Below are 57,671 nucleotides of genomic sequence, written 5' to 3' on the forward strand. Positions count from 1 at the left end.
CAGAAAGACGTCAATCTAGTCATTTCCCATGTCAATTCCTTGAAACGAGAAGAGTTTCAAGGAAAATCTGCTTACGATGTCTTCACCTTCACATTCGGCGAGGACATCGCTGCTCTTCTGGGGTGCCAATTTGTCAAACCAGAAGACACACACTTATCACCTGATTTATTGAAATAAAGGGAATTTTCCCCTCTAAATACACATCTTATCACCATCGAAAAGTCTCACACTAAACGCTAGCAACTGGAATTTACTCTAAGACGACTCTGTTTTAGGGCTATTTGTCGTGCACTTTTTTCTGAGTCTTTTCGCTTTTGAACCCTTATATATCAAGAAAAAGAAAACCAGTGGACGTTAGTCTAAGAAGAATTTCTACTGATTTCACGCGTTTTTCTCATACTGAAGGCTAGGTTGGGGGAAACTGGAAGTTAGTTTTAGAAGTTACCATCTAACGATTTGACGATTTATGACTAGCCATAGCAATAAAGCCCAAGTTCTTTTTATTCTTATCAAACATTTTATACATAGTTAAAAACTGCTTTCTATTCTCCTTTTTACAAGCATTTACACAAATTTTCAAGGTTCCTAGCCAACCTTCGTCATAAATCATACCCGATAATTTCATTAATGTCATTTCACCAGTCAATACTTTCACATCACAATAACCTGATTCTATCATCAGCTCTTCCCAACCATCTTGAGTTAAAGGACCTACATTTACATGAATTGCTTGCGACAATTCCTGTCTGATAGACTCTTTAGCTTCCTTAAGAAGCACATCATGTGTCAGGAGAAGACCTTCAGGTTTTAAAACCCTTAGATATTCCATTACACATTTTTTCTTAGCTTGATCGGCTTGCATAGTCAGCATAGCTTCATTTATAACAATATCAAAACTAGCATCTTCATAAGGAAGTTTCATTGCATTAGCTCTTTCAAAACTGATTAAATGAGCAACACCTGCCGTTTCAGCAAATTTTTTAGCCACTTCTAAAGCTTGAGCATCCATATCAACAGCAGTTATCTTACAACCAAAACGCTGTGCCAACTCAATTGCTGTAGTTCCCCTATTGCACGCAACTTCTAGTATTCTCTTTTCTTTTGAAAATCCTCCTTCCGCAATTAACCAATCTGTAGCACGTTTTCCACCTGGACGTAAGCGTTTTTTCCCTAATTTTGCTAAAAACTTATGACCTGCTTCTGACATTTGAACACCTCTATTTTTTCTTCATTATAACACAAAACGATATTATCTGACAATTCTAATCTATTATTTGATAAACTAGAATCAAAAGCATACAAACCACCATAACTATAGCATAAATTTATTATTGCCTCTCTAGTTCGAATTCAATTGCTCACGTAGTTTACGCATATAGGTTACGACTATTTTTGTACTTTGGAATTACTCTCATCTTCATCAGCTCTACGAACCTCCACCTTTCTGTTCGTAGAGCCACGATTTCGCTATCCCTTCCTCTGACGGTTCTAATTTCCAACGTCAGACTTAAAACGGTCTATCCCCAGACCGTTTTAATCCGCTACCTCACAATAGTCAGGCTTGGGAATCGCTATTGGGTTCACCGGTAGCAGGTGCCCACCGAGGACTTACACCTCAGATGTACGACATGCCCGTCGTACGCCAAAAAAACGAGCACTTTCGTACTCGTCCTCTTTTATAAACTACTGATTAAAGTGAGTTTACGTCAACTTTGATACCAACACCTTGAGTAGTTGTGATAGTCAAGTTTGTTACGTAAGTTCCTTTAGCTGTAGCTGGTTTTGCTTTTTGGATTGTTTCGTTGAAAGCTTTGAAGTTTTCAACCAATTTTTCAGCTTCAAATGATACTTTACCGATGATTGCTTGAACGTTACCTGCACGGTCAGCACGGTAAGTGATTTTACCACCTTTAGACTCTTCAACTGCTTTAGCAACATCCATTGTTACAGTACCAGTTTTAGGGTTTGGCATCAAGTTACGTGGTCCAAGGACACGTCCAAGACGTCCAACAAGAGCCATCATGTCAGGTGTAGCGATAACTACGTCGAAGTCCAACCAACCGTCGTTGATTTTAGCAACAAGGTCATCTTCACCAACAAAGTCTGCACCAGCAGCTTTTGCTTCTTCAGCTTTTGCACCACGTGCAAAAACAAGAACGCGTGAAGTTTTACCAGTACCGTTTGGCAATACCATTGCTCCACGGATTTGTTGGTCAGCTTTTTTAACGTCGATGTTCAAGTTGTAAGCAACTTCTACAGTTGCGTCAAATTTTGCAAAGTTAGTTTCTTTTGCAAGTGCTACAGCTTCTTCTACGCTGTATGCTTTTGTGCTGTCGATTTTCTCAAGAGCAGCACGAAGTTGTTTGCTTTTTTTAGCCATTTTCTATTCTCCTTGTAAGTGGTTCAATCGATTTTCATCTCCCACGTCACTCCTCGAAATGATGAAGTCTTGCGGGTTATCAGTCTATTATTTTTCTTTTCCTACGTCGTTAAGTTCCCTTGCTGTACCCAAGTACAAGCATCAGTCACTTGCCTAGTATGAAAAGCAACTAATAGACTGCTGTGAGATTTTCTACTGTGTTATTGATTAGTCAACAACAGTGAATCCCATAGAACGAGCAGTACCTTCGATCATACGCATTGCAGACTCTACGTTTGCTGCGTTCAAATCTGGCATCTTAGTTTCTGCAATTTCTTGTACTTGTGCACGAGTAACTGTAGCAACTTTAGTTTTGTTAGGTGTACCTGATCCTTTTTCAACACCTGCAGCTTTTTTCAAAAGAACAGCAGCTGGTGGTGTTTTAGTGATGAAAGTAAATGATTTATCTTCGTAAACTGAGATAACAACTGGAATGATCATACCAGCTTGGTCAGCTGTACGAGCGTTGAACTCTTTTGTGAATCCCATGATGTTGATACCAGCTTGACCAAGAGCAGGTCCAACCGGTGGAGCTGGTGTAGCTTTACCAGCAGGGATTTGCAATTTTACAAGTTTTTCGACTTTTTTAGCCATTTTTAAATCCTCCTTTGTGGTTTTGGCGGTAATTAAAAATTTTTACCTCCCACAAGTATGCTTTTCACATACCCATCTATTATACACTATTTATCTGAAATTGCAAGAGAAAATTTTATTTTTTAATCGACGTAATCTCCGCCTTCAAAGCCGTAATACTCTTCCAAACTGAGACCACTTGCAGCTATTTCTTTTGCTTCTTTTCCGACATAACGAAGGTGCCATTCTTCAGCCATATAGCCTGTTTCCTTTTCCTTGCCTTTGAGATAACGAACAACAAAACCATAATCAGCCGCATGGTCCAAGAGCCATTGGGCCGCTTTTTCTTCTGTCACCAAATCACCATTTGTCCCAATCACATCAAAAGCCAAGCCTGTCTGGTGCTCGCTATAGCCAGGACGGGCAGAATAACGGTCGGCAGCTTCTTTCCCATCTTGATTGACATAATCTTGATAGAGCTTGGTCTGAGTTTCATAACTTCTAAAGCCACTATAATGGTCACTAATGGGGAAACCTGCCTCTTGCATCGCTTTGATGAGTTTGACCAACTCAGCCTTGGCTGTTGGATTTTCCCCTGGATTGTAGTCTTTTGACAACGGGTAGTGTTTATTGGCTACGATGATTTCATCGTATTTCCCTTGTATGCTATAGTAGTCTCCTTTATTAACCACTTCTGCTTTTTTCTGAGCAGCTCCTTGAGATTTACTGCCGGCTGTTCCATCAGCTTTGGCGGTTTGTTCTGTCTTAGCTGCGCCATCTTCAGTTTTTGCTTTTTCTTGTGAACAAGCTGCTAGACTTAAGGCTAGCAAGGCTGTCAAGACAAGGTATCTTTTTTTCATTTCTACTCCTTTATTTCTAATAGTTTATCTACCTCTGACGATAAACGTTTAACTAGTTTTTTAATCTCATCTGGTTTTGCTTGGCAGGTTTCTGAGGTCATTTCTTCAAAGGGAACCCACCAGACTGGCCCACGCCCCTTGAGACCGTGACCATTCATATCACCTGTTCGTCTAGGAAACAAATGCCAATGAAGATGAGCATCGCCATTCCCTAGCAGTTCGATATTCATTTTCTCAGCAGCAAAAGCCTTAGCAACTGCCTCTTGGACCACACTCATTTCCTCTAGAAAACGGAGTCTTGTTTCCTTTTCTAAATGGTGCAATTCGGTGACATGTTCCTTGGCTAGAAAGAGACTATAGCCTGCAAAATACTGGTGGTCTCCAATCACAAGATAGCCTGTTTCCAATTCTTTGACAAAATAGGGATTTTCTCCAGCTTTGATGAGGTTAATTCTCTGGCAAATAAGGCACATATTAGTCTACCAACCCGCTCTTAAGATAGGCATCAACCATACGCTCCGTTGCGACCACCGAGTCAATATGAGTGCGTTCATATGAGTGACTAGACTCAATACCAGCACCAAGAAGGGCGTGTTTAACCTCTGCCCCTGCAGACATGGCCGCTGAAGCATCCGATCCATAAAATGGATAGATATCCAACTTAAATGGAATATCTTGCTCTTTAGCCAAGGCAACCAAGTGCTGACGGAAGTCATAGTGATAAGGACCTGAAGTATCCTTGACGCAGATAGACACTGTATATTCATCTGTCTGCTGGTCATCACCCATAGCTCCCATATCCACAGCCAGATATTCGACTACTTGAGCAGGAATATTAGAATTAGCACCGTGTCCCACTTCTTCAAAAACTGAAAAGGCAAAATGGGTTGTTACGGGTAATTCAATCTTCTCTTCTTTATAAATACGAAGCAGGTTAAGCAAAATCGCTGCGCTGACCTTGTCATCCAAATGACGAGACTTGATAAAACCTGTCTCTGTCACGACAGTTCGTGGGTCAAAGCTGATAAAATCACCGACTTCAATTCCCAAGGCACGAGTTTCTTTTTCACTAGTTACTTTGGCATCCAAACGCACTTCCATATTGTCCTGCGTGCGTTCTGCAGTCCCAGCATCCTTATAAACATGGCAAGAAGTTTGGTGGATAAGGATGGTTCCTGATACTTTTTCACCTGTACTAGCCACATGAACAGTACAGTTTTCTCCCTCAATCATATTCCAAGGAAAACCACCAATACGGTCCAATTTAAGACGGCCGTCTGGTTTGACAGCACGGACAATAGCACCAAGCGTATCCACATGGGCAGTCACATAGCGATGCTCTTCATCATTTTGACCTTTGATGGTCACATTGACACCACCCTTGGCTGTACGAACTGGCTGGTAACCAAAACCTTCTAGGGTCTTGACTAAATAGTTCGAAATCTCACGAGTGAAGCCCGTTGGCGATGCAATAGCTGTCAGTTCTTTGATATATTCTACTGTTTGATTCATTTCTTCACCTCTTTTGCTACCTATTATAACACATTTATCATCGGATAAAAAAAGAAAATCACTCCTGTAGACTTGGCTACAAAAGTGATTTAAGTGATTATTCCATTTCAAAAACATCACTTTCTTGCTTGTTTGGTAAAACCAATGAGAGCAAGATTCCGACAACGGCTGGTACCAACCATGGGAGTGATGCCTTAGCAAAAGGAAGAGCGTTGACAAGATTTGCAAGCAACTCAACCTTAAATGAGCTTCCTAGTACGCTTGCAATGGCAATAGCTGTAACGACTGCAATTGTCAACTGCATACCTGGTTTTGAAAGAGCCACAAATTTGTTCACGATGACAATCATAACAATGGCAATTGTGATTGGGTACAAGATAACCAGTACAGGAATTGAATACTTGATAATCGCATCAAGACCCAAGTTGGCAATAGCAAATCCAATCAAGGTAAAGACTGTCGCATAAACCTTATAGCTGATTTGTGGGAAGCGCTCATTAAAGAACTCAGCTGTCGACACAATCAAACCAACTGTTGTTGTGAAGCAGGTTACGGTAACCATAGCTGCAAGGAAGAGTTGAGCAGTTGAACCAAAGATTTCTTGAGTCGCTTGTGACAAGATGTAAACACCTGGTGTTCCACCCTTCATCGCTTCAGCTGGTACTGGGAAATGATTTCCAAGGAAACCTAAACCGATGTAAAGAGCGCTGAAGGCAAGGGCAACAACGATACCAACCACCCAAATAGTTGAAATGTATTCTTTCTTACTTGAAAATCCAAGCTGTTTCAAGGTTTGAACTGCGATTACGCTAAAGGCAACTGAGGCAAGGGCATCCAAAGTATTGTAACCTTCTAGGAAACCTGTACCAAAGGCAGAAGCTTGATAAGCGGCTGAAGCAGCTTGAGGACTTGTTCCACCGTATTTGAAAGCTCCTAGTACAACCAAGATGACAATTAAAATCGCAAAAACTGGCGTTAAAATACGGCCGATACGATCCAAGATTTTTGATGGATTAAGCGAAATCAAATAGGCTGCTGCAAAATACAGAACAGTAAAGACAATCAAACCAAGACCTTTATTTGCATCCGACAAAAGTGGTTTAATCCCTACTTCGTAAGCCGTTGTAGCAGTACGCGGGATAGCAAAGAATGGACCGATTGACAAGTAAAGAACTGAGAGGTAGAGAGTCGCAAACCAAGGCGCTACCTTTGTTGAAATCTCATGAATATATCCTTTAGGATTTAGAGTTCCAATAATAAGGGTCAAGACGGCGATACCAACGCCTGAAAAGACAAAACCTGCGATGGCAGGAAGAAAATGTTCCCCAGATAGAGCACCTAGAGAAGGCGGAAAAATCAAGTTCCCCGCACCAAAAAATATTCCAAACAGGAGCAAACCTGTTAAGGCACCTTTTTTAGCCATGAAAATCTCCTTCATATTTATAAAATACTGACCTAGTATATCATGAATGGGAGTATGAAAAAAGTATCACGAAGTAAATATTGAATGTTTTCAAGATTCTCAAAAATGAGAATTGTCTAAAAATAAAACTCTCCTCCCCAGTCCATACCGAGTAGGAGAAAAATCTACTGTTTACAGTTCTTCAAAGGCTAACATGCCACCCTGAACATTGATAACTTCATAACCTTGTTCAGCTAGGAATTGACAAGCACGCGCCGATCTCATTCCAGATTTGCAAATAACATAATGCAACTGGTCCTTGTCCAACTGATCAAAGGTATCAGCCAATTGACTAAGCGGTAGGTTGTGGGCACCTTCTAAATGCAGTGTTTCAAACTCATCCACTTCTCGCACGTCCACTAGAGAAAGTTGGTCATTTTGATAAAGCTGGTAAAATGCGTCAAAGGTAATTTCTTTCATTCTTTTTCTCCTAATACTCTTCGAAAATCTCTTCAAACCACGTCAGCGTCGCCTTACCGTAGGTATGGTTACTGACTTCGTCAGTTCTATCCACAACCTCAAAACTGTGTTTTGATCTGACTTCGTCAGTTCCATCCACAACCTCAAAGCTGTACTTTGAGCAGCCTGTGGCTAGCTTCCTAGTTTGCTCTTTGATTTTCATTGACTATAAAATGGTTTTAATTCTTTTTTTCAAATCTGGCACTACCTCTGCCTCAAACCAAGGATTTTTAGCCATCCAGATTTGGTTTCGCGGTGAAGGGTGAACTAGAGGAAAATAGGTTGGCAAGTAGTTCTGGTAATGTTTTACCCGTTCTGTCACCTTGCCACTGACTTTCTCCTGTAAATAGTAGGCTTGGGCATATTGCCCAATCAAGAGGGTCAACTGGATATCTGGTAATTCTTGCAAGAGCTGTGGATGCCATTTTTCGGCAAATCCAGTTCTCGGTGGCAGGTCACCTGACTTACCATGCCCTGGAAAGTAGAAATCCATAGGCAAAACAGCAAAATAACCTGAATTGTAAAAGGTATCTTCATCCACACCTAGCCACTCCCGCAAGCGGTCACCACTCTTATCTTTCCAGTAAAGACCTGCTTCTTGAGTTTTAAGTCCCGGTGCCTGACCGATGATATTGATGCGAGCAGTCTTTGGCGCTGCAAAGAGAGGCTCGATGCCACGCTCTGTATAGCTGACATTCTGCGGATCCGCCATGATAGCCTGCTTGATTCTTTCAATTTGAGACATCTACTTTCCCTCCAAAAAGAAGTCTAAGCATACAATCTCAGACTTCTATCGTTTTATTTGATCAATTCATAAATAGCTTCGGCATAGATTGCTGCTGCTCGGAAGAGATCGTCCAAGGCGATAAATTCATTAGCTTGGTGCATAGTATCAATTGAATCTGGGAACATAGCACCGTAGGCAACACCTCGTTCTAGCAAGCGACCAAAGGTTCCACCACCGATGACTTGCTCGTGACCTTTAAGGCCTGTTTGTTTTTCATAAACATTCAACAAGGTTTGGACAAGTGGATCTTCCATTGGCACATAGTGAGGGGTATGTCCGTGTTCTGACAAGCTAACAGAAGCAACTGGCAAGTTTTCAAGGATTGACTTGATTTGTTTTGGACTTGTTCCTTTTGGATAGCGGATATTAAGGGCAATGGTATTATCAGCACTTGTTTCATCGAAGCGGAAGACGCCTGCATTCATAGAAAGAGCACCCATCTTTTCATCCACATGAGCAATCTTGAGATTTTCACCCTCATGGTCGTTCAAGAGAATTTTACCAGCAATGTCAAGGTAGTCTTTGGCTGGACCAGCAAAGTCAAACTGGCTAAGGAAGAGGGCTAGGTAAGTCGCACCATTGACACCTGAAGCAGGCATAGCACCATGGGCTGATTTACCAATAATCGTCACCTTGTATTGACCGTTTTCTTCTTGGAGTTCTCCTCTAAGTTTGTGTTCTACAACAAAAGTATCTAGTTTAGCTTTCAAATCAGCCAAATCTCCTGAAACAACAGCTGTTGCTGATTCAGGTACCATGTTTTCACGTAAACCACCTGTGAAGCTGTGAAGACGAGCCGCACCTGCATTTTCTCCTGCAAAGTGGAGGTATTCCGTGATATTGCCTTTTTCACCATTGATGATAGGGAATTCAGCGTCTGGAGAGAAACCGAAGTCTGGTTTCGCAAGTCCTACATGTTCAAAGTAGTAGTCCATGTCTGCCCAGCCTGATTCTTCGTCTGTTCCGACGATGAAACGAACCTTCTTAGAAGTTGGAAGGCCCAATTCTTTGATGATTTTCAAACCATAGTAACAAGCTGTTGTAGGCCCCTTGTCGTCCGAAGCCCCACGCGCATAAAGGCGACCGTCTTTGATAGTTGGGGTGTAAGGATCTGTGTCCCAACCGCTACCAGCTGGAACCACGTCCATGTGGGCAAAGATTCCGAGGACTTCTTCTCCATCACCAAACTCGAAATGTCCTGCGTAGTTATCGACATTCTTAGTTGGATAGCCATCACGGTCAGCGATTTCAAGGAATTTTTCCAAGGCTTTTACCGGCCCAGGTCCAAATGGATGCTCAGCATCAACCTTGCTATCATCACGTTCTGAGTTGATTTCCAAAAGGCTAAACAAGTCAGCCAAAAGGTCTTCTTTGCGTTTTTCTACTTCTGCTGTAAAATCAATTGCTGTCATTTTTTCTTCTTTCTATCTTTTCTCGATGATTTCATCTACTGGCAAGCGGTAGCTTGGTTCCAATTTTTCGTCTGTGTATCCCACTGTAATCAAGAGTTCTGGACGGAAACGGTCTTCGATTTCCAAAACTTCGTTGACTTTTGATTTGTCAAAACCAAGAATCAGATTTGATCCGATTCCTTGGTCTGTAAGAGCCAAAACCAAGTTCATAGCAACCAAACCTGCATTGAGGGCTAGGTAGTCACTAACCTGTTGTTCATTGTAACGGGCAAATTCAGCAGGCAAATTTTTCATGAAGTATTGTAGTTGCTCTTCAGAAAAGTTATTAGCACCACCAACTCGGGCAATCTTACGAGCACGTTTAGCCAGATCTGTATCTGTAAACAGAGCAATGGTTACAGGCGCTGATGATACCTGTTCAAAGTTCGAACCGTAAGCCAATTTTGCTAATTCGGCATTTTTCTCACGAACCACCACAAATTTCCAAGGCTGGCTGTTGTGGGCGCTTGGTGCCAAGGTTGCAATTTCGATAGCCGTACGCACATCTTTGGGATCCACTGGTTTGTCAGTGAAATGCTTGGTCGTATGACGTTTTTTGTTTAATTCAAGAAATTTCATAATCGATTTCCTTTTCTAATTCTACTGCTTCCATTCTACCATAATTTGAAAGAGCTTGCAGATATTTTCCATGATTAAGTTTTTTTATCACAGGCATAAAAAATATATATTGGTTCATCAAGAAAGTTTCTGATAAACTAGCAGATATCTTACATCTGAATGGAGACATTATGAAAAAATTTAGCCTATTACTAGCCATCCTACCATTTTTGGTTGCCTGTGGAAATCAAGCTACACCTAAAGAGACTAGTTCTCAAAAAACAATCGTTGTTGCTACAGCTGGTGATGTGCCACCATTTGACTACGAAGACAAGGGCAATCTGACAGGCTTCGATATCGAAGTTCTAAAAGCAGTGGATGAAAAGCTCAGCGACTATGAGATTCAATTCCAAAGAACTGCTTGGGAGAGTATCTTCCCAGGACTTGATTCTGGTCACTATCAAGCAGCAGCCAATAACTTGAGTTATACAAAAGAACGTGCTGAAAAATACCTTTACTCACTTCCAATTTCGAACAATCCCCTCGTCCTCGTCAGCAACAAGAAAAATCCTTTGACTTCTCTTGACCAAATTGCTGGCAAAACAACACAAGAGGATACTGGAACTTCAAACGCTCAATTTATCAATAACTGGAATCAGAAACACACTGACAATCCCGCTACTATCGATTTTTCTGGTGAGGATATCGGTAAACGAATTCTAGACCTCTCTAACGGAGAGTTTGATTTCCTAGTTTTTGACAAGGTATCAGTTCAAAAAATTATCAAGGACCGTGGCTTAGATCTCTCAGTCGTTGATTTGCCTTCTGCAGATAGCCCCAACAATTATATCGTTTTCTCAAGCGACCAAAAAGAGTTTAAAGAGAAATTTGATAAAGCGCTCAAAGAACTCTATCAAGACGGAACACTTGAAAAACTCAGCAATACTTATCTAGGTGGTTCTTATCTTCCAGATCAATCTCAATTACAATAAGATATACTAAAAGCGATTGGACCAGCCAATCGCTTTTTTAGTTTACATTGGTTATTTTAGGAAACTCTTACAAAAAATCAAAAAAATTCTTCACATCTTCTACATACCCATGCTTTTCTATTAAGCTGGCTAAAAGTTCCAGATTGTGTCCCTGATAGTTATCTTCACGACGTAGTTCTTCATACATTTCGATAAAGGGGAGCTCCTTGGACTTGGCCAATTCTAACTCAGCCTCATAATCATAAGCGACTTTACGAAATTGGATATTGACCATTTCCCCATCTTCAACTTCTATCACGGCATACTGGGCACGGTGATTTTTTAACGCCTCCCAATTAAAATAGGGCATGCCAATCGACCCTGGATTGATGATTTGTTGCCCTTGACTGCCATAACGAAGCAACTGCTTATGAACATGACCATAGACTGCCACGTCGGTTTCAGCATCTAGGAGTTGGTCAAATTTCTCCGTATCATTATCAACCAGTAAGTCACTCCCATAGTTTTTGTCAGGTAAATTATGAGAGAGAGAAAAGCGCAGTCCGTCAACTTCTTTCTTTTCTAGCAAAGGCAAGCTTCGTAGCCAGACAATCGTTGCAAGATCCATTCGCTCCATCAAAAACTGGGTCAATCGCATGAGCTGGATTTCTTGTGGATGTTCCAAACCATATTCGCCATCCAAGGCCTCAAGGACACAATCATCCCAATTACCTCGAACACTTGCCGTTATAGGAAGTCCCTTCAGCAGAGCGACCAGATCATTTGCGCCTGGACCAGGAAGAAAAATATCTCCCAGAAGCCAGTATTCACTGACTCCTTGATTTTTAGCATCTGCAACAACTGCTTCTAACGCCGTTATATTGCCATGAATATCTGATAAAATTGCGATTTTATGATTCATAATGGTCTCCTTCTGTTTGGTAATTTACACTCTTTTCCGCTACTTGAGACAACTCCATTTCTTCCTGCGGCTTCAACTTCCTCTGCACAGCTTCTGCGACTGCCCTTGGCACACCGACTTCAACGATTTCATCCACACTGGCTTCCTTGATTTTGGTTAGAGACTTGAAATGCTTCATGAGATTTTGCTTGCGTTTAGGTCCCAGCCCTTCAATTCCATCCAGTTGTGAAGAAAAAGAATTTTTGGAGCGCAGTTGGCGGTGGAAAGTAATGGCAAAGCGGTGGACCTCATCTTGAATGCGTTGGAGGAGGAAAAATTCCTGAGAATTGCGAGATAACTCCACCACCTCAAGCGGATCTCCAAAGAGCAATTCATGGGTTTGGTGCTTGTCATTCTTTTGCAGACCTGCAATTGGGATATCCAAGCCCAGTTCATCTTGGATGACCTGCTTGGCAATATTGACTTGACCTTGTCCCCCATCAATGACAATCAAATCTGGAGGAGTCAAACCGTCACGCTGTACTCGACCATAGCGCCTGCGAATGACTTCTCTCATACTGGCATAGTCGTCTGGCCCGACTACGGTCTTGATTTTATACTTACGGTAATCCTTCTTACTAGGTTTTCCGTTGACAAAGACCACCATAGCCGAAACAGGACTGGTCCCCATGATATTGGAGTTATCGAAGGATTCGATGCGAACTGGAGTCGGAATTTGGAGCAAGCGTCCTAGATTTTCAATAGCTCCTTGTGTCTTTTCGACTGATTTTTCTAGCAGGTTAAATTTCTGCTCTAGGCTGACTCGGGCATTCTTTATAGCTAGATTGACCAGCTGTTTTTTCTCTCCACGTTGGGGTTTGAGAATCTTGGTATCCACCAAGGCCTTGACTGCTTCTTCATCGATATCCTGCGGAATCAGCACCTCATTGGGAACCAGGTGAGATTTTTCTTGATAGAATTGTCCCACATAGGTCAAGAAATCCTCATCTGGATCATTGTAGTAGGGGAAGAGATTGACATCTCGCTCAATGAGCTTGCCCTGACGAACAAAGAAAACCTGAACACACATCCAGCCCTTGTCCACATAGTAACCAAAGACATCCCGATTTTGGAGATCCTTGGCCATAACCCTTTGCTTGGTCCGAAGCGTTCCAATGGCCTGAATCAAGTCACGGTATTCCGCAGCACGCTCAAACTCCATACTTTGAGCTGCCTTCGCCATCTTTCCCTTGAGGTCATCGATGATTTTGTCATCCTGTCCTTTTAGGAAATCAGAAACCTCCTGAGCCATGGACTTGAAATAAGCCTCATCCTTCTTACAGATAGTATGGGCCGTACATTGGCCGATATGGTAGTAAAAACAGACCTTAGAAGGAGGATTAGTACACTTACGAAAAGGGAAAATTCGATCCAAAAGTCGCTTGATTTCATTGGCTGCCCCCACATCTGGATAAGGACCAAAATAAAGACCACCATCCTTCTTGACCTGACGGGTGATAATCAAACGAGGATAGCGCTCATTGGTGATTTTGATGAAGGGATAAGACTTGTCATCCTTGAGCATGATATTGTATTTAGGCTTATTTTCCTTGATCAGGTTGATTTCTAGGAGAAGGGCCTCAATATTGGACTCCGTAACGATAAATTCAAAATCCACAATTTCAGATACCAGAGCCTCTGTCTTGGTATCGTGACTTCCACGGAAATAGGACCGCACACGGTTGCGCAGATTTTTAGCCTTTCCTACATAGATAATGGTGCCATTTTTATCCTTGTGAATGTAGCAACCAGGGCTGGTCGGCAAGAGCTCTAGTTTTGATTTAATCAAGTTATTCATAGTTCCATTATAGCAAAAAAGTAGGGAAAGATAGTCCCCTACTCATTGCTCTCATATAATTTTCGAAGGTTTGCAACATCCTCTTCCTGAATACCATAAAAGGAACCTGCAGGTTGCATCACAGACTTCTCATCTGTATGGTCCAAGCCAATCGCATGCCCCAACTCATGTTCTGCCGTATGGACAACACGCTCATAGGAATAGTCATAGTCAGGATTGGACAGATAATAATGATTCAGACGCACCGTTACAGACAAGAATTGCCCCGTCAAGAGATTAGTCTGACTTTCCGCCTCTCCTGCCACAGGAGTGTTTCCGTCGTTCATCTCAGTAGCCAAGATATCCGCCTTGCTGGACTCAGTCACAAGTTCAAAGTTAAAAGCACCAGTTTGATTCCAATTCTGAATCGCTTCTATATAAGCCTCTTGGAAGCGTGAATCCATCTGGGGATCCAAGTAAATACGAGCAGAGGCTTGCGGCCACCTTCCTTCAGAATGCTGGTGGCTATCTGTCTGGTTTAACTTAGGCAGTTGCCCTGTTTTTTCCCATTGGTCAATGCTTTGTTGACCAATCTTTACCGACCGCTCTGCCTGCTTCAGCGCTCCTTGGAAATCCCCGTTCAGATACCAGAGAAATCCAAAAGCAAGAGTGCATAAAAACAAAACAATCCAAACCAAGCGCCAAAACAAACGCCAAACAAAAGAAAAGAAAACCCCTATCAAACGAAAAAGCCAGCGCATGTCTCTCCACCTTTCTAGCAAATAAAGACTATTTTACTAAAACAAGCTGAAAGAAAGCTAAATACTGGCTTGTTCATCTTAACGTCCTAATATTTTTTTGACTAACTGAATAGCTTTGTATTTTAAAGGCGATGGATGATAACGGAAAGTACCTGCTTTTCGTACAATATAGCCATTAAAATTTTGTTTAAAACGCAAAACGCCATCACTACCATCAAAAATCCCTTGAATCCCTAGGAAGTTGTATTTAGGTATTCCACGTTTTATACTTTCCAACATAATATATTTTTGAAGTAGCGCAGGGGCATAGAACTTATTAAATTCAGTGTAGGAACCACTAAAGAGGTAAGTCGTTTCCTGAGGCATATAAACAAATAAACTCCCGGCTAAAACAATATCTTCTTCTCCATATTTTTCAATCAAGTCTCTCGCTTCTGCTTTTCGAACTTCAAAAGTTTCAAATTGACTAGAATATTCTCTCAGTTGATTTTGTTTTTTCTCAGAATTAGGATTTTTACTCAAATCAAGTCGCAACTTGTCTAAGATTTCTTCTAGTTTACTTTGTTCACCTTGCAATTTGCTCATATACTCCGAAAAATTTAAGCTTGCTATGAGAAACTCCGCTTGTTCTCCAAATGAATCATAAAAGTGCTCATAATATTCTAAACTTTTATCACTATATTCTCTACGTTCAGAAGTTTCTTTTGTTATATTCTTAAAAATCGATAGTTCTTCACGTTTTAACTTTTTCAACCGAATGCCAAACGTTTCAGCCTTTTTCACCAAGGGTTTACCCTTTTTGCTAAAACTTTTAAGCAAATTCTTTTCAGTTAATTCAGTCAAATCTTTATAGTATAACCAATCTGGTTCTCCACCTGGATAACCTGTTGTCAATCCATCAAATTGATAACCTAAATTAGTCAAATCTTGAATAATACTTTTTTTCTCAGCATCTATTGGATCACCTTCACTATCAAAAGTTTGATAAGTTTCATAAGGTTTTACAAGCAACTCTAATACACCATTCTGCTTAGCATATGCTTTTAACTCCGCATAAAAAATAGGAAGGGCTTCTTTTTTCGTATAAATAGGCCCCGAATTGAGCTCCATATGCAGACCACCTAGCATGGGCAAGCTATAAACCAGAGCTGCAACTTGAATTTCTCCTTCTTGTTTCAAAGCAAGGTAAACAATTCGAGCCCCTCTTTTTTCTAATAAGTCCCCCATCTGGACAGATTGCATAAAGGAACGAGAAGAAACCTGATCAGAATAAGTACGAAACTCTTCTTTCGTGAGTGTAGTTAGTGCCATATACTTACTTTCTATGTTTTTTTCTTAATGTTTTACGGAAATCAAGAGCAAGTCTTAACAGAGAATAGAGAGGATGAGTGGGCATTGTAAATTCACCCAAATATTCTTCAATCGTTGGATTAAATTTTTCCTTAAAATGATAAAGTCCACCATTGAGAGAGTTTTCAACACCACCTAAATTTTGCCACACCATACCTCGCTCAAAGGCATAGCGAGCCGTTTCATACCAAGTTAAAATTGGTGCATTGTAACGTTTAAAATCATCATCCATACCAGCATATAGATTGACAGAGGTAGTACCAAATTCCAAACTCAAAGTAGCCGCTAAAGGAATGTTTGATTTTCCCATATTCATATATCCCTGCAAGAAATCTATTTCCTCTTCTAAACGTTCTTTTTCCTTCTTCTGTGCTTCTACTTTTGAAGTTCGAGTCGACTCAGTAAACGCCTCTTCCAACGCTTTGTTTTTAGCTAACTGTTCTTCTAATTCTCTTAAACGCTTAGAAACATCCAAATTCGTTAGCGTGATATAGGAATCTTCTTTGAAGTTATCTAATAATTTTCTATAATAAGCTTCGTTTCTTAAATGAATCTCTTTTCGCTTCTCAGTTTTTTTCATCAAAAAGGAAAAGGACTCCAGTAATTCAGTTCCACCAAATTGAATCTCTACACCCTTATTCCGTGCTGTTCGGATAGCCTGTTTTGTGGACTTGGAAAGTTTATCTTCTTCAAAATTTTCCTTGTATATTTTCGCCTGAATACGAGGCTGAATGGTGTCATCCATCTCGGTTGTCTGCCCAGACCATTTCACTCCTAATTGCCCTAAAATCTCAACAATAGCAAGATTTTCAGGATATTCTCTTTTATCTTGATTGACCAAATATTGAGATAGACAAATACTTGGATCGAAAGTCACAAAAACCGCTCTCTTACTACGAGCATAAGACTTAATAGACTGCAAAACAAACTTTAAAAGTTCTGTATCCATGTAATCCAATATGGGACCTCTTGGAATATAAAACATTTTATACCCCAAAGGTAGAGACTTTATGAGAATACTAGCCACAGCCAGTAAGTTCTCCCCTTCATAGACACCAAGTCTCTCATGATTCCAATCAGATTTCACTTTTTCCCAAGCACTGCTTTGTAATACATTAGCTAATTCATGTTCTTTGACAAACTGATCATATTCTAATGTGGGAATGCCAATTTGATAACGGTACATTTCCTACTCTCTTTCCTCCAGTATCTTATTACTATTCTACTACTTTCGTTTGAAAAGTCTAGTGAAAACAGACTTCCATCATTGTTTTAAAGTCAAGAATAACTATAAATAGTGGTTCATTTATAAAAAACTAACTCAATCTCTCTTCTAATTTGAAATCAATTGGTAGGGTTGCTAAGAACCGTTCCAGTTGTTTTTCCCAGTAGTACCACTCGTGAGTTCCAGCGCTATGGCTATAGGTCACATCAAAGCCCAGTCCTTTAAGATTTTTCACTGCGAGATTATTGGCTTCATACAAGAAATCCTGCTCGCCACACCAAGCCCAAAGTTTGGTCTTTTTATCCGATTTTTTAGCCAGACTTTCAAGAGAATAAGGACTAGCTGTCCAATCCTTAATCTCCCCAAACACACCTCTCCAATAAGCTGGTGTTCCCAGACTTTGACTCTCAGGAGAAAAATCTTGAAAGCTAAGGGCACCTGAAAAACTAGCTGCATGAGAAAAACGATTTGTAGCAAGAGCCAGTTTAAAACAACCGTAGCCTCCCATAGAGAGACCAGCGATAAAGGTCTTTTCACGTTTATTAGTCATATGAGGGAAGAAGCGTTTCAAAACCTGTGGCAATTCCTTTGCTAGAGCTGTGTAATAGTCAAAACCATACTGGGTATCGGTATACCAACCATTGCTAGTATTGGGCATGACGACGATAAGATTGGTTCCTCGAAGCAAGCGTTCTACATTGGTTCGCTTGAGCCAACTATTATGATTGCCAGACATCCCGTGCAAAAGGTACAAGACAGGAATATCTTCACACTCTGGTTCCTCCACTCGATTGGCATCAGGATAGAGGACATTCACTCCCCACTCCATATCCAAAACTTGTGAGTAATACTCAATTTTCATTACTGCCATGATTTGCTCCTTCTATTTTCCGATAAGAAAAAGCCAAAACTCGGCTTTCTCTCTGTTTATTTCAAAGATTATTTCGCTTCCATCACCACTGGTAAAATAGCTGGACGACGTTTGGTTTGGTCAAAGAGATACTTGGTCAGATTATCACGAACCTTCCCTTTAAGATCTGCCCAGTCAAAGTCATCTCCTTGAAGATAGTCTTCTACCGTCTGGTTAATCAATTCTGAACTTTCACGGAGAATATCACGGCTCTTCTTGAGATAAACAAATCCGCGCGTATGAACACGAGCCTTGGCCACAATTTTCTTCTCACGACGATTAACGGTAATTGCTACGATGAAAATACCGTCCTCTGACAAGACCTTACGGTCACGAAGAACCACATTACCAACATCACCAATGGCATTCCCGTCAATCAAGACATCCCCTGCCGAAACCGCGCCAGCTGGGACAAAGTCCCCATTCTCATAAGCCATGCTGGTTCCCTTTTTAGGGATGAAAATGCGTTCTGGCAACATCCCAACTGCCATAGCAGCCTTAGCATGGGCATCCAACTCACGGTATTCCCCTTGAATTGGGAAGAGATACTTGGGTTGCAAGAGATTAATCATCAACTGCAAATCACGCGCATTTCCGTGGCCTGACACACGCAAGCTTTGAGTGATCAGTTTGACCACTCCACCAGCTTGGTAAATCATATTTTCCACACGCGCCATAACTGCTTCTTTGGCGATAGACGGAGTCGTTACGATATAGACCAAATCACCATCCTTGATTTCCACATAACGATGGCGACCAATCGACATCTTGCGAAGACCATTGATAGGCTCACCCATACGACCTGTCTCAAGGATGATCAACTCATGGTCTTCAAAGCGAGACATATCTTTTGGCTTAATCAAAAGACTCTCGTTAGCTAGAGACAATTTCTTGAGGCGAATAGCAGTACGGATGATATTTTCAATATCAAATCCTGTCAAGACCACACGACGGCCTGTTGCATCCGCAGCGTCAAACACCTGCTGAATACGAGAGAGGTTGCTGGCTACCGCCGCAACGATGATACGACCATCCCAGTCCGAAATGGTTTGAGTGATCTCGTCCCCAACTTCACTTTCGCTAGCCACTTGGATATTACTATCTGCATTGGCTGAATCGCTAAGAAGAGCTAGAACTCCATCACGACCGATTTCTGCCAAGCGAGCGAAGTCTGTCGCATAAGATTCACTAGCTGTCTGGTCAAATTTGAAGTCACCTGTATAAACGATGCTACCTTCAGCTGTCTTCAAGACAACACCCAGACTTTCTGGGATAGAGTGGGTCGTACGGAAGAAGGACACCACAGTCCCTCCAAAATCAATCTCTGTATCCTCATCGATAACATGGAAATCATTGAATTTCTTAACTGTGTCATTCCCTTTAACAAAGAGTTTGGCCAACTCAATGGTCAACTCAGAGCCAAATACAGGTACCTTGGCTTCAGCCAAGAGATAAGGCAGAGCACCAATGGCATCTGCATGTCCGTGGGTCAAGAAGACCCCAGCGATACGGTCGCTATTTTCAAAAAGGTAGTCCATATTGGGAATGACCACATCCACCCCTAGTTGTTCATTTTCAGGGTATTTTAGACCTGCATCCAAAACGAAAATAGACCCATCGATTTCAGCGATATACATATTTTTCCCATTTTCACGCACACCACCAAGTGTTGTTAAACTGATATTACTCATTTTTCCTCCGAAAGCTTAGTTTATCTTGATTATAGGGTTACTTGCCCTCTTATTCTAAAAGCACTATTACTTTTAGCCGAATCTTTTCCTACCATTATACCATTTTTTTGATGATTTTCAAAATGAAGATTTGTTTTCAAAAAAGAGCTAGTTGCCCAACTCTTTCCTATCTGCTATTCTTTTTCCATTAAAAAGTTATAAATTTCTTGCACGGTACCCAGCGCCATCATTTCTTGGTCTTTAACGGTTTGTTTGAGATTTTGGTAAATCTGACTTTCTCCGATCTCTCGCTTCGGTGCCTCTTTATTCACTGTCATGACACCATCTTTGATGGTCACAAAGCCTAGTTCTTCAAATACTTGAATCATCTTGACCAGCAAGATTTGTTGAATATTGAGATAAGCCGCCAAATCCTTCAGTTTGTAGCGAATATCAAACTCTGGGAACTTGTAGATGGTCTTGTACAATTTGGCAAACTGCTCTCTAGTCCCATAGCCTGTCAGATAGTAGGCCTTGTCAATATCATTTTTGAAATAGACAACAGAGAAATTCTGTTCCTGAAAAATGGTCTTCAGCTGAGTAATATCCTCAGGAACGTTTTTTACGATAACAGCTTCACTATCCGCCAGATTCGGCAATTCTCCAGCAAAATCCAAGACCGGAACTCCTTCTGGCAAGACTGCATTCTTCCCACGGATGTTAAAGAGTTGAACACCCTCTACACGCGCATCCACCATCATCAACTGGAGGGCAGTTTGACCATTCCATTGGTTGACAGACAATTTAACTGCCAACTCTAGATTCTTGGTTTGGGCAAATTCTGTTGCCAATCTGCCTTGACCGAAGGCTACCACTTCAAAACTCGCCTCACCTTTGGAAATTTTCAACTTGAGATGGGCATTGCCTGCCCCCATAGTACGGGCACTTTCGACCTGAAAATCCTTGATATAAAAGACAGGTTTCTGATTGTTCATTCCAAAGGGAGCTAAACGTTCAAAACTTTTGACCGTTTCCAAGCTAAGTGTCTCCAAGTCTAGCTCTTCATCTAAGTTTAACTTGTTCTTGCCAGCAGCATCTGTACCTTTTTCACGGACATAATCTTCCAAAACCTGAGATAAATCTGAGAGTTTCTCCACTTCCAGCGTCATTCCTGCTGCGCCAGCATGGCCACCAAAGGCTATGAAGAGGTCTCTATGAGGATCCAGAGCCTCAAAAATATCGACCGCTTCCACGCTACGAGCACTACCCTTGGCACGACCGTCCTCTATATTGAGAACGATGACTGTCTGCCCTAGTTCTTCCAACAAACGACCAGCCACGATACCTAGAACCCCAGGATTCCAGCCTTCCTTGGCCAAAACCTGGACCTTCTTCTCAGGATCCACCATGGTCTTAGCTTCTTCATAGATAGACTGGACGATTTCCTTGCGCTCTTCGTTTTTCTGATGAATCATAAGGGCAATCTCATGCGCCTCCTCGTCGTCAAATCCAGTCAGCAAATCAATGGCAGGATTAGGATCATCCAAGCGACCCAAGGCATTCAAACGAGGGGCAATCTGGAAACCAACTGTCTCTTCTGTCACCTCGTTAGCAGCAATCCCAGCCATGTCCAGCATTTCTTGTAGACCAATGCGCTGAGTGTGCCCCAACATTTCCAGACCATATTGAACTAATATACGGTTCTCATCTGTCAAACTCACCATATCAGCAATGGTACCAATAGCGACCAAATCAAGCAATTCCACTTGTACTTCTTCTAACAGGGCACAAGCCAGCTTGAAAGCAACTCCACAACCAGCCAAATATTTGAAAGGATAGTTCGCATCTGGATGTTCAGGATGGACAATAGCATAGGCATCTGGTAAGGTTTCAGGCATGGAATGGTGGTCGGTCACAATAACATCTACTCCCATAGACTGGGCCAATTCAATAGCCTCGTGACCCGCTACCCCATTATCCACTGTCACAATCAAGGAAATCCCTTCTTGCTCGATAAAGTATTTATAAACACTAGCATTTGGACCATAGCCATCAGTAAAACGATTGGGCAAGTATACACAGCACTCAGCGCCAAGCTGTTCCAAACTTTCCTTCACAATCGAAGCTGAAGTCATACCATCCGCATCGTAGTCCCCATAAACGAGAATATTTTCCCCTTCTTCAATGGCCTGACGAATCCGAGCCACTGCCTTGTCCATATCATGGAGTAGATAAGGGTCATGCAACTCCTCCAAGGAAGGTTCTAAAAATTTCTTCAAACTTTCTTCGTCCTGAATCCCTCTCTCAAACAATAAGCGAGCTACCTCAGGACCCAGTCCAGCCTTCTTGGCTATTTTTGTAAAATCCGCATCTTCAACCTGCGGGGCAAACTGCCATTCATAAGTAGGAGTTATCAAAAAAACATCCACTCTTTCTAAGAATTCTATTGCTTCATTATAACATGATTTAGACGTTTTCTCTATCCAGATTGCTTTTTTATAAAATTTTAGTGAATTTTTTCAGATATGATTTGACAAGACAAATCTTTTGGTGTAGAATCATGTTATAAAATCTAACACAAAGGAGATTCTTTATGGCTTTAGTAGAATTTGAACACGTCGAAAAATATTACGGAGACTACCACGCACTCCGCGACATCAATCTCCGTTTTGAAAAAGGACAAGTCGTTGTCCTCCTTGGACCATCTGGTTCTGGGAAATCCACTCTTATCCGTACCATCAATGGTTTAGAGGCTGTCGACAAGGGAAGTCTTCTAGTAAATGGTCACCAAGTTGCTGGTGCCAGCCAGAAAGATTTGGTTCCTCTTCGTAAGGAAGTCGGCATGGTTTTCCAGCATTTCAACCTATATCCGCATAAAACAGTGTTAGAAAACGTAACACTTGCACCCATAAAAGTTCTAGGAATTGATAAAAAAGAAGCTGAAAAAACAGCCCAAAAATATCTGGAATTTGTAAATATGTGGGACAAAAAAGATTCTTATCCAGCCATGCTATCTGGTGGACAAAAACAACGAATCGCCATTGCTCGTGGACTCGCTATGCATCCTGAACTCCTTCTCTTTGATGAACCAACATCGGCTCTTGACCCTGAAACCATCGGAGACGTTCTGGCTGTTATGCAAAAATTGGCCCACGAGGGTATGAATATGATTGTCGTCACCCATGAAATGGGCTTTGCCCGTGAAGTTGCGGACCGCATCATCTTTATGGCTGACGGAGAAGTTTTGGTGGATACGACAGATGTCGATGACTTTTTTGACAATCCGAGCGAACCTCGTGCCCAACAATTCCTCAGCAAAATTATCAACCATGAAAGTGACAAAGTCAAATAAGGAGGCGCCTATGAAAAAGAAATTTTTTTTATCCGCATTATTGATTAGCCTTTTCGGCCTTGCTACTGCAAAACCAGTTCAGGCTGATACCAGCGTCGCAGATATTCAAAAGAGAGGCGAACTGGTTGTCGGTGTCAAACAAGACGTTCCCAATTTCGGTTACAAGGATCCCAAGACAGGAGCCTATTCTGGTATCGAAACAGACTTGGCCAAGATGGTCGCTGATGAGCTTAAGGTCAAGGTTCGCTATGTGCCTGTTACTGCACAAACTCGTGGACCGCTCCTAGACAATGAACAAGTTGACGTGGATATCGCGACCTTTACCATCACAGACGAACGCAAAAAACTCTATAACTTTACCAGTCCCTACTACACGGACGCTTCTGGCTTTTTGGTCAATAAATCTGCCAAAATCAAAAGTATTGAGGACCTAAACGGCAAAACCATCGGAGTTGCCCAAGGTTCCATTACCCAACGCCTGATTACTGAACTGGGTAAAAAGAAAGGTCTGAAGTTTAAATTCGTCGAACTTGGTTCCTACCCAGAATTGATTACTTCCCTTCATGCTCATCGTATCGATGCCTTTTCCGTTGACCGCTCGATTCTATCTGGCTACATTAGCAAACGCACAGCACTACTAAATGATAGTTTCAAGCCATCTGACTACGGTATTGTTACCAAGAAATCAAATACAGAGCTAAACAACTATCTTGATAACTTGGTTACTAGATGGAGCAAGGATGGTAGTTTGCAAAAACTTTATGATCGTTACAAGCTCAAACCATCTAGCCATACCGCAGATTAAGGAGGACACCCTATGACAGATTTATCATCTTGGACAGCCTATTTTCAGGATTTTGACCAATTTTTCAACGGTTTCCTCTTCACCCTTGCCCTAGCGATTGGATCCTTTATCCTAGCTATGGTTCTGGGCATCTTCTTTGGAGCTATGTCAACTAGCAAACGTCCAATTTTGCGAATTTTGGCTCGCATCTTTGTGGAATTTTACCAAAACACTCCCCTCTTGGTTCAGTTTGTTATCGTTTTTTATGGCCTACCTCTTATCAGTGACCATATCATCATGATTCCGATTTATTGGACAGCTGTTCTCTGCGTGGGACTCTATCACGGTGCCTATATCGCTGAGGTTATTCGCTCAGGCATTCAGTCTATTCCTAGCGGTCAGATGGAGGCTGCCTTGTCGCAAGGTTTTACTTATATCAGTGCCATGCGCTTGATTATCTTGCCTCAGGCCTTTCGTATCATTCTCCCTCCTTTGACCAACCAAATCGTCAACCTCATCAAAAACACCTCAACAGTCGCTATCATCTCTGGAGTAGACTTGATGTTTGTGACCAAGTCTTGGTCAGCCCTCAACGGAAATTACATCCCAGCATTTTTAGGCGCTGCCCTTCTCTACTTTTCTCTTTGCTTCCCTGTTGCCCAGTTTGGTCGCAAGATGGAGCAAGCCAACAAAAAAGCCTATTCACTTTAGGAGGTTACTATGGAATCCATTTTAGAAGTTTTAACCCCAGATAACCTAATCTTTATCTTTAAAGGATTTGGCTTGACCCTCTATATTTCTCTGATTGCCATCGTCCTCTCTACCCTTATCGGTACAGTTTTAGCCGTCATGAGAAATGGGAAAAATCCTATCTTGCGTATTATTTCCAGCATTTACATTGAGTTTGTACGTAACGTTCCCAATCTTCTCTGGATTTTCACCATCTTTTTGGTGTTCAAGATGAAATCCACTCCAGCAGGAATTACAGCCTTTACCCTCTTTACCTCAGCAGCCCTAGCTGAGATTATCCGTGGCGGTCTCAATGCCGTGGACAAGGGTCAGTACGAAGCAGGAATGTCGCAAGGTTTTACCTCAACCCAAATCCTCTACCACATCATTCTTCCGCAAGCGATCCGTAAAATGTTACCAGCTATCATTTCTCAGTTTGTAACCGTGATTAAGGATACCAGTCTTCTCTACTCCGTTATCGCCCTACAAGAGCTCTTTGGAGCCAGCCAAATTCTCATGGGCCGTTATTTCGAACCAGAGCAGGTCTTCAGTCTTTATATCCTGATTGCCCTCATCTACTTCAGCTTTAACCTAGCAATTTCTAGCCTATCTCATATGCTGGCCAAACGTTGGCAACAAGCTGCAGAATAACAAATTAGCTCTCCGGTTTAATTGGAGAGTTTTTTCTACGCAAACACTCAAAAACACTGCCAGATTTCTCTAGCAGTGTTTTGAGTTTCATTTATCTTAGTAAACTGTTCTTTCAGTTTCTACATCGAAGAAGTGTGCTTTGTTCAAGTCAAATCCAAGTTCAACTGTTGCACCTGTTTGCAAGTAGTCACGAGCATCCACTTTGGCAACAAATTCGTCTTTACCAACTTGGCAGTAAAGGTGAGATTCTGAACCAAGCAATTCTGATACTGAGATAGTAGCTTTGACAACTGATTCTGGGAATGTTTCAAGGAAAGCAGGCTCTGCATTTACGTCTTCTGGACGGATACCGAAGATCAATTCTTTACCTTCGTAGCCTTTTTCACGAAGAACTTTCAATGCTCCTTCTGGCACTTTCAAGCGGAATCCGTCAGAAATAATTTCGCTACCAACCAATTTCACATTGATGAAGTTCATAGCTGGGCTTCCGATGAATCCTGCTACGAATTTGTTAACTGGATTTTTGTAAACTTCTTGAGGAGTACCGATTTGTTCTACACGTCCGATAGTACCTGTACCAGCAGGGTTCTTAGTTGCTGACATGATAACGATACGGTCTGCAAGTGTCATCGCTTCTGTTTGGTCGTGAGTTACGTAGATAGTTGTAGCTCCGATACGACGGTGGATTTTAGCGATTTCAGCACGCATAGATACACGAAGTTTTGCATCCAAGTTTGACAAAGGTTCGTCCATCAAGAATACTTTCGCATCACGGACGATGGCACGACCCATGGCAACACGTTGACGTTGACCACCTGAAAGGTCAGCTGGTTTACGTTCCAAGAATTCCTTCAATCCAAGGATTTCAGCTGCTTCTTGCACACGTTTGTCGATGTCTTCCTTGCTGTATTTACGCAATTTCAAACCGAAAGCCATGTTGTCATAAACCGTCATGTGTGGGTAAAGAGCGTAGTTTTGGAATACCATGGCGATGTCACGATCTTTTGGAGCTACGTCGTTGACAACCACTCCATCGATAGATGCAGTACCTTCTGTAATATCTTCAAGACCAGCAATCATACGAAGAGTTGTTGATTTACCACATCCTGAAGGACCTACGAAAACGATAAATTCTTTGTCTTTGATGTCCAAGTTGAAGTCTTCAACTGAGTAGTGTTCGCTGTTTGGATATTTTTTGTAAATATTTTTAAGATTCAATTCTACCATGAGGTGAACTCCTTTTGTCTTTTGATAGTTTTATTATAGATGAAAACGTTTTACTTTTCTATGGCAAGGTGACCAAAAAAACAAAAAAGTTCTGTGCAACTTGCACAAAACTTTAGAGAATATCTGGTAAAATCAACTGATAGCACAGGGTCAGGTCAGTCAATTCCTTCAACTGTAGACCTGTCAATTCTTCCCACTTATCAATCTTGTATTGGAGAGAATTACGATGCAAATACAGTTGTTGTGCTGTTTTAGTGAGAACAGCACTATTTTTCCAAAGAGAGAGAATGATTTCCTGAATCTGGTCCTGATCCAAAATCATCTGGTGCAGGCATTCTTTAATGACTCTCAGGTCCACAATTCTTTCCCCCATACTCCAAAGATAGAGTTGTGAAAAGGTATGAACACCTTGGTGACCCTGACGCCACCAAGTCTTGAACAAATCGCGCTCCGCTTTGATTAAGTCTGATAGGGCTTGATGGCCTGTCTGAGACCAAACCTGACCCAACATGATAGATAGACGCAGTCCAAAATCATACTCAACCGCTTCAATCGTATCACTTAAAATAGCTCGTACAGAAGTGTATTTATCTTGTTGAAGTACGAAAACATAATCCTGAGCTCCAACCTGAAGCACTGTCTGACAGTTAGGAAAAAGGGTCCGCATCATATCCAGCCAAGAGGTCAGATTTTCCTGTTGAAAATAGGAAAGATGGCAATAAACCAGCTGAATCTTTTTGAAAGCTTGCGGTGCCTGCCCCTTTCCCTCAATCAGATAGGGATACCAAGGATTGAGAGAACTGGCCTTCTCCTGCTGGGTCAAAAGGGCAACCAACTGCTTTTCACGCTCACTGAGACTAGCTTCCTCCAGCAAAATCCACTGCTGAGAAGCTAAAGGGAGAGTGAGATAGCCTTCTTTCTCTACTGGTTGGTCTGAAATCTGAGCCTCGGGAAACCAGTCTTGTAGTTCTTTTACAAGCATTTCTACTCCTCTACTTTTTGGATGCACCACGAAATCAAGCTCTCAAGCCGTTCCAGATTTTCAGTCATATGAAGATAGCCCATGACTGCTTCAAAACCCGTGGACATACGGTAAGTCACCACATCGGCATTTTTGGCCTTTGTGTGGCTATTAGTATTGCGACCACGTTTGTAGATTTCTTCTTCTTTTTCCGTTAAGACTTGCTCCTCCAACATGAGGGAAATCAGGCGTGCCTGAGCTTTGGCTGACACATACTTGGTCGCTTCTTGATGGAGTTTATTGGGCTTGGTCATACCTTTGAGGATGAGGTGGCGGCGAATATACATAGAATAAACCGCATCTCCTTCAAAGGCTAGCGCAATCCCGTTAATGAGATTGACATCAATCACGAGTCCACCTCACTCCATCTTTTGTATCCAGTAGTTTAATGCCTTGAGCAGCCAGTTGATCACGAATCTGGTCAGCTGTCGCAAAGTCACGATTGGCACGCGCTTCTTGTCGTTTTTGGATCAAGGTTTCGATCTCTGCATCCAAAACTTCCTCAACAAAGACAATTCCGAAGATTTCTAACATAGCCGCAAGAGCTTCCTTGACACTTGCATCATAGTTGCCTGAATTGATCCATTTGGCCATTTCAAAGACGACTGTGATACCATTGGCAGCGTTGAAATCCTCATCCATAGCTGCAACAAACTTATCTTTAAAAGCCTGTAACTCTTGGGCATCTACAGTCCCAGAAAATGGTTGTTCGTAAGTGTTCTTTAGATACTTGAGATTAGTCTCTGCATCACGCACTGCCTTTTCCGTAAAGTTGATAGGCTTACGGTAATGTTGTGTCGCAAAGAAGAAACGAAGCACTTGGCCATCAAGAGTTTTGAGGGCATCGTGCACTGTGATAAAGTTACCCAAGGACTTGGACATCTTGACATTATCGATATTGACAAAGCCATTGTGCATCCAGTAGTTGGCAAAGGTCTTGCCTGTTTTGGCTTCTGACTGGGCAATTTCATTGGTATGATGAGGAAACTCTAGGTCAGCTCCACCACCATGAATATCAATGGTATCACCTAAAATCTCTGTCGACATAACTGAACACTCGATGTGCCAGCCCGGACGACCAGGTCCCCAAGGACTGTCCCAAGAAATCTCGCCTGGTTTGGCAGATTTCCATAGGGCAAAGTCTACAGGGTTTTCCTTACGAGCCGTTTCTTCATCGGTACGACCTGAAGCACCTAGTTCCAAATCTTCCAAGGTTTTATTGGCCAACTTGGCATAGTTGTGAGATTTTTCTACACGGAAGTAGACATCCCCTTGACTCTCGTAGGCAAAGCCTTTTTCAATCAAGTCTTCCACGAAACGGATAATATCCGCCATAAACTCCACTACACGAGGATGGCGAGTCGCAGGCTTGACGCCCAAAGCCGTCACATCCTCACGAAAGGCAGCGATGTACTTATCCGCAACCTCCTGAGGCGTGATACCTTCTTCCTTGGCACGGTTGATAATCTTATCATCCACATCCGTAAAATTGGAAATATAGGCAACCTCGTATCCACGATACTCAAAATAGCGACGAATGGTATCAAAAGCTACCGTCGAACGGGCATTGCCCACGTGAATATAGTTGTACACGGTTGGCCCACAGACATACATCTTAACCTTACCGTCTTCGATTGGGACAAATTCTCGCAAATCACGAGACATGGTGTCATAGATTTTAATCATAAATCATAGTCAGGAAAGCTGAAATCCAAGAACAATTAGTTTCATCACTAAGAGTTCAATTGAATTTCAGTCCGAATATCTCTACACTTCGGAATCCCTTGCTCCTTTCTCATTCAGATAAACCACCTGGGTCTGTTTGACAAAGCCAATTTTTTCATACAAGCGCTTGGCACCTACATTGCTGTCCTCTACTGCAATCTGAAATTCCTTATCATTTTGCTCAATCAGTTGGTTGACAAGGGATTTTGCCAAGTAGCTTCCATAGCCTTTCCCACGTTCAGGTTCCGATATTGCTAAACCGTAGAAGTAATTCGTATTAGTCGATAAATCTACCGTACAAGTTCCAATAACCTGACCGTCTTTTAACAAAATATATAAGCGACTTTCTGGATCCTTCAGAGCTTCAGCGACATATCTATCCACAATCTCTCTAGACTCATGTTCCTCTGAGAATACCTGAAATTTTAACTGACTAATTTGATCCTGATACGAACTATCTGCTAACAAAACTTCAAGATTGGAAACAGTTGCTAACGGATAAGGTTTTCTATCCTTACCTAACCAAGTTTCTGTATCCTCGTCCTCGACCAATCCCCAGTTGCTAACAAAATCAGGATGGCGGTCTAGAAAAACACGCTCTGTCTGAAAAGTCACTGAATGAATCGGAAAAGAAGCTGTTTCTTTTTCAAAACTAGTAACCAATACACGCGCAATTCCCTGACGGCGATGATCTGGATGAACCAGTATCGTCACTTCCACATCTTGGTCATCTGCATAGACAGTTAAGAGACCAACAAGTTCGCCTTTTTCATAATAAAGGAAAAAGGCGGGCATGTTTAGGTCAAAATTAAGCATGTTAGAGAGGTAGGGATCACGATAGGTACCGTCATAGTTTTGGCAACAGTTAATTAGTTTTTTCGCCTCAGATAACTCCTCTTGGCTTAACTTGTTTCTTGCTTGAATCATATAGGTATCCTCTACAAACCTGACGATCTGTGACTGGCTTCTTTAGCCTGTTCGAGTTTATTGACATAGTACTCTCGTTTTTCTTCGACTTCATGAATGACAGGCTCATCCTTCTTTCCATGAACACGAACAATCTTGGCCGGAATACCGACAACTGTCACATCACTAGGTACATCTGCCACGACAACTGCTGCTGCACCAACCTTGGCATTTTCACCGATTTCCACAGGTCCGATAACTTGGGCATGGGCTGATATGAGAGCGCCCTGACGAACGGTCGGATGGCGTTTGCCACAGTCTTTCCCTGTTCCCCCAAGAGTCACCCCATGATAAAGGAGAACACCCTTTTCAACAATCGCTGTCTCTCCAATCACCAACCCTGAACCATGGTCGATAAAAACACCTGAATCAATCTGGGCACCCGGATGAATCTCAATCTGCGTCCAAAAGCGCCAAAACTGACTGTGCATACGAGCCAGGAGTTTGAAGCCATGCTTCCAGAGAAAATGGGAGATACGGTGGGCCGCCAAGGCCTTGACACCTGGATAAGTCAGCAAAACCTCCAAAGTGGTGCGGGCCGCTGGATCATTTTCTTTTACGATATCAATGGTTTCGCGCCACCATCCCATACATTTCTCCTTTTCTTATTCTGAATCTTTTGGTGTTTCTGTAAATTCTTTCTTAGGTTTTTGGTCCTTGTGATGACGTGGGCGGTGAGGACGCTCAGACTTCTCGCCTTTTTCCTCATGCTCAGGTTTTGGTGGACGAGGAAGAAGAGCCTTCATAGAAGCATCGATACGACCTTTTTCATCAATCTTAATCACCTTAACATCAACTTCATCACCGATTTCTACCAAGTCTTCTACACGGTTAGTTCGCGTCCAAGCCATTTCAGAGATATGAACAAGGGCATCTGTCTTGTCAAAGAGGTTGACAAAGGCACCAAATTTCTCAATACGAACGACTTTAGCACGGTAAACTTCATCCACTTTAGCTTCACGAACCAAACCTGCAATGATTTCTTTAGCACGGTTGATGGCATCTTGATCGCTAGAGTAGATAGAGACGTTACCTTCTTCGTCGATGTCAATCTTAACACCTGTTTCAGCGATAATCTTGTCGATGGTTTCTCCACCCTTACCGATGACAATCTTAATCTTGTCCACATCAATCTTAATGGTATCAATTTTCGGAGCAGTTGGAGCCAATTCTGGACGAACTTCTGGAATGGTTGTTTCAATCACATCAAGGATTTCAAAACGGGCTTTCTTGGCTTGGGCAAGAGCCTCAGTCAAGATTTCTGCAGTAATCCCTTGAATCTTGATATCCATTTGAAGGGCTGTAATCCCTTCACGAGTACCCGCAACCTTAAAGTCCATGTCTCCAAAGTGGTCTTCCAAACCTTGGATATCAGTCAAGACTGTGTAGTTATTTCCATCTGAGATGAGTCCCATGGCAATCCCTGCTACTGGCGCCTTGATTGGCACACCACCAGCCATAAGGGCAAGAGTTCCCGCACAGATAGAGGCTTGAGAAGAAGAACCATTTGATTCCAAGACCTCAGCCACCAAGCGGATAGCATATGGGAATTCTTCCAAACTTGGCAAGACTTGAGCAAGGGCACGTTCACCAAGAGCACCGTGACCGATTTCACGACGACCTGGTGCACCATAACGACCAGTTTCCCCTACAGAGTATTGTGGGAAGTTATAGTGGTGCATAAAGCGTTTCTTGTACTCTGGATCCAAACCATCGATGATTTGAGTTTCCCCCATCGGAGCCAAGGTCAAGACTGAAAGAGCCTGAGTTTGTCCACGAGTGAAGAGGCCTGAACCGTGAACACGAGGAAGGAAGTCAACAACCGCATCCAAAGGACGGATTTCATCGACCTTACGACCATCAGGACGTACCTTATCTTCTGTGATCAAGCGGCGCACTTCAGCATGTTCCATTTGTTCCAGGATTTCAGCCACATCACGCATGATACGGTCAAATTCTTCGTAGTCTGCATATTTTTCTTCGTAAACGGCAGTAACTTGGTCCTTAACTGCTTGAGTTGCAGCTTCACGAGCCAATTTCTCTTCTACTTGAACCGCTTTTTGGAGGTCGCTGTTGTAGGCTGCAATGATTTCAGCCTGCAATTCAGCGTCCACATGAAGCAATTCCACTTCTGCTTTTTCCTTACCGACTGCTGCAACGATTTCTTCTTGGAAGGCAATCAATTCTTTGACTGCTTCGTGCCCTTTGAGAAGGGCTTCCAACATGATTTCTTCTGACAATTCTTTGGCACCAGACTCAACCATATTGATAGCGTGCTTGGTACCAGCTACTGTCAATTCAAGGAGAGATCGCTCTGCTTGTTCTTGGCTAGGGTTGATAATGATTTGGCCATCTACATATCCCACTTGTACCCCAGCGATTGGGCCGTCAAATGGAATATCTGAGATAGATAGTGCTAAGGATGAACCAAACATAGCAGCCATCGGTGCAGAGGCATTTTCATCATAAGAAAGCACGGTGTTGATGACTTGCACTTCGTTACGGAAACCTTCCGCAAACATAGGACGGATTGGACGGTCAATCAAACGCGCTGTCAAGGTCGCATCCGTTGAAGGACGTCCTTCACGTTTCATAAAGCCACCAGGAAACTTCCCAGCCGCATACATTTTTTCTTCATAGTTGACTTGAAGTGGGAAGAAATCCCCAGTTGCCATTTTCTTAGACATAACGGCCGCAGTCAAGACAGTTGACTCACCGTAACGCACGACAACAGAGCCATTTGCTTGCTTAGCAACCTGACCAGTCTCTACGATTAACTCACGACCCGCAAAAGTCGTTTGAAACACTTGTTTTGTCATTTTAATCCCCTTTGGATTGATGAAATTATACGCCTTGCCTACAAAAATCAAGATACTAAGCCGTCAAGCAACTCAAAGGAAAATAGGAAATCTAAAGACGGAGCGACCGCTCCTAGGCAGATTTATCTTTTTCCACAGAGTTGTAGGCGTGTTCAATTCTCAAGATACAAATCATTAGAAAGGTTTGATACTAAAGTATCTAAACCTTTCACGCTAATCGCTATCAGGCGATTAGCTAAATGCTTTACTAACTCTCTCGTCAAATAATATCGATTTGACTCGTTCGTGTCGCTCTTTCCTACCGTTAGTCATCAGAAAGGTTTGATACTAAAGTATCTATATCTTTCACGCTAATCGCTATCAGGCAATTAGCTAAATACTTTACTAACTCTCTCGTCAAATAACATCGATTTGACTCGCTCGTGTCGCTAAACCTTACAGTTTAAATACATTGTATTTTTTAATACCCTCATCTTTGTATCAAGTACGTACAGAGTCTATTTTATCATATTTTTCTTAAAAAGTGCGGTCTTTACCATTAAAAAGGAACCATTCCCCTCAGCTGAGAAGAATGGTTTGCTTTTTATTATCCTAGAGACTGATGTTTAAACAAGGCATGGGTTGCTTGGTGGATGTATTTTGCTGTATCTGCATTGTTCATGGTGTAAAGATGCACACCAGCAACATCCTGAGTTACCAAGTCCACGATTTGGTCCACTGCATAGGCAAGTCCTGCTGCTCTGAGCGACTCAGGGTCATGCTCATACTTGTCTAAGATGGCTTTAAATTTGCGTGGAAGATGGATATTCTCACAAGTCTTCAAGAGGCGGAGAGCCTGATTTCGATTCAGAATTGGCATAATCCCTGCATGAATGGGAACATCAATTCCAGCCAAGATGCACTTATCTTGGAAATCATAGAAGCGCTCATTGTCAAAGAAAAGTTGAGTTACAAGACTCGAACAGCCTGCATCTACTTTCTTCTTGAGATTTTGGATATCTGAAATCTGATTTGGTGAATCTGGATGCCCTTCTGGATAACAAGCACCAACAATATCAAAGTGAGGGGCTTGCTCCTTGATGAACTCAATCAAGTCGGTTGCGTAACGGAAATCCTTTTGTGGTTCCACATCTGGAATGATATCCCCACGAAGAGCCAAGATTTTCTGTACCCCAACCTTGTCCAGGTCGGCAATGGTTTCAGCAACCTTGTCCTTGGTCAAATAGATGGCTGGCAAGTGAGCAATAGTCGGAATCGCCAAGTCATTTTGGATAAAGTCAGCCAAACGAACCGTCGTTTCCTTGATATTAAATTTATTATTGCTGGCAGTCACACTGATAAAGTGAGGAGTCAACTCCTGCATATCTCGAAGAGCAGAAATAATGTTATCATTACCCACGGCTGGGTTTGGAGGGAACACTTCAAATGAGAGTGACGGTGTTTGGCGTGACATAGTCATTATCCTTTTCTAGTTGATTTTTTCGTTAGCTGGACTCTTAGAATCCGAGTGAAACAGGGAGATTGACCAAACAGTGCTTCTAGAGAAATCTTGTCTTACAATTTCTCACGCGCAGCTTTAGCTGCTTCAACAAGGCGGATCAGGCTTTCTTTAGTTTCTGGAATACCACGTGTTTTCAAACCACAGTCTGGGTTGATCCAAACTTTCTTGCTTGGCACTTTAGCAAGGATGGCTTCGATTGTGTTGTCGATTTCGCCTTCATTTGGCACACGAGGTGAGTGGATATCGTAAACCCCAGGTCCTACTTCTGTTTGGAAGTTTTTCGCTTTGAGTTCGTCCAAGATTTCAAGGTTTGAACGACTAGCCTCAAATGAGATAACGTCCGCATCCAAGTTATCGATAGCTGGGATGATATCTGTAAATTCTGAGTAACACATGTGAGTGTGGATTTGTGTATCTGGCGCTACTGTTGAGTGTACCAAGCGGAAGGCAGGAATTGCCCAGTCAAGGTAGTCTTCGTACCAGTCGCTACGACGGAGTGGCAATTTTTCACGAAGAGCAGCTTCGTCGATTTGGATGATTTTCACACCAGCAGCTTCAAGGTCAAGCACTTCATCCTTGATAGCAAGGGCGATTTGAAGAGTTGAATCCTTGATAGAGATGTCTTCACGTGGGAATGACCAGTTGAGGATGGTAACAGGTCCAGTCAACATACCTTTAACAGGTTTGTTTGTACGGCTTTGTGCATAGCTAGACCATTTAACAGTGATAGGGTTAAGACGAGTGACATCACCCCAGATGATTGGTGGTTTCACCCCACGCATACCGTATGATTGTACCCAACCATTTTTAGAGAAGAGGTAACCTGACAAGTTTTGACCGAAGTACTCAACCATGTCGTTACGCTCAAATTCACCGTGAACAAGGACATCAAAGTCGATATCTTCTTGCCACTTGATCCATTCGTCAATTGTTTCAGCAAGGAAAGCGTCGTACTCTTCTTGAGACAATTCACCTTTACGGTAAGCCAAACGTTTGGCACGAACTTCTTTTGTTTGAGGGAATGAACCGATAGTTGTTGTTGGAAGAGCTGGAAGTTTGAATGCTTCTTCTTGGATAGCTTCACGTTCTGCAAAGGCTGGCAAACGAGTGTAGTCTGCGTCTGTCAAACCAGCGATACGCGCACGAAGTTCTGCATTAACACCAACACGTTCAGTCGCAAAGAGTTCTTTGTTAGCTGCAAGAGCTTCTGCACCTTGACCATTGCGGATAGCATCCAAATCACGGATTTCATCCAATTTTTCAACTGCGAAAGCAAAGTGGTTCAAGATAGCTGGTTCAAATTCTTCATTAGCAGTTGTAAATGGCACATGAAGAAGTGAGCATGAGCTAGTCAAAACAATGTTTTCAGCTGGGATTTGCTCAAGAACAGCCAAGCTCTTTTCGTAGTTGTTACGCCAGATATTTTTACCATTGACAATACCTGCGTAGAGAGTCTTGTCAGCTGGGAAACCACCTTTGACCAATTCAAGAGTTTTCTTACCTTCAACAAAGTCAAGACCGATAGCATCTACTGGCAAGTTTACAAGATCAGCGTAAACGTCACGAACGTCACCAAAGTAAGTTTGAAGCAAGACTTCAAGACCTTTTTTATCAGCCAAAAGTTTGTTGTAGAGGTTCAAGAAGAGGGCTTTTTCTTCAGCTGTCAAGTCTTTAACAAGAGCAGCTTCGTCGAGTTGAATGCGAGTCGCACCAAGTTCAGCCAATTTAGCAAAAACTTCTTGGTAAGCAGCTACTAAGCTGTCTACGAAGTCTTCTGCTTTCACACCTTCTTCAAAGTCTGACAATTGAAGGAAAGTGAATGGACCTACAAGGACTGGGCGAGTGTTCAATCCTAGCTCTTTAGCTTCTTGGAATTCATCAAAAATCTTGTGACCTGCAAGTTTAACTTGAGTGTCTTTTTCAAATTTAGGAACGATGTAGTGGTAGTTGGTGTTGAACCATTTCTTCATTGGAAGGGCGCGAACATCCCCTTTTTCTCCTTGGTAACCACGACCCAAAGCAAAGTAGCGCTCAAGGTCAGACAAGTCCAAGTTTTGAACTGAAGCAGGTACTACGTTGAAAAGGAAAGCTGCATCTAGGAAGTTGTCATAGTGAGAAAAGTCATTTGAGGGAATTTCAGTGATGCCTTTTTCTTTGACAATGTTCCAGTGTTTAGCGCGCAATTCTTTTGCTGCCGCCAAAAGTTCTTCTTCTGAGATTTCTTTTCTAAAGTATTTTTCAGTTGTAAATTTTAATTCGCGGAATTCGCCCAAACGAGGGAAACCGATAATTGTAGTTGACATGATGTGTCCTCCAAAATTTGTTGTTGAAACTATCTTAACAGAAAAGAAATCATCTGTATAATTGTAAAAAATTAGGCTTTGATATAGTTTGAAACTATACCTTTATTTTGAACAAAAGAAAAAGATTTGAGACACATGCCTCAAATCCTTTGTATAGCTTGTTTTATAGCTGTATCCCAGTTAGAATACTCAAACGCGTTATTAGTAATTCTTATAAGTGACTATGGCTTGTTATTAGAAAAGACTATAGGTCTATCCCCTTCTCTCGGAGATTTGCCAGACACTCCTCATAGTAGGTAGCATCATGCTCACTATAGATAGGACTTTTCAGCTTTTCCTCTGCTAAATCTTCATAGAGAAGGCAAGTCTTGCCACGGTAGTTCTTGTCCAGCCACTCTGGACTGACATTGTAGCCACGGCTAGCCATCTCCTCCATGATCAAGCGATGATAGGCATAGAGACGATAGGGCGAGTGGGTAAAGACATAGTCCACCGTCGCATGCTTTCTGCCCCAGCCATTGCCACGCAGGGCGCAACACTCTCGATGTTGCCCCAAAAGCTGCGGACGGGGAAGTTGTGAAATCAAAGCCTCATGCCAAAGTCTCATGGGAGTCTCCTTTCAGTAAGGTAGAATGTTACAAATAAGTATTTGGATAGCTTGCCAGCAGGCCTCTGGTTTTAGCAACCACATCTTCCTTAAAAGCCTGACCAAAGCGATACTGAGCCAGCAAGAGCATGTAGTCTTTTCTCTCAGCTTCTGTCGCTTTCTTTTTGAAATATCCCCAAATATGCTGAAAGGCATTGCAAACCTGACCCCTGTGTTCTGGGATTTGACAGGCACGGTCAATCATCTCTTGAACCTGACTCACTTCCACCACTTCTTGCTTGAGATATTGACGAATATCATTGTAAATATTGCTAGAATGACTCAAAACGAGGTATTTGTTTCTAGCCCATAGTTGTTGGCAAAGGACACGTTGGTTGTTATTATTCATATTTGAGATTATACCGTGTTTACTCTATGATCTCCGCAATTTTTACATCGTAGACATGTTGAAGATTGAGCCAAGTTATCATCGAAATATTAGTGACCTTTGCTAACTTCCGAGCAATATCATTACTAATCGATTCCTCACCATTCACTAATTTACCGAGCTTCATTTCAGAAATTCCTAAACGCTCTGCAAATTCCTTTTGCGTTACGTTATAATCTTCAATCAACTCTTCAACATACTGACCTGGATGAAAAGCAATCAGGTCTTTGTATTCATTAATTTTATTAGTCATAGTGATTGCTGACCTCCTCTATTCTATTGAACTTATTGGACTACAAACTCTTTGTCGGAATTTTATTTATCACTCTGAATCTTGTCAAACAATAACGCTAAATTAGAATACCCATTCGTCATTTCATTTTGTTTTATAAATTGCCATGATTGTTCGTAATCGTCTGCCGGGCATCTGCTTTGGAAAAATGCTAAAATCTCTTCTACTCCTGCATCGCCTTTTTCTTCATACTGGTCAATCAAATCATCAGCAGCACCTATTTTTTCATGATTTGGTAATATCTTGCCAAATAAAACATGCTCCAAATTAACAGAATTATAATACACAAAAGTTTGAACTAACTTCCGCTTAACCAACAAGGAAGTCCCATCTTTAATCAACTGATTGACATGCCTTGCCTTTCTCTGTCTCGTTTCAATAATATCCTTTTTCTTCTTCGTCGTTGAAAAGAGTAGCCTCCGAGTTTGTAAATCATATTGAAATGAATCTGTCCCTTCCATAGAATCATCTACAACTAAAGAAGTTGGATTCATAAACATGCCATCCGTATCTGTTACAAAGGCAACAAACAGTAAATCACTTACTTCCCATTTTTCTGTAGCAAGAACCTCGCAAATTCTATCACTTGCAATTTTCGTTCCAGATGAGGCAGAATATCTCCTATCTGAAAAGACATCTCCATACATCACCTTTAGTGTGATATGCATATTCTCCAATCGTTCCACTAATGAATCTGTTACAAATCCTACAACAGTCTCATCGGATTCTCCCTCTACAAATACTAGAATAACCTTTCTACTTTTATTCGCCAAGCTTGATCCCTGCCTTTCTCAAAGCTCGTTTAATTTTACTATTAGAAACTCCTTGATACAATTCTTCTTCGTGTCCACCCAGCTGAATTCCTCTCAAGTAAATATCTCTTAAGTTATTGCTTGGCTTAATGCCAGTTAGACGGATATAACGATTTGTCGGACAAGCTGTTGAGAACACAACCTTGTAGGAAGGAAGTTTTTCTAGTACACGTAAATTATGAGAAGTAAAAATGAGTTGTCCTTTGGCACTTTCAGAAAAAATTTCAATCAACTCGCCTAGTAAATATTCAAATACACCTGCATCCAATTCATCAATGACAGCGATAATATTCTCTTTATTATATACTTCCACCAAAAATCCAAGCATACTAATAATTTTACGAATCCCTTCAGATTCATGTTTTAGAGAGAATCTTTTACCTGCACGATTCGAAATAAAACTAACATTTCTTATTTTTTGTCCATCACTTCGAATCTCTATCTCACCTGCTTCCATTTCAAGTTTCAAGTCAGGGATAATAATGGGAACAATTTCATTCAAATAGTTAATCGTGCTCTCATAAACACTATAAATTTCTTCATTTATAGAAATTCCTCCACTTTGAAGAAACATAGGGATAATCCCCTGATAACTCACATGAGAGTCACGATTCTGATAGTTAATTGTGATAGGAGTAACCCCACTACTATTTAAACTAGATAACTCTTGAGTAAAGATCCTCAAATTTTGATAAAAGTCTTGAATGACATTATAAATTTCAACAAGCGTCGATAAATCTTGCTTACTTGAAGTATAAATAAATCCTACTAATTCTTTTGAGAAAATAAAGGAACGATTATCATCAATAATTGTCTTTGTTAAAACACTAACCGCGTCCTTTCCCATAATACTTCTTTGAGATTTTAAATAGCCCGTATGTCGCGGTTGCTCTGTATCAAAATTACTTCCCTCATATTCGTATCTCAGTAAATAGCGGTATCTGGACCCAGCTTCTAGAGGTTTATAAGCAAGTTCTTCTTTTACAACCATTACATCTTGCATGCCTGTAGGTTCACTTGCAGCAAACTCGACTTTATATCGAATGATATAGGTTTCTGGGACTTCTAATTCTAAAGTAATCGCATTTTCCCCTACTTGGTCTATGGCATTAAAAATCCCCTTTGTATGTTGTGGAATAGACTCACCTCTCATCAAGGCAGATAGAACTTCAAATACATCTACAACAGCTGTTTTTCCTGAACCATTCTGACCATAAATTCCCGTTACATTGATAAAGTCAGATTTATTTTGAAAATCAATCACTCCATACTGCACGTTCTTTATATTCTCTATAATGAGACTCCTTAATTTTATCATGGTTTTGGACTCCTTAGTTTTTCTCATCCCTATTATATCAAAAAAAGTCATTTTACATGACTTTTTTTGATTTATTTTCTAATTTTTTTATCTATTATTTGAAAACCAATTCTATTTCCTACTCAACATTCACATATCTATTAAGCAATGAGGATGCAAAACTGTAGTGTTCAAATACTCTACAATTGATATACAAATCCGACTCCCCATCACCCTTTAAATTTTTCCAAAAACTTTTTAAGCTCGTCATCGGCTTCTGGTGTAGTTCCGTGGAGTTGGTTCAGCATTTCAAGTAGAGAAGCTGTTTGCTTTTCAATCTTATCATTGGTCTTGTTAATCTTGCTGACGATATCTGTCAGTGGCTCGACTTCTTCTTCCTCAAAGGTATCTACATAGCGAGGGATATTGAGGTTATAGTCATTTTCGATGATTTCTTCATAGCTTGCTAGATGGGCAAACTTGTCAATCTCCTCACGAGCCTTGTAGGCTTCCAAAATCTTCTCGATATGAGCATCCGTCATGATATTCTGGTTTTTCCCCTTATCAAACTCCTTAGAGGCATCGATAAAGTAAACATCACGATTGGTACGGTTCTTTTTGAGAATGATAACCGTGGTCGGAATGCTGGTATTAAAAAAGATATTAGCAGGTAGACCGATAACCGTATCAATGGCTCCTTCTTCTAACAAGGCCTTACGAATGGTTCCTTCCGCATTTCCACGGAAAAGAACCCCGTGAGGAAGGACGATAGCCATAACTCCATTATCCTGCTTGAGATGGTAGTAACCATGCAAAAGAAAGGCAAAATCAGCCTTGGACTGGGGCGCTAGTTTCCCAAAAGGAGAGAAACGAGGATCATTCAGGAAGCCAGAGCTTGCAGACCACTTGGCAGAGTATGGAGGGTTCATGAGAACACCATCAAAGTTGGTCGGCTCTTGAGTCGGCCAGTCTTCATCCAGTGTATCAGCATTGTGGAGAAATTGATTCTCAACTGGAACCCCGTGTAGAATCATGTTCATCCGAGCCAAGTTATAGGTCGAAGTATTGAGTTCCTGACCAAAGTAGATCACTGTCTGTGGTTTGTGAGAGTATTTCTTGGCATTGAGCAAGAGAGAGCCAGAACCCATAGTCGCATCATAGATGGTAAAACCTAGCTGATCCTCACGACCCAAAAAGGCAATCTGAGTCATAAGTTTGGCAACAGGCTGAGGTGTATAGAACTCACCAGCCTTCTTACCCGAGTCAGTCGCAAACTGACCAATCAGATACTCATAGGCATCTCCCAGCATATCACCAGCATGACCAGCAACATCTAGCACAGCCAACTCCTTCATGACCGCCGCCACCGTTTGGTTTTGCTTTTGCGGAGTCGCCCCTAGCTTTTTAGAATAGAGGTCAATATCTTCAAAGAGATTTTCATAGAGTTCATCACTCTGCTCAATATCTCGAAAACCCTGAGCCAAATCTTCCAACTGGAAAGTCCCCTCATTGACACGTGCTACAAGAGCCGTAAAGGTCAACTCAGGCTTGATACTATAGTTGAGTTCGTCCTTCATGACTGCAAGAAGATCCTCGTGGGTGTCCGCATCCTCATAGTAGTTGCGATAGACCTCAAGGGCAGCCTCTAGACTCTCACTCCCCTCCTCCATAGTCTCCGCCACGAAAAAGAGCATCTTGTCTGACAGATACTTATAAAAGACCATACCCAAGAGATAGGACTTATAGTCGTTAGCATCCATCTTAGAGCGGAGAACATCCGCTGAGTTCCACAGGGCTTGATAGAGCGACTGGGACGTTTGTGTTGTTTCCATAATGTTTCTTTCTATCCTTAATCGTTTCAACAATACATAAAAATAGTTTAATTAGTTTTATCCAATACAATTGCTTTAAACTCTAAATAATCATATTTTGTAAATATATAATTCAATTGTGGTATATAATTATTCACTTTTACTATAGCGTTTAGCTCCATTTCTGTTAACGTATCTAATCTATAAGTTACAAATTCTCTTGTGTCTTCTATTATATTGTAACAGATATCGTAATAATCTCTTGAATAACTTTCGAAAAATGGTTGAAAAGACGTATTTACACAACGATTATACAAAGCTATCATCTCATTCAATGGTCCATCACAATATTTCAGAAAAGGTCGTATCATTCCACCTTTTTTAATCCCCATACCCTTATAGTATGTTTCTAATCTTTTAATGAATGGCAAATATTTCAAATAGTAATAATCTATTTCAAACTTTTGATTCTTAAGTTCTTCTTTTAAAATAGTTTTAAATTCTTTTTCAAGAGATTTTTTAAAATTCACTCTATCCCAAAATACAAATGCCAGAATTCCTAATATTACAGTCGCAACAAAACCTAGAGCAGCATAATAAGTATTAGTTAGTGAATTTACTGTATTTAATAATTCTTCATTACCCAAAATTAATCTCCTATATAAACATATCCTGCAAGAGTTTCTTTTTGAGTGTTTCTAACTGAGAAATTTTTTCTTGATGAGAGTTGATGATGTTATCAAGATTTGAAAAATAAGCTCCGATAGCTTGTTGCTCAGGTATAGATGGTACGGATATTGAAATATTCTCTAAGTATGTGTAATAAAGATTCGCTACACTTCCACCTTCAACTCGTTTGGCAAACTCTTTTTTCATTTTTGCATTAAAATAATATGCAATAAACAACGGATTGTTAGGTGTATTATATACGGAAATCATTTCACCAATTGCAATACCTTTCAGTGACAACCAACTACAATTTGCAAAATCTAATGGATTTTCACCAACTCGAGGTACTAATACCTCATTACCAGAACTCAATTTCAAATTTTCTTTAGGAATTGATGTGTACGAGTATATTTTATCTATTTTTGTGGAGAATTTTGTATACAACTCGCCATAACGTACACACGGTGTTGTTGCCTCATCAGTCACCGACCATTTCGGTGCACTTTTTCCATAATAGAAAGAGCCAAACTCTCCAATTGTTCCTTTCTCCCATTCATCTTCAAATCCATCCAAACGAATCTCAGGTACAGTCTGTCCAGCTTTGGGAAACATCTTTGAGAGCATGGTCGCCTTAAGAGATTGGTAGTTAATGAGATTATCCTTGTAACTCGCTAGAAGATCGTCGAGGGTGCGGAAGAGGGAGCCGATAGCGGATTGTTCGTCTATTGAGTCTGGAATACAAAATTCAAAGGAATCAATTTCTTTAGAAGATATATTTGGTTGTGCACCTGCCACTAATACACCGTTTAGTTGGTTAGTAAATGCTTTCGTCTGCAAAACAGAAGAGAGAAAATCATAGTCTACTTCCCCAGTATTTTGGAAATAACCTACTCGTTGATTTTGATAGTATTCTCCCTCAGAATCTAGCATCGCTATTTTCCCAGTAGTTGCTCCTGACATAGCCAATAGAATTGAACGCCCTCTAAGAACAAATTTTTCATCTGGAATTATCTTAGAATAATATTCAAACTCCCCTCCAACAGTTCCGTCAAATTTGATATTTGATATTCTAACAATTGGAATACCAGTATTTTGAAATTTTTCACTTTTGAAAGCAAAGCCTCCACGCAGGGGCGCAATATTTCTTAATTTTTCTTTGCTCCAAATACTGGCTAACTTCGCATTAATTATTTTAGGACTTTGTTTTTTCAACTCTTATTTCCTCTAATTCAGCTTTCTTATCACTAATTAATTTCATATAGTTAGGAAATTTTCTATCTTTTTCAATCATTTGAATTGCTGAAATTTTCCCAATAAATTTTTTTAATAATCTAGATAAATCATTTTCAGATAAAACATCATTTTTAATTATCATATATAAATCATAAGTATCTTTTTGTAGTTTTCTAGGTGCTTTTAATTCTCCATTAACAATAATACACCCAGTCACTTTTACATTATTTGTGCTACAAATTTTTGATTTACTCTTATTTATTTTTAATTTATAAGATTCAATTATTTTAATTATTCTATTCATACACCTTTTTGGTATAGGTTTTTTTGACGAAAATGTTAAATCATCATAATAAGCAGAAAAATGAAAGCCGTTAGTTTGAGCATATCTCAGCAACGCCTCATACATATTATAATAAGCAAAGTAGCTCAAAATTGGACTAGTTGGATATCCTTGTGGCAAAAAGCTTTTCCCATTTTTGGAAACAGTTGTCAAATCCGTTAAAATTTTTGCAATATCAGGAGACTGATTCATATCATATCTAAAAAAATTAAAAACTTTCTGGGCACTAGTGCTAGGAAAGAAATCTGAGATATCAACAATAATTGCAAAACTATTCTCACAGTGCATCTCAACATTTGTTACATAACTTCTACTAGGAATTCCACCATGTAGATAAGTAGGTACATCTATCCTCTGTAAGTATTTAACAATTAATTTTAGAGAGCGTTTATGCACTAATCCTGCATCATATAATTCTCTTGTCTTTCCATTTACTTCCCTAATAAATGATTTTCCAACGAAATTATTACTTATATCTGTTAATTTATATTTTTCAATTTTTAATAAATCGGATAACCATTTCTTATTAGAAACACCAAATAATATACTTCTTTTAAAATCCATTATATTCGTCCTACAAAAAAACTCTTATAGCAGTGTATAAGAGAAGATTTTTCATAAATAAGAGAAGAAACTAGATCTTTCACCGAGGTGAAGAAGGTAATAAGTTTATCTTTATTTTTAGATATAACAGCAACTAACCATATAATAAATCTTAATAATTGATTCATTAGCCACATCAAAGTTCTAAATCCTTCAATTACTGTAAAGATACTAAAAACCGGGTCATTAGATAACCTCTTAAATAAGTCGATAAAGATTTGAATCATACATTGATTCCTTTCTGTGTTTAGTACGGTTTCCCGCCTCTCGCTATAATACAGATGCAGTCTTTTTTAAGTCTATTAGTGTTTCTCTCTTGTTAATCTGACTGTTAAGTCAGTAAACTCTCGCTCAGTACGCTTTATTGAAATTCAAATCGTTCTTGTTATTCGTCGATTAAATTATTTCAAAATGCATGTAGAGACGAAAAGCTTTACCGCCACATAGGGCAAGTTCTTGCGAGATAAATCTGCTTAACTTTATCGTATATAAATGATATCATACTTACACATCAATTGTCAAGTATACCACGAAACCACAAAAATCCCCCTTAGAAATCCGCTTCTAAGGGGTTGTCTTTACCCTGCTGCTTGGGCTGGTTCGGCTGGTTTGGTCTTTTTATCTTTCTTGTTGCTAGTGATGAGACGGCGTTTGCTATCTCGGATACTATTGAGTTCCTTGAGGAGTTGAGTCAGGTGTTCCTTTTCAGGGTAGGCTTCTGCACTGGCTGCGGTATAGCGCATAAAGAGGTCGTAGCTAGTTGAAAGTTCGGTACGGAGTTGTCTGGTCTTGCCAACTTCCTTGGCAGACTTAGAAGCACGCGCCTTACTTTCCACTTGGTCATATTCCTCTTGAGCATTGATCACCGCTGTCAGCATAGGGGTTAGTCCTAGACTGGTAACTGCCTCATGATAAGGTGTTTCACTAAGTGTTTTGAGAAGACTCTTGATTTCTGTCGTTTCCACATCGTTGCTGTGCTTAGTGATGTCCTTGTACTTGGCAAAGACTGGTTTCAGAGTCTCATGAGCTTCTTTGAGCTTAACATCCTTAATCTTAGCAAATCCTCTATGAAGAGTAAAGAGACCGACCAAGGCACTATCTCGATTACGATCGACTTCTGTCAGATTGCTAGACTCTTTCGTCTCCACTGCTGCAAGTTGAGCTTGAAAATCATCGAGCTTGGTTTTGAAGGGTTCCAAATGTTTGGTATACATGCCCTCATCCTTGTTTGCCTTAGAAAAAGTTGCCAAACTTTGATGAGTATCCATCATCAAGCTCTCAAACTCACGGTTGGTAAAATTGCTGTAACTAAGCGGGCGAATAGCGTATGTTTTTGTCATGATGGTATCCTTTCTATTTAACGAATCATTTATTATCTTCTTTATCAAACCAAGACTGGATTAGTTCTGGAAGATAGACCTGTTTTTGATCTGTTTTTACAATGCTTCCTTGTCTGTCAGGTTGAATCAAAAGTCTATCCTTAAATACAAAGACTTGAAACAATGCACAGACCAACAATACAATTCCAATTACAGGAAGTGACCATAGTACACTCTCCTCATCATCTTTAACTTTCTTCATCAATTTTTCTCCTTTGAGTTGATACAACCATTCTAACAGTTCTCCAAACCATTTTACCCCCCATCCGCTCAACTGTCATTATTTCCATCTAAAATGTACTTTTCAGGACAAATCAGACAGTTCCAAATGAAAAAATCCCTATCTGACTGGAAACACATCCATCCATCAGATAGAGACTCTTACTATTTTTAGATTTTACCTTTTCGAGCCTTAGAATTCATCTAAACTTTAGGAAAGATGACTATTCGAAAGCTAGAATACCTCAAAACTTTCTCAGATAAGCCATTCGAAGCTTAGAATACTTGTAAATCTATGGAATTACAATCATTCGAGACTTAGGATACATATAAACTTTAGGGAGTAAACCTATTCTAAGTCTCGAAGAGCTATCTCCCAACTCTCAAAGGCTCAATGACTTCCTCTACTAGCTGGGTATAGGCTTCCTTGATTTGTTTTTTATAGAGGAGAGGATTGAGGGCATCCGCCACCTCTAGCTTATAGTCATGATAACGCTGGCTCTTGGTCAGCTGGCTTTCTCCTAGTTGTTTTTTAGCTCCCTTACGGTAGTGTTCGACATAGTAACGGAGTTCATCCTCCCCGACATACCAGCACTTGCTAAAGACTTGAATATGTTGCTGGATAACCGCCTCTATCATCTGATCCAAGATATTTGCGATAGACTGACCACGATAACTTGCTGGATGTTCTTGTACCTCTCTCCAAAGTTCAGTGATAATCTGTGCAAGATTTGGATTGGTCTTCTCAAGACTCTGAATATAGTTATCCACGGCTTCCCTATCTTGAGCGCTTAGGTTCTTTTCTTGACTTTGACCTTGTTCAATCAGGCTTTGGATCAAGGTCAAGATATAGGCATAGTTAATCTCGTCCACTTGGATAGACTCCAGTTCATAGTGGATATCAAGTGGTTCACCATCGTCATCATCCTCTACTCGGCTTTTTAATTCTGCAAGGACATTTCGATAAAGTCCCAGATACCTTTCCAACTTTTCTCCATCAAGTCCTGTCTGACTGTAAAGCTCTTCCTCATCATACTCTTTGTACACTCGGATAGAGGCTAGGTATTTATCAAAGGCTTGATAGGTTTTAGCTAGTTTCCTCAACTCAGGCGTAGAGACTTGCTCGATTTGGAGTCCTTCCTCAGGATCATCTGTGATGAGATTTTGGAAATCACTGCAACTCCGTAAAAAGTTCCTCTTTTCCTCTTCCCAACTCGGTGCTAGAACCTCGTTTTCACCACCATTTGAGTAGAGCTTGAGGGCATTATCTACTGCTTCCTTAAAGGCTAGAGGCTTTTGGAAGGTGATGATATGACCGTAGGTCTTACTGCTATCAAAAATACGGTTGGTTCGGCTAAAAGCCTGAATCAAGTCCTGCGGTTGCATAGGCTTGCGGTCAATAAAAAGAGTTGACAGACAAGGGGCATCAAATCCTGTTAAGAGACGATTGACCACGATAACCAAGTCCAACTGTTCATTGCGATAGAGGTATTTGTCCTGCTTTCGAGCTAGGCGGTTATTGACATCCGTATTAAAGCCACGAAGATCCGCCATGGTAAAATGGGTATCAAACTCTTGGTTGTAGTCCTCTAAGACTTGCTTCATGTGGTCTTGATTGGCTCTTGACTCTTCTTCATTCTCCGTAATAGAGTAGGTGATGGTCGCCTTTGGAAAGTCAGGAAGAACCTGCTTGACCCTTTCCGATACCTTGACTCTCGTCTCCCCAGCCTTGACCAGTTTGAGGAGGTCGTAGTAGGCTTGGGCTTGAGGGATGGATTTGACGGTCAGGATGGCATTGTAGGTCTTACCTACTCCTTTTTGGAAGCCTAGCTGTTGACGGGATTTATTGATAATGGCATCCAAGACTTCCAGCATATGCTCCTCATCCTCGTAGACAGTATCTGGTATGTCATTTTCAGACTTATCCGTGATGAGGGTATTGCGATAATCTACCTTAAAGCCTAAAACAGCACCATCATGGATGGCTTCCTTGACTGTATACTCATGGAGACGGTCACCGTATTGCTGTTGGGTGGTCTGAGCTAGGTCACCGACCTGCTGGCGTTTATTCTCCTTAAAGATAGGTGTGCCTGTAAAACCATACCAGAGAGACTGTGGAAAAAAGGCCTTAATGTCTTTTTGTGTTTGAGGTGTTACGGCACGGTGGCATTCATCCACGACAAAGGCCACTCGGAGGCCCCTGATTTTGTCCGCATCTCTTTGGTAAAGACCTTGCTCAAACTTACGCATCATAGTGGTGATTTTCTGGATAGTTGTTACCACCACACGCTTATCATTACTTCCTAGTCGCTTGACCAAATCATGGGTATTATCCGTCTCATCAATATCAATGACATCATTGGTCGCATAGGAGAGAAATGACGAAGTAGTCTGTTGGTCCAAGTCTCTGCGGTCAACGACAAAAATCGTCTTTTGGATGGATGGAATCTGGAGGAGATTCCGAGCTACCTTATAGGAGGTCAAGGTCTTACCTGAACCTGTCGTGTGCCAGACATATCCTGATGCTTGCTGGCGAGAAGCTTCTTGCACTGCTTCGATTGCATGGATCTGGTAGGGACGCAGAAGGATAAGAGCCTTCTTACTATCATCAAGAACAGAATACTGCATGACCATCTGATGAGCACGAGGTATGGAAAGGACTTCGTGGGCAAAGCTGGTCAAGCTCGTTATGGGTTGGTTGTCTTTATCCACCCACTTGGTTAGAAATTGCTTGTTGAGTTTATTTTCCCTAGCTGCAGCAATATAGCGTGTGTCTACTTTATTGGTCACAACAAACATCTGTAAGCTAGAGTAGATGCCACGGAACTTGCCTTCGCGGTCATACTTCTTGATTTGATGAAAGGCATCTAAAAAAGCAACTCGGGGACTTTTAAGCTCGATCTGAATCATTGGAAGACCATTGATCAAGAGGGTCACATCTAGCCTGCGGTCTTGATCCTGAGGATTTATCTTATCTCTCTCGACTTGGTTGACAACCTCATAACTAGACTTACCAGCTGCGATATTGTCTCGCCAAATGACAGATAAACGGATAGTCCCCAAACTAGCATCTTCTCTCTGAACCTCAACCTTGGCAATGCCATTTTCGCCGACCAACCACTTGGCCGCATCATAGTAGCTAACAAAGTTCAGTTGATTCTTTATCTGGCGTTTTTCCTGTTCTGTCAGGGGATGATCTGCCAATAGAGCCACATTGTTCTGGGCTAGCTTTTCAAAGAAGTTTTCCCATAATTGCTCTTCTGTTTTAAGGCCTTCTCTGTAAGTCCATTGACTTTCCCCAGTCACCAGTTGGTTGATTAGTTGTTTTTCTATCTCCAGTTCTGGTTTTACCTGCATCATACTCTCTCCTTTGCTACTTATCTGCTCCCTTTATTATAGCATGTTTAGGCTCAAAATCCATCACTCTTCCTATAGCAAAAACACTCATTCCCCCTTTCTCCTCCAAAATATGGTATAGTAGACATATACTATCTATGAGGAGTTTACATGTCACAGGATAAACAAATGAAAGCTGTTTCTCCCCTTCTGCAGCGAGTTATCAACATCTCATCGATTGTCGGTGGGGTTGGGAGTTTGATTTTCTGTATTTGGGCTTATCAGGCTGGGATTTTACAGTCTAAGGAAACCCTCTCTGCCTTTATCCAGCAGGCAGGTATCTGGGGGCCACCTCTCTTTATCTTTTTACAGATTTTACAGACGGTCGTCCCTATCATTCCTGGGGCCTTGACCTCGGTGGCTGGTGTCTTTATCTACGGACACATCATCGGTACGATCTACAACTATATCGGCATCGTGATTGGCTGTGCCATTATCTTTTATCTGGTGCGCCTCTATGGGGCTGCCTTTGTCCAGTCTGTCGTCAGCAAGCGCACCTATGACAAGTATATCGGTTGGTTGGATAAGGGCAATCGTTTTGACCGTTTCTTTATCTTTATGATGATTTGGCCCATTAGTCCAGCTGACTTTCTCTGTATGCTGGCTGCCCTGACCAAGATGAGCTTCAAGCGCTATATGACCATCATCATTCTGACCAAGCCCTTTACCCTCGTGGTTTATACCTACGGTCTGACCTATATTATTGACTTTTTCTGGCAAATGCTTTGACATGTAAAAAATCCGTTTGGTTTCCCAAGCGGATTTTGTGTTTTATTTTGAAACTTCTTTTGCAAGGACAAAGTTCCCAAGAGTAGCAGAACCATTTCCTGCTACTGCTGGCGTTACAATGTAATCACGCACATCTGGTACTGGTAGGTAACCATTGAGAAGAGATGTAAATTTCTCACGGACGCGATCCAGCATGTGTTGTTGAGCCATGACCCCTCCACCAAAGACAATCACGTCTGGGCGGAAAGTCACTGTCGCATTAACCGCAGCTTGAGCGATATAGTAGGCTTGAACATCCCAAACAGGGTTGTTGAGTTCAATATTTTCCCCACGAACACCTGTACGAGCTTCCAAACTTGGACCAGCTGCATAGCCTTCCAAACATCCCTTATGGAAAGGACAAACACCCTTAAACTCTTTTTCAATATCCATTGGGTGTCTAGCCACATAGTAATGGCCCATCTCAGGGTGACCTACACCACCGATAAACTCTCCACGTTGGATAACACCTGCACCGATACCTGTACCGATTGTGTAGTAAACCAAGTTTTCGATACGACCACCAGCATTGTTACGGGCAACCACTTCACCATAGGCAGAACTGTTTACGTCTGTAGTGAAGTACATTGGCACGTTTAGGGCGCGACGAAGGGCACCAAGCAAGTCCACATTTGCCCAGTTTGGTTTTGGAGTCGTTGTGATAAAGCCATAAGTTTTTGAGTTTTTATCAATATCAATCGGACCAAATGAACCAACTGCAAGACCAGCAAGGTTGTCGAATTTTGAGAAGAACTCAATAGTTTTATCGATTGTTTCGATTGGAGTTGTTGTTGGAAATTGTGTTTTCTCTACAACGTTAAAGTTTTCATCACCGACAGCACAGACAAACTTTGTACCGCCCGCTTCCAAGCTTCCATATAATTTTGTCATGATAAACCTCTTGTTTTTATTTTCTTTATTATAGCATATTTCGAAAGTCTAAATTTCTCTATTTTTTAGATTTTCCTCTGTAAATCTTACCATTCAAGCAAAAACGAACAAACATGTCATTTGTTCGTTTTCATTGTGAGAGGGAATATTGTACTCAATGAAAATCAAAGAGCAAACTAGGAAGCTAGCCGAAGGCTGTACTTGAGTACGGCAAGGCGAAGCTGACATGGTTTGAATTTGATTTTCGAAGAGTATTAGATTTTCACTTCGATCACAGCATCACCCTTAGCAACTGATCCAGAAGCAACTGGATTTACTGAAGCAAAGTCTGCAGTGTTTGTTACGATAACCATAGTAGTGTTATCAAGTCCTGCAGCAGCAATCTTAGCTGAGTCAAAGGTTCCAAGAACATCTCCAGCTTTAACCTTGTCACCTTGGGCAACTTTATGGTTGAATCCTTCACCGTTCATTGAAACAGTGTCGATACCAACGTGAATCAAGATTTCAGCTCCGCTTGCTGTTTTCAAACCATAAGCATGCCCTGTTGGGAAGACGATTGTCACTTCAGCATCAGCTGGTGCATAGACAACATCTTGGCTAGGTTTCACAGCGATTCCTTGTCCCATAGCTCCACTTGAGAAAACTGGGTCGTTCACATCAGCAAGAGCTACAACGTCACCAACGATTGGAGTTTGGATGACACCTTCGCTAGGAGCAACAATAGTACCAGTTACCGCTTCGTCAACCAAACGTTCAGTTGTAGTTTCTGAAGCTACTTCTGCTTCATCTTCATAACCAAACATGTAAGTAAGAGCAAAACCAAGTGCAAATGATACAGCTACCATAAGAAGGTATTGTACAAGTTGTCCGTTACCAATGTAAAGCATTGTACCTGGGATGATAGTGATACCATTACCAGTACCAGCAAGACCAAGGATAGATGCCAATCCACCACCGATAGCACCAGCGATCAATGAAAGGAAGAATGGTTTACGGAAACGCAAGTTAACCCCGAAGATAGCAGGCTCTGTAATACCAAGGAAGGCAGAAAGAGCAGCAGGGAAAGCAAGTGTTTTAAGTTTAGGATTTTTAGTTTTTACACCAACGGCTACTGTTGCAGCACCTTGAGCAGTCATGGCAGCTGTGATGATAGCGTTGAATGGGTTGACATGATCAGCAGCAAGCAATTGAACTTCAAGCAAGTTGAAGATGTGGTGAACACCTGATACGACGATAACTTGGTGAACTCCACCAATCAAGAAACCACCAAGACCAAATGGCAAGTTAAGGATAGCTTTTGTTCCAAGAAGGATGTAGTTTTCAACAACGTGGAAGACTGGTCCGATAACAAACAAACCAAGAATTGACATTACGAGAAGTGTTACGAATGGTGTTACCAAGAGGTCAAGAACGTCTGGCACAACTTTACGAACAGCTTTTTCAAATTTAGCTCCGACAACCCCGATAATGAAGGCTGGAAGAACAGATCCTTGCAAACCAACAACTGGGATAAATCCGAAGAAGTTCATAGCCGTTACTTCACCACCAGAAGCAACGGCCCAGGCATTTGGAAGTGAACCAGAAACCAGCATCATACCAAGAACGATACCAACAGCTGGGTTACCACCGAATACACGGAAGGTTGACCAAACAACCAAACCTGGCAAGATGATGAAGGCTGTGTCAGTCAAGATTTGAGTGTAAGTTGTCACATCTTCTGGAAGTGTCACCCCAAGAGCATTCAAGAGACCACGAACACCCATGAAGAGACCTGTCGCTACGATAACTGGAATGATTGGAACGAAGACGTCACCGAAAGTACGGATAGCACGTTGGAACCAGTTCCCTTGTTTCGCAGCTTCTGCTTTCATGTCATCTTTAGATGATGTTGGCAAACCAAGCGCAACAACTTCATCGTACATTTTGTTTACTGTACCAGTACCAAAGATGATTTGGTATTGACCTGAGTTAAAGAAAGCACCTTGAACTTTTTCCAAGTTCTCAATCACTTCTTTATTGATTTTTCCTTCATCTTTGACCATGACACGAAGACGAGTCGCACAGTGAGCTACACTGTTGACATTTTCACGTCCGCCCAAGGCATCGATGACTTTTTTTGCAATTTCCTGATTGTTCATTTGCAAAAATCTCCTTATATAAAATTTTGTTATTGTTTGAAAGCGATTTTATTCGCCCTACGACTATTATTTTATCATGTTTTAGAAATATGTCAAGCGTTTTGCAGAAAAATATTCTATCCACTTAGTAGGCACTCTCTAGATTGATTGTTTTTGACTGTTTTAGCAGGCATTTCTTAAAAAAATAAGTTTGGAATCTTGTTTAAAAAGGATTTTGCTTCACTTTTTTCAATTTTTTGTAGATAGATGATTGATTTTCTGGTTTTAATTTGTGACAAACGTTTGACATTTTTTTATCTTTTTTAACATAAAAGGCTTGCGTTTTTTATCGAAAACGGTTACTATTAGAAGTGATAAGATTTTTGGAGGAATGAATGAATGGAATGGACAACTGAGCGTCGTTACAGACTTTATCAAGATTGGACGCAAGAAGAAATTCAAAATATTAAGAAAAATATGGCACAATCTCCATGGCATACTCATTACCATGTTGAGCCAAAAACAGGACTTCTCAACGACCCAAATGGCTTTTCTTACTTTGATGGGAAGTGGATTGTTTTTTATCAAAACTTTCCTTTCGGTGCAGCCCACGGTTTGAAATCTTGGGTTCAATTGGAAAGCGATGATTTGATTCACTTCACAGAAACCGGAGTCAAAGTTTTGCCTGATACTCCATTAGATAGCCACGGTGCCTACTCTGGTTCTGCCATGCAGTTTGGCGATAACTTGTTCCTATTTTATACAGGAAATGTTCGTGATGAAAACTGGATCCGTCACCCATACCAGATCGGAGCTTTGATGGACAAGGATGGCAAGATTACAAAGATTGATAAGATCTTGATCGACCAGCCAGCAGACTCTACTGACCACTTCCGTGATCCGCAAATTTTTAACTTCAAGGGCCAATACTATGCTATCGTCGGTGGACAGGACTTGGAGAAAAAAGGCTTCGTCCGTCTCTACAAGGCTGTAGACAACGACTACACAAACTGGCAAGCAGTTGGCGACCTTGACTTTGCTAACGACCGCACTGCCTACATGATGGAATGTCCAAACCTGGTCTTTGTAGGCGAGCAACCTGTCCTTCTCTACTGCCCACAAGGATTGGATAAAGATGTTCTAGACTACGACAATATCTATCCAAATATGTATAAGATTGGGGCTTCCTTTGACCCTGAAAATGCCAAAATGGTAGATGTGTCTCAACTTCAAAACATGGACTATGGTTTCGAAGCCTATGCAACTCAAGCCTTCAACGCTCCTGATGGACGCGCTCTAGCTGTTAGCTGGCTTGGCTTGCCTGATGTTTCATATCCATCTGACCGTTTTGACCACCAAGGAACCTTCTCTTTGGTCAAAGAACTCACTATCAAAGACGGTAAACTCTACCAATACCCAGTCACAGCTATCAAGGACCTTCGTGCCTATGAAGAAGCCTTCTCAAATCGTGCTCAAACCAATAACACTTACGAACTTGAACTCAGCTTGGAAGCTAATAGCCAGAGCGAGATTGTCTTACTAGCTGATCAAGAAGGCAAGGGACTTTCCATCAACTTTGACCTTGTAAATGGTCAAGTGACAGTAGATCGTAGCCAGGCTGGAGAACAGTATGCCCAAGAATTTGGAACTACACGTTCTTGCCCTATCGACAATCAAGCTACTACTGCTACAATCTTCATCGATAACTCTGTCTTTGAAATTTTCATCAATAAAGGAGAAAAAGTATTTTCTGGTCGTGTCTTCCCACATGTGGACCAAAATGGTATCCTGATCAAATCTGGAAACCCAACTGGAACTTACTATGAATTAGATTATGGTCGCAAAACTAACTGATGTCGCCAAACTTGCAGGCGTCAGCCCTACTACCGTTTCTCGGGTTATCAATAAAAAAGGCTATTTATCAGAGAAAACCATTCAAAAGGTCAATGAAGCCATGCGAGAGTTGGGCTATAAACCCAACAACCTAGCTCGTAGTCTGCAAGGAAAATCGGCTAAGTTAATCGGTTTGATTTTCCCCAATATTTCCAATGTTTTCTATGCAGAATTGATTGATAAGTTGGAGCACCAACTCTTCAAAAATGGTTATAAGACCATCATCTGCAACAGTGAGCACGATTCTGAGAAGGAACGCGAATACATCGAAATGTTGGAAGCCAATCAGGTGGACGGCATCATTTCTGGTAGTCACAACTTGGGAATCGAAGACTATAATCGCGTGACAGCACCAATTATTTCCTTTGACCGAAACCTATCGCCAGACATCCCAGTCGTCTCCTCTGACAACTATGCTGGCGGGGTCCTTGCTGCCCAGACCTTGGTTAAGACAGGCGCCCAGTCTATCATCATGATTACAGGAAATGACAATTCTAATTCGCCCACTGGACTGCGCCACGCTGGTTTTGCATCCATACTCCCAAAAGCTCCTATTATCAATGTTTCCAGTGACTTTTCTCCTGTCAGAAAAGAAATGGAAATCAAGAATATCTTGACCCGACAAAAACCAGATGCCATTTTTGCTTCAGATGATTTGACTGCTATTCTAGTCATTAAAATTGCTCAAGAACTGGGAATCTCTGTCCCAGAAGATCTCAAAGTCATCGGCTATGATGGGACTTACTTTATCGAGAACTACTACCCTCATTTAACAACGATTAAGCAACCTATGCAAGAGATTGCTCAACTCACTGTTGACCTCCTATTACAAAAGATCGAAGGCAAGGAAGTCGCAACAACCGGTTACTTCTTACCAGTCACCCTATTACCAGGAAAAAGTATTTGATACTCAATGAGAATCTCTTCAAACCACGTCAGCGTCGCCTTACCGTAGATATATGTAACTGACTTCGTCAGTCTTATCTACAACCTCAAAGCAGTGCTTTGAGCAACTTGCGGCTAGCTTCCTAGTTTGCTCTTTGATTTTCATTGAGTATAAGCACAAAAAAACTCAGACCGATCCGTCTGAGTTTTTTTATGATCTTAAATTTTCTAGGTAGCGCTGGGCTGTCTCTAGGTTAAAGGTTTTATCTGCGATGAGGCGCTCGACTAGGGGAGCAACCTCGGATTCACTAGCACCTGCTAGGAGAGCCAAGGATTTGGCCTGCAATTTCATGTGGCCTTGCTGGATGCCTGTACTCACCAAGGCTTTCAGGGCCGCAAAGTTTTGGGCAAGCCCGATAGACACGATAAGCTGAGCTAATTCTTTGGCAGAAGGATTTCCCAGTAGCTCATGACTGAGAGCTACACGAGGGTTGAGGCCGATAGAGCCGCCTTTGGTCGCTACAGGCATAGGCAGCGTCACCTCACCGACCAATCCTTCTCTTTCAAGGTCCAGTGTCCATTGACTAAGACCTTGATAGTGTCCTTCTCTACTAGCAAAGGCATGGGCTCCTGCCTCAATAGCACGCCAGTCATTACCAGTTGCAATCAAAACGGCATCAATACCATTAAAAATCCCTTTATTGTGGGTAGCTGCTCGGTAAGAATCAGCCTGCGCAAACTGGCTGGCCAAGGCTATTTTCTCCGCAATTTCTCGTCCTTGGTCCCTTTGGGGACTCAAGTAGCGAAAGGCGATACGACAGCTTACAGTCACCAGAGAATCGGTCGCGTAGTTTGACAGAATCCCCATGAGACTCTGTCCCTGACTGAGTTCTTCTAAGACTGGTTTCAAGGCTTCCAGCATGGTGTTAAGCATATTGGCACCCATGGCTTCCTGGGTATCAACATGGAGATAAACTACCAGAAAATCTGTTTCGCCTTTGATCTGTTCTACATGCAAATCACGCGCCCCACCTCCACGTTTAACGATAGAAGGATAGGCTTGATTGGCAAGTTCCAAGAGCTCCGCCTTCTTGCTGGCAATTTTCTCTTGCGCTTGTTCAGGATCAGCAACCTGATAAAGGGCTACCTGCCCAATCATCTGACGCTCATGGACTTGTGCGGTAAAACCTCCTGCACGCTTGATGATTTTACTTGCATAGCTGGCCGCAGCAACCACAGACGGTT

General features: G+C 41.4%; 50 protein-coding genes and 2 pseudogenes (1 of these 52 running past the window's edge). 9 read left to right on the forward strand and 43 right to left on the reverse strand.

What is annotated here, in order from left to right:
- Positions 1-177, forward strand: a pseudogene (locus N8L33_RS04250) (IS30 family transposase); the annotation flags it as partial.
- Between the two features lie 271 nt (positions 178-448).
- Here N8L33_RS04250 and N8L33_RS04255 read toward each other — a convergent pair.
- The 11 genes from N8L33_RS04255 to N8L33_RS04305 all read right to left on the reverse strand — a co-directional run bounded on the left by N8L33_RS04255 (position 449) and on the right by N8L33_RS04305 (position 10,102).
- Positions 449-1,207 (reverse strand): class I SAM-dependent methyltransferase, encoded by a 759-nt coding sequence (locus N8L33_RS04255; RefSeq protein WP_001287225.1) that lies wholly within the window; start codon positions 1,205-1,207, stop codon positions 449-451.
- A gap of 483 nt (positions 1,208-1,690) precedes the next feature.
- Positions 1,691-2,380 carry a 50S ribosomal protein L1 gene (rplA, locus tag N8L33_RS04260; RefSeq protein ID WP_001085675.1) on the reverse strand — a complete coding sequence of 230 codons (690 nt, stop codon included), beginning with the start codon at positions 2,378-2,380 and terminating at the stop codon, positions 1,691-1,693.
- A 207-nt stretch (positions 2,381-2,587) separates the two neighbouring features.
- On the reverse strand, positions 2,588-3,013 hold the full coding sequence (gene rplK, locus N8L33_RS04265; RefSeq protein ID WP_001085807.1) for a 50S ribosomal protein L11: 426 nt from the start codon (positions 3,011-3,013) through the stop codon (positions 2,588-2,590).
- A gap of 122 nt (positions 3,014-3,135) precedes the next feature.
- Positions 3,136-3,852 (reverse strand): LD-carboxypeptidase LdcB/DacB, encoded by a 717-nt coding sequence (gene ldcB, locus N8L33_RS04270; RefSeq protein ID WP_261058572.1) that lies wholly within the window; start codon positions 3,850-3,852, stop codon positions 3,136-3,138.
- A 2-nt stretch (positions 3,853-3,854) separates the two neighbouring features.
- Complete coding sequence (locus tag N8L33_RS04275) at positions 3,855-4,325, reverse strand: HIT family protein (RefSeq protein WP_261058573.1); 471 nt, start codon at positions 4,323-4,325, stop codon at positions 3,855-3,857.
- A gap of 1 nt (position 4,326) precedes the next feature.
- Entirely contained in the window at positions 4,327-5,364 is a 1,038-nt protein-coding gene (locus N8L33_RS04280; protein ID WP_261058574.1) for a M42 family metallopeptidase, read from the reverse strand.
- 97 nt (positions 5,365-5,461) lie between these two features.
- The gene (gene brnQ, locus N8L33_RS04285; RefSeq protein ID WP_261058576.1) at positions 5,462-6,787 is read right to left on the reverse strand and encodes a branched-chain amino acid transport system II carrier protein; all 1,326 of its coding nucleotides are present in this window, start codon (positions 6,785-6,787) and stop codon (positions 5,462-5,464) included.
- Between the two features lie 171 nt (positions 6,788-6,958).
- Entirely contained in the window at positions 6,959-7,246 is a 288-nt protein-coding gene (locus tag N8L33_RS04290; protein WP_000659160.1) for a rhodanese-like domain-containing protein, read from the reverse strand.
- Positions 7,247-7,451: 205 nt separating this feature from the next.
- Entirely contained in the window at positions 7,452-8,030 is a 579-nt protein-coding gene (locus N8L33_RS04295) for a uracil-DNA glycosylase family protein (RefSeq protein ID WP_261058577.1), read from the reverse strand.
- A gap of 53 nt (positions 8,031-8,083) precedes the next feature.
- Entirely contained in the window at positions 8,084-9,484 is a 1,401-nt protein-coding gene (pepV, locus tag N8L33_RS04300) for a dipeptidase PepV (protein ID WP_261058579.1), read from the reverse strand.
- Positions 9,485-9,496: 12 nt separating this feature from the next.
- Positions 9,497-10,102 (reverse strand): nitroreductase family protein, encoded by a 606-nt coding sequence (locus N8L33_RS04305; protein ID WP_261058581.1) that lies wholly within the window; start codon positions 10,100-10,102, stop codon positions 9,497-9,499.
- A gap of 170 nt (positions 10,103-10,272) precedes the next feature.
- Here N8L33_RS04305 and N8L33_RS04310 point away from each other — a divergent pair, with 170 nt between their 5' ends.
- Positions 10,273-11,073, forward strand: a complete 801-nt coding sequence (locus tag N8L33_RS04310) for an amino acid ABC transporter substrate-binding protein (protein WP_261058582.1) — start codon at positions 10,273-10,275, stop codon at positions 11,071-11,073.
- A 67-nt stretch (positions 11,074-11,140) separates the two neighbouring features.
- Here N8L33_RS04310 and N8L33_RS04315 read toward each other — a convergent pair whose 3' ends face one another.
- From N8L33_RS04315 to recJ, 8 genes are all read right to left on the reverse strand, one after another.
- Positions 11,141-11,974 carry a metallophosphoesterase family protein gene (locus tag N8L33_RS04315; RefSeq protein WP_261058583.1) on the reverse strand — a complete coding sequence of 278 codons (834 nt, stop codon included), beginning with the start codon at positions 11,972-11,974 and terminating at the stop codon, positions 11,141-11,143.
- On the reverse strand, positions 11,964-13,811 hold the full coding sequence (gene uvrC / locus N8L33_RS04320) for an excinuclease ABC subunit UvrC (RefSeq protein WP_261058584.1): 1,848 nt from the start codon (positions 13,809-13,811) through the stop codon (positions 11,964-11,966). The genes N8L33_RS04315 and uvrC overlap by 11 nt, the downstream gene beginning before the upstream one ends.
- A gap of 38 nt (positions 13,812-13,849) precedes the next feature.
- Positions 13,850-14,551 (reverse strand): M57 family metalloprotease, encoded by a 702-nt coding sequence (locus N8L33_RS04325; protein ID WP_261058586.1) that lies wholly within the window; start codon positions 14,549-14,551, stop codon positions 13,850-13,852.
- Between the two features lie 78 nt (positions 14,552-14,629).
- A complete protein-coding gene (murN, locus tag N8L33_RS04330) occupies positions 14,630-15,862 on the reverse strand; it encodes a peptidoglycan bridge formation alanyltransferase MurN (RefSeq protein ID WP_261058588.1) in 1,233 nt (410 codons plus the stop codon).
- 4 nt (positions 15,863-15,866) lie between these two features.
- The gene (locus N8L33_RS04335) at positions 15,867-17,087 is read right to left on the reverse strand and encodes a peptidoglycan bridge formation alanyltransferase MurM (protein WP_261058589.1); all 1,221 of its coding nucleotides are present in this window, start codon (positions 17,085-17,087) and stop codon (positions 15,867-15,869) included.
- Positions 17,088-17,217: 130 nt separating this feature from the next.
- Positions 17,218-17,997, reverse strand: a complete 780-nt coding sequence (locus tag N8L33_RS04340) for an alpha/beta hydrolase (protein WP_261058590.1) — start codon at positions 17,995-17,997, stop codon at positions 17,218-17,220.
- A gap of 68 nt (positions 17,998-18,065) precedes the next feature.
- A complete protein-coding gene (locus tag N8L33_RS04345) occupies positions 18,066-19,727 on the reverse strand; it encodes a ribonuclease J (RefSeq protein WP_261058591.1) in 1,662 nt (553 codons plus the stop codon).
- Between the two features lie 173 nt (positions 19,728-19,900).
- Positions 19,901-22,123: a single-stranded-DNA-specific exonuclease RecJ gene (recJ, locus tag N8L33_RS04350; RefSeq protein ID WP_261058593.1), complete on the reverse strand. Its 2,223-nt coding sequence runs from the start codon at positions 22,121-22,123 to the stop codon at positions 19,901-19,903.
- A 176-nt stretch (positions 22,124-22,299) separates the two neighbouring features.
- On the opposite strand from recJ, the gene N8L33_RS04355 reads away from it, so the two are divergent.
- Genes N8L33_RS04355 through N8L33_RS04370 form a run of 4 tightly spaced genes read left to right on the forward strand, consistent with a single transcriptional unit; the run spans position 22,300 to position 25,222 of the window.
- Positions 22,300-23,058, forward strand: a complete 759-nt coding sequence (locus tag N8L33_RS04355) for an amino acid ABC transporter ATP-binding protein (RefSeq protein ID WP_001229571.1) — start codon at positions 22,300-22,302, stop codon at positions 23,056-23,058.
- A 10-nt stretch (positions 23,059-23,068) separates the two neighbouring features.
- Complete coding sequence (locus tag N8L33_RS04360; RefSeq protein ID WP_261058594.1) at positions 23,069-23,863, forward strand: transporter substrate-binding domain-containing protein; 795 nt, start codon at positions 23,069-23,071, stop codon at positions 23,861-23,863.
- Positions 23,864-23,875: 12 nt separating this feature from the next.
- Positions 23,876-24,553: an amino acid ABC transporter permease gene (locus tag N8L33_RS04365; RefSeq protein ID WP_261058595.1), complete on the forward strand. Its 678-nt coding sequence runs from the start codon at positions 23,876-23,878 to the stop codon at positions 24,551-24,553.
- A 9-nt stretch (positions 24,554-24,562) separates the two neighbouring features.
- Positions 24,563-25,222 carry an amino acid ABC transporter permease gene (locus N8L33_RS04370; protein ID WP_125422974.1) on the forward strand — a complete coding sequence of 220 codons (660 nt, stop codon included), beginning with the start codon at positions 24,563-24,565 and terminating at the stop codon, positions 25,220-25,222.
- A gap of 96 nt (positions 25,223-25,318) precedes the next feature.
- Here the strand turns inward: N8L33_RS04370 and N8L33_RS04375 are convergent, their stop codons facing one another.
- From N8L33_RS04375 to N8L33_RS04475, 21 genes and pseudogenes are all read right to left on the reverse strand, one after another.
- Positions 25,319-26,449 (reverse strand): ABC transporter ATP-binding protein, encoded by a 1,131-nt coding sequence (locus N8L33_RS04375; RefSeq protein WP_084948064.1) that lies wholly within the window; start codon positions 26,447-26,449, stop codon positions 25,319-25,321.
- Positions 26,450-26,561: 112 nt separating this feature from the next.
- Positions 26,562-27,431: a PucR family transcriptional regulator gene (locus tag N8L33_RS04380; RefSeq protein WP_261058597.1), complete on the reverse strand. Its 870-nt coding sequence runs from the start codon at positions 27,429-27,431 to the stop codon at positions 26,562-26,564.
- A 2-nt stretch (positions 27,432-27,433) separates the two neighbouring features.
- On the reverse strand, positions 27,434-27,820 hold the full coding sequence (locus N8L33_RS04385; RefSeq protein ID WP_000567926.1) for a Mini-ribonuclease 3: 387 nt from the start codon (positions 27,818-27,820) through the stop codon (positions 27,434-27,436).
- A complete protein-coding gene (gene cysS, locus N8L33_RS04390) occupies positions 27,813-29,156 on the reverse strand; it encodes a cysteine--tRNA ligase (protein WP_261058599.1) in 1,344 nt (447 codons plus the stop codon). The genes N8L33_RS04385 and cysS overlap by 8 nt, the downstream gene beginning before the upstream one ends.
- A gap of 81 nt (positions 29,157-29,237) precedes the next feature.
- Positions 29,238-30,122, reverse strand: coding sequence for a GNAT family N-acetyltransferase (locus N8L33_RS04395; protein ID WP_261058600.1), 885 nt, complete (start codon positions 30,120-30,122; stop codon positions 29,238-29,240).
- 11 nt (positions 30,123-30,133) lie between these two features.
- Entirely contained in the window at positions 30,134-30,751 is a 618-nt protein-coding gene (gene cysE, locus N8L33_RS04400) for a serine O-acetyltransferase (RefSeq protein WP_000539971.1), read from the reverse strand.
- 15 nt (positions 30,752-30,766) lie between these two features.
- Positions 30,767-32,980, reverse strand: coding sequence for a polyribonucleotide nucleotidyltransferase (pnp, locus tag N8L33_RS04405; protein ID WP_261058601.1), 2,214 nt, complete (start codon positions 32,978-32,980; stop codon positions 30,767-30,769).
- Between the two features lie 586 nt (positions 32,981-33,566).
- Entirely contained in the window at positions 33,567-34,433 is an 867-nt protein-coding gene (metF, locus tag N8L33_RS04410) for a methylenetetrahydrofolate reductase [NAD(P)H] (RefSeq protein WP_261058603.1), read from the reverse strand.
- Between the two features lie 101 nt (positions 34,434-34,534).
- Positions 34,535-36,784 (reverse strand): 5-methyltetrahydropteroyltriglutamate--homocysteine S-methyltransferase, encoded by a 2,250-nt coding sequence (gene metE / locus N8L33_RS04415; protein WP_261058604.1) that lies wholly within the window; start codon positions 36,782-36,784, stop codon positions 34,535-34,537.
- Between the two features lie 244 nt (positions 36,785-37,028).
- Complete coding sequence (locus tag N8L33_RS04420) at positions 37,029-37,391, reverse strand: TIGR02328 family protein (protein WP_261058605.1); 363 nt, start codon at positions 37,389-37,391, stop codon at positions 37,029-37,031.
- Positions 37,392-37,419: 28 nt separating this feature from the next.
- A complete protein-coding gene (locus N8L33_RS04425) occupies positions 37,420-37,779 on the reverse strand; it encodes a YbgA family protein (RefSeq protein ID WP_261058606.1) in 360 nt (119 codons plus the stop codon).
- 22 nt (positions 37,780-37,801) lie between these two features.
- Positions 37,802-38,071 (reverse strand): annotated as a pseudogene (locus N8L33_RS04430) (HigA family addiction module antitoxin); the annotation flags it as partial.
- Between the two features lie 62 nt (positions 38,072-38,133).
- Positions 38,134-38,883 (reverse strand): hypothetical protein, encoded by a 750-nt coding sequence (locus N8L33_RS04435; RefSeq protein WP_261058607.1) that lies wholly within the window; start codon positions 38,881-38,883, stop codon positions 38,134-38,136.
- Positions 38,873-40,240, reverse strand: a complete 1,368-nt coding sequence (locus N8L33_RS04440) for an AAA family ATPase (protein WP_261058609.1) — start codon at positions 40,238-40,240, stop codon at positions 38,873-38,875. Before N8L33_RS04440 ends, N8L33_RS04435 begins: the two co-directional genes overlap by 11 nt.
- A gap of 209 nt (positions 40,241-40,449) precedes the next feature.
- On the reverse strand, positions 40,450-42,051 hold the full coding sequence (locus tag N8L33_RS04445; protein WP_261058610.1) for a type I restriction-modification system subunit M: 1,602 nt from the start codon (positions 42,049-42,051) through the stop codon (positions 40,450-40,452).
- Between the two features lie 47 nt (positions 42,052-42,098).
- Complete coding sequence (locus N8L33_RS04450) at positions 42,099-42,677, reverse strand: hypothetical protein (RefSeq protein WP_261058611.1); 579 nt, start codon at positions 42,675-42,677, stop codon at positions 42,099-42,101.
- Positions 42,678-42,687: 10 nt separating this feature from the next.
- Positions 42,688-43,911: a restriction endonuclease subunit S gene (locus N8L33_RS04455; RefSeq protein WP_261058614.1), complete on the reverse strand. Its 1,224-nt coding sequence runs from the start codon at positions 43,909-43,911 to the stop codon at positions 42,688-42,690.
- Positions 43,892-44,839: a reverse transcriptase family protein gene (locus N8L33_RS04460; protein WP_261058615.1), complete on the reverse strand. Its 948-nt coding sequence runs from the start codon at positions 44,837-44,839 to the stop codon at positions 43,892-43,894. The genes N8L33_RS04455 and N8L33_RS04460 overlap by 20 nt, the downstream gene beginning before the upstream one ends.
- Positions 44,840-45,456: 617 nt before the next feature.
- The gene (locus N8L33_RS04465) at positions 45,457-46,218 is read right to left on the reverse strand and encodes a DUF6261 family protein (RefSeq protein WP_261058616.1); all 762 of its coding nucleotides are present in this window, start codon (positions 46,216-46,218) and stop codon (positions 45,457-45,459) included.
- A 25-nt stretch (positions 46,219-46,243) separates the two neighbouring features.
- Entirely contained in the window at positions 46,244-46,459 is a 216-nt protein-coding gene (locus N8L33_RS04470; protein ID WP_261058618.1) for a hypothetical protein, read from the reverse strand.
- Between the two features lie 386 nt (positions 46,460-46,845).
- Positions 46,846-49,836 carry a type I restriction endonuclease subunit R gene (locus N8L33_RS04475; RefSeq protein ID WP_261058619.1) on the reverse strand — a complete coding sequence of 997 codons (2,991 nt, stop codon included), beginning with the start codon at positions 49,834-49,836 and terminating at the stop codon, positions 46,846-46,848.
- A 147-nt stretch (positions 49,837-49,983) separates the two neighbouring features.
- On the opposite strand from N8L33_RS04475, the gene N8L33_RS04480 reads away from it, so the two are divergent.
- A complete protein-coding gene (locus N8L33_RS04480) occupies positions 49,984-50,601 on the forward strand; it encodes a TVP38/TMEM64 family protein (protein WP_000076185.1) in 618 nt (205 codons plus the stop codon).
- Between the two features lie 42 nt (positions 50,602-50,643).
- On the opposite strand, the gene scrK is transcribed toward N8L33_RS04480, so the two are convergent.
- Both scrK and N8L33_RS04490 read right to left on the reverse strand, forming a co-directional pair.
- On the reverse strand, positions 50,644-51,531 hold the full coding sequence (scrK, locus tag N8L33_RS04485) for a fructokinase ScrK (RefSeq protein WP_000164310.1): 888 nt from the start codon (positions 51,529-51,531) through the stop codon (positions 50,644-50,646).
- 254 nt (positions 51,532-51,785) lie between these two features.
- A complete protein-coding gene (locus N8L33_RS04490) occupies positions 51,786-53,669 on the reverse strand; it encodes a sucrose-specific PTS transporter subunit IIBC (protein ID WP_261058620.1) in 1,884 nt (627 codons plus the stop codon).
- 378 nt (positions 53,670-54,047) lie between these two features.
- Here N8L33_RS04490 and N8L33_RS04495 point away from each other — a divergent pair, with 378 nt between their 5' ends.
- Both N8L33_RS04495 and N8L33_RS04500 read left to right on the forward strand, forming a co-directional pair.
- On the forward strand, positions 54,048-55,502 hold the full coding sequence (locus tag N8L33_RS04495) for a glycoside hydrolase family 32 protein (RefSeq protein ID WP_261058621.1): 1,455 nt from the start codon (positions 54,048-54,050) through the stop codon (positions 55,500-55,502).
- Positions 55,483-56,448 (forward strand): LacI family DNA-binding transcriptional regulator, encoded by a 966-nt coding sequence (locus tag N8L33_RS04500; protein WP_261058623.1) that lies wholly within the window; start codon positions 55,483-55,485, stop codon positions 56,446-56,448. The genes N8L33_RS04495 and N8L33_RS04500 overlap by 20 nt, the downstream gene beginning before the upstream one ends.
- Before the next feature lie 189 nt (positions 56,449-56,637).
- Here N8L33_RS04500 and N8L33_RS04505 read toward each other — a convergent pair whose 3' ends face one another.
- On the reverse strand, positions 56,638-57,671 hold the 3' portion of the coding sequence (locus N8L33_RS04505; protein ID WP_261058630.1) for a hydroxymethylglutaryl-CoA reductase, degradative. Its footprint extends 241 nt past the window's final position; 1,034 of the gene's 1,275 nt are visible here — the last part of the coding sequence; its start codon lies off the right edge, out of view; its stop codon occupies positions 56,638-56,640.

The organism is Streptococcus mitis, from assembly GCF_946188695.1.
GTDB lineage: Bacteria > Bacillota > Bacilli > Lactobacillales > Streptococcaceae > Streptococcus > Streptococcus mitis_DF.

Excerpts from the sequence above, each read along its gene's own strand:
- rplK (WP_001085807.1), bottom strand. The coding sequence starts at position 3,013 with ATGGCTAAAAAAGTCGAAAAACTTGTAAAATTGCAAATCCCTGCTGGT.
- N8L33_RS04325 (WP_261058586.1), bottom strand. The coding sequence starts at position 14,551 with ATGCGCTGGCTTTTTCGTTTGATAGGGGTTTTCTTTTCTTTTGTTTGG.
- N8L33_RS04335 (WP_261058589.1), bottom strand. The coding sequence starts at position 17,087 with ATGTACCGTTATCAAATTGGCATTCCCACATTAGAATATGATCAGTTT.
- N8L33_RS04295 (WP_261058577.1), bottom strand. The coding sequence starts at position 8,030 with ATGTCTCAAATTGAAAGAATCAAGCAGGCTATCATGGCGGATCCGCAG.
- ldcB (WP_261058572.1), bottom strand. The coding sequence starts at position 3,852 with ATGAAAAAAAGATACCTTGTCTTGACAGCCTTGCTAGCCTTAAGTCTA.
- N8L33_RS04315 (WP_261058583.1), bottom strand. The coding sequence starts at position 11,974 with ATGAATCATAAAATCGCAATTTTATCAGATATTCATGGCAATATAACG.
- uvrC (WP_261058584.1), bottom strand. The coding sequence starts at position 13,811 with ATGAATAACTTGATTAAATCAAAACTAGAGCTCTTGCCGACCAGCCCT.
- N8L33_RS04310 (WP_261058582.1), top strand. The coding sequence starts at position 10,273 with ATGAAAAAATTTAGCCTATTACTAGCCATCCTACCATTTTTGGTTGCC.
- N8L33_RS04465 (WP_261058616.1), bottom strand. The coding sequence starts at position 46,218 with ATGACAAAAACATACGCTATTCGCCCGCTTAGTTACAGCAATTTTACC.
- N8L33_RS04495 (WP_261058621.1), top strand. The coding sequence starts at position 54,048 with ATGGAATGGACAACTGAGCGTCGTTACAGACTTTATCAAGATTGGACG.
- N8L33_RS04360 (WP_261058594.1), top strand. The coding sequence starts at position 23,069 with ATGAAAAAGAAATTTTTTTTATCCGCATTATTGATTAGCCTTTTCGGC.
- cysS (WP_261058599.1), bottom strand. The coding sequence starts at position 29,156 with ATGATTAAAATCTATGACACCATGTCTCGTGATTTGCGAGAATTTGTC.
- N8L33_RS04290 (WP_000659160.1), bottom strand. The coding sequence starts at position 7,246 with ATGAAAGAAATTACCTTTGACGCATTTTACCAGCTTTATCAAAATGAC.
- N8L33_RS04425 (WP_261058606.1), bottom strand. The coding sequence starts at position 37,779 with ATGAATAATAACAACCAACGTGTCCTTTGCCAACAACTATGGGCTAGA.
- murN (WP_261058588.1), bottom strand. The coding sequence starts at position 15,862 with ATGGCACTAACTACACTCACGAAAGAAGAGTTTCGTACTTATTCTGAT.
- N8L33_RS04445 (WP_261058610.1), bottom strand. The coding sequence starts at position 42,051 with ATGGAAACAACACAAACGTCCCAGTCGCTCTATCAAGCCCTGTGGAAC.
- N8L33_RS04355 (WP_001229571.1), top strand. The coding sequence starts at position 22,300 with ATGGCTTTAGTAGAATTTGAACACGTCGAAAAATATTACGGAGACTAC.
- N8L33_RS04490 (WP_261058620.1), bottom strand. The coding sequence starts at position 53,669 with ATGAACAATCAGGAAATTGCAAAAAAAGTCATCGATGCCTTGGGCGGA.
- pnp (WP_261058601.1), bottom strand. The coding sequence starts at position 32,980 with ATGACAAAACAAGTGTTTCAAACGACTTTTGCGGGTCGTGAGTTAATC.
- N8L33_RS04380 (WP_261058597.1), bottom strand. The coding sequence starts at position 27,431 with ATGCTTGTAAAAGAACTACAAGACTGGTTTCCCGAGGCTCAGATTTCA.
- metE (WP_261058604.1), bottom strand. The coding sequence starts at position 36,784 with ATGTCAACTACAATTATCGGTTTCCCTCGTTTGGGCGAATTCCGCGAA.
- N8L33_RS04345 (WP_261058591.1), bottom strand. The coding sequence starts at position 19,727 with ATGAGTAATATCAGTTTAACAACACTTGGTGGTGTGCGTGAAAATGGG.
- N8L33_RS04375 (WP_084948064.1), bottom strand. The coding sequence starts at position 26,449 with ATGGTAGAATTGAATCTTAAAAATATTTACAAAAAATATCCAAACAGC.
- N8L33_RS04370 (WP_125422974.1), top strand. The coding sequence starts at position 24,563 with ATGGAATCCATTTTAGAAGTTTTAACCCCAGATAACCTAATCTTTATC.
- N8L33_RS04440 (WP_261058609.1), bottom strand. The coding sequence starts at position 40,240 with ATGATAAAATTAAGGAGTCTCATTATAGAGAATATAAAGAACGTGCAG.
- pepV (WP_261058579.1), bottom strand. The coding sequence starts at position 9,484 with ATGACAGCAATTGATTTTACAGCAGAAGTAGAAAAACGCAAAGAAGAC.
- N8L33_RS04340 (WP_261058590.1), bottom strand. The coding sequence starts at position 17,997 with ATGGCAGTAATGAAAATTGAGTATTACTCACAAGTTTTGGATATGGAG.
- N8L33_RS04255 (WP_001287225.1), bottom strand. The coding sequence starts at position 1,207 with ATGTCAGAAGCAGGTCATAAGTTTTTAGCAAAATTAGGGAAAAAACGC.
- N8L33_RS04280 (WP_261058574.1), bottom strand. The coding sequence starts at position 5,364 with ATGAATCAAACAGTAGAATATATCAAAGAACTGACAGCTATTGCATCG.
- N8L33_RS04395 (WP_261058600.1), bottom strand. The coding sequence starts at position 30,122 with ATGATTCAAGCAAGAAACAAGTTAAGCCAAGAGGAGTTATCTGAGGCG.
- N8L33_RS04475 (WP_261058619.1), bottom strand. The coding sequence starts at position 49,836 with ATGATGCAGGTAAAACCAGAACTGGAGATAGAAAAACAACTAATCAAC.
- brnQ (WP_261058576.1), bottom strand. The coding sequence starts at position 6,787 with ATGGCTAAAAAAGGTGCCTTAACAGGTTTGCTCCTGTTTGGAATATTT.
- cysE (WP_000539971.1), bottom strand. The coding sequence starts at position 30,751 with ATGGGATGGTGGCGCGAAACCATTGATATCGTAAAAGAAAATGATCCA.
- rplA (WP_001085675.1), bottom strand. The coding sequence starts at position 2,380 with ATGGCTAAAAAAAGCAAACAACTTCGTGCTGCTCTTGAGAAAATCGAC.
- N8L33_RS04275 (WP_261058573.1), bottom strand. The coding sequence starts at position 4,325 with ATGTGCCTTATTTGCCAGAGAATTAACCTCATCAAAGCTGGAGAAAAT.
- N8L33_RS04500 (WP_261058623.1), top strand. The coding sequence starts at position 55,483 with ATGGTCGCAAAACTAACTGATGTCGCCAAACTTGCAGGCGTCAGCCCT.
- N8L33_RS04470 (WP_261058618.1), bottom strand. The coding sequence starts at position 46,459 with ATGAAGAAAGTTAAAGATGATGAGGAGAGTGTACTATGGTCACTTCCT.
- N8L33_RS04460 (WP_261058615.1), bottom strand. The coding sequence starts at position 44,839 with ATGGATTTTAAAAGAAGTATATTATTTGGTGTTTCTAATAAGAAATGG.
- N8L33_RS04365 (WP_261058595.1), top strand. The coding sequence starts at position 23,876 with ATGACAGATTTATCATCTTGGACAGCCTATTTTCAGGATTTTGACCAA.
- N8L33_RS04420 (WP_261058605.1), bottom strand. The coding sequence starts at position 37,391 with ATGAGACTTTGGCATGAGGCTTTGATTTCACAACTTCCCCGTCCGCAG.
- metF (WP_261058603.1), bottom strand. The coding sequence starts at position 34,433 with ATGTCACGCCAAACACCGTCACTCTCATTTGAAGTGTTCCCTCCAAAC.
- scrK (WP_000164310.1), bottom strand. The coding sequence starts at position 51,531 with ATGACAAAATTATATGGAAGCTTGGAAGCGGGCGGTACAAAGTTTGTC.
- N8L33_RS04480 (WP_000076185.1), top strand. The coding sequence starts at position 49,984 with ATGTCACAGGATAAACAAATGAAAGCTGTTTCTCCCCTTCTGCAGCGA.
- N8L33_RS04305 (WP_261058581.1), bottom strand. The coding sequence starts at position 10,102 with ATGAAATTTCTTGAATTAAACAAAAAACGTCATACGACCAAGCATTTC.